Annotated in this window: 50 protein-coding genes (2 of these 50 running past the window's edge); 25 read left to right on the top strand and 25 right to left on the bottom strand. The window is 55.6% G+C overall.

Annotated features, from left to right (window positions below; translation table 11 throughout):
- Together OWK27_RS08855 and OWK27_RS08850 are read right to left on the bottom strand one after the other, a co-directional pair.
- Nucleotides 1-497 carry the 5' portion of an efflux RND transporter permease subunit gene (locus OWK27_RS08855; protein ID WP_267590243.1) on the bottom strand. 2,617 nt of this gene lie to the left of the window's left edge, so the window shows 497 of its 3,114 coding nt (coding positions 1-497); the start codon lies at nt 495-497; its stop codon lies beyond the left edge, outside the window.
- A gap of 11 nt (nt 498-508) precedes the next feature.
- The gene (locus tag OWK27_RS08850) at nt 509-1,645 is read right to left on the bottom strand and encodes an efflux RND transporter periplasmic adaptor subunit (RefSeq protein ID WP_267590242.1); all 1,137 of its coding nucleotides are present in this window, start codon (nt 1,643-1,645) and stop codon (nt 509-511) included.
- A 396-nt stretch (nt 1,646-2,041) separates the two neighbouring features.
- Here OWK27_RS08850 and envR point away from each other — a divergent pair, with 396 nt between their 5' ends.
- Nucleotides 2,042-2,689, top strand: a complete 648-nt coding sequence (gene envR, locus OWK27_RS08845; protein ID WP_267590241.1) for an acrEF/envCD operon transcriptional regulator — start codon at nt 2,042-2,044, stop codon at nt 2,687-2,689.
- Here the strand turns inward: envR and OWK27_RS08840 are convergent.
- The 14 genes from OWK27_RS08840 to OWK27_RS08775 form a co-directional block, all read right to left on the bottom strand.
- Entirely contained in the window at nt 2,684-4,768 is a 2,085-nt protein-coding gene (locus OWK27_RS08840) for a putative bifunctional diguanylate cyclase/phosphodiesterase (RefSeq protein ID WP_267590240.1), read from the bottom strand. The genes envR and OWK27_RS08840 overlap by 6 nt on opposite strands.
- 139 nt (nt 4,769-4,907) lie before the next feature.
- The gene (locus tag OWK27_RS08835) at nt 4,908-5,072 is read right to left on the bottom strand and encodes a DUF2556 family protein (protein WP_176609355.1); all 165 of its coding nucleotides are present in this window, start codon (nt 5,070-5,072) and stop codon (nt 4,908-4,910) included.
- A gap of 177 nt (nt 5,073-5,249) precedes the next feature.
- Nucleotides 5,250-5,546 (bottom strand): DNA-binding transcriptional regulator Fis, encoded by a 297-nt coding sequence (fis, locus tag OWK27_RS08830; RefSeq protein WP_000462905.1) that lies wholly within the window; start codon nt 5,544-5,546, stop codon nt 5,250-5,252.
- 23 nt (nt 5,547-5,569) lie between these two features.
- Entirely contained in the window at nt 5,570-6,535 is a 966-nt protein-coding gene (dusB, locus tag OWK27_RS08825) for a tRNA dihydrouridine synthase DusB (RefSeq protein WP_148422314.1), read from the bottom strand.
- A 329-nt stretch (nt 6,536-6,864) separates the two neighbouring features.
- Nucleotides 6,865-7,605, bottom strand: coding sequence for a carbonic anhydrase (locus OWK27_RS08820; RefSeq protein WP_267590239.1), 741 nt, complete (start codon nt 7,603-7,605; stop codon nt 6,865-6,867).
- A gap of 136 nt (nt 7,606-7,741) precedes the next feature.
- Entirely contained in the window at nt 7,742-8,623 is an 882-nt protein-coding gene (gene prmA, locus OWK27_RS08815) for a 50S ribosomal protein L11 methyltransferase (protein ID WP_148422318.1), read from the bottom strand.
- 11 nt (nt 8,624-8,634) lie between these two features.
- Nucleotides 8,635-10,086, bottom strand: a complete 1,452-nt coding sequence (gene panF, locus OWK27_RS08810) for a sodium/pantothenate symporter (protein ID WP_148422350.1) — start codon at nt 10,084-10,086, stop codon at nt 8,635-8,637.
- Nucleotides 10,076-10,318 (bottom strand): YhdT family protein, encoded by a 243-nt coding sequence (locus tag OWK27_RS08805; protein ID WP_022649569.1) that lies wholly within the window; start codon nt 10,316-10,318, stop codon nt 10,076-10,078. Before OWK27_RS08805 ends, panF begins: the two co-directional genes overlap by 11 nt.
- A 108-nt stretch (nt 10,319-10,426) precedes the next feature.
- Complete coding sequence (accC, locus tag OWK27_RS08800; protein ID WP_003860388.1) at nt 10,427-11,776, bottom strand: acetyl-CoA carboxylase biotin carboxylase subunit; 1,350 nt, start codon at nt 11,774-11,776, stop codon at nt 10,427-10,429.
- A 10-nt stretch (nt 11,777-11,786) separates the two neighbouring features.
- On the bottom strand, nt 11,787-12,248 hold the full coding sequence (gene accB / locus OWK27_RS08795; protein WP_010436174.1) for an acetyl-CoA carboxylase biotin carboxyl carrier protein: 462 nt from the start codon (nt 12,246-12,248) through the stop codon (nt 11,787-11,789).
- A gap of 21 nt (nt 12,249-12,269) precedes the next feature.
- Nucleotides 12,270-12,722: a type II 3-dehydroquinate dehydratase gene (gene aroQ / locus OWK27_RS08790; protein ID WP_267590238.1), complete on the bottom strand. Its 453-nt coding sequence runs from the start codon at nt 12,720-12,722 to the stop codon at nt 12,270-12,272.
- Nucleotides 12,723-12,955: 233 nt separating this feature from the next.
- The gene (gene msrQ, locus OWK27_RS08785) at nt 12,956-13,555 is read right to left on the bottom strand and encodes a protein-methionine-sulfoxide reductase heme-binding subunit MsrQ (RefSeq protein WP_267590237.1); all 600 of its coding nucleotides are present in this window, start codon (nt 13,553-13,555) and stop codon (nt 12,956-12,958) included.
- On the bottom strand, nt 13,556-14,557 hold the full coding sequence (gene msrP, locus OWK27_RS08780; RefSeq protein ID WP_267590236.1) for a protein-methionine-sulfoxide reductase catalytic subunit MsrP: 1,002 nt from the start codon (nt 14,555-14,557) through the stop codon (nt 13,556-13,558).
- Between the two features lie 77 nt (nt 14,558-14,634).
- Nucleotides 14,635-15,609, bottom strand: coding sequence for an MDR family oxidoreductase (locus OWK27_RS08775; protein WP_148422324.1), 975 nt, complete (start codon nt 15,607-15,609; stop codon nt 14,635-14,637).
- A 184-nt stretch (nt 15,610-15,793) separates the two neighbouring features.
- On the opposite strand from OWK27_RS08775, the gene csrD reads away from it, so the two are divergent.
- The 8 genes from csrD to tldD all read left to right on the top strand — a co-directional run bounded on the left by csrD (nt 15,794) and on the right by tldD (nt 28,064).
- Nucleotides 15,794-17,734: an RNase E specificity factor CsrD gene (csrD, locus tag OWK27_RS08770; protein ID WP_267590235.1), complete on the top strand. Its 1,941-nt coding sequence runs from the start codon at nt 15,794-15,796 to the stop codon at nt 17,732-17,734.
- A 282-nt stretch (nt 17,735-18,016) separates the two neighbouring features.
- Nucleotides 18,017-19,060, top strand: coding sequence for a rod shape-determining protein MreB (gene mreB / locus OWK27_RS08765; protein ID WP_000913396.1), 1,044 nt, complete (start codon nt 18,017-18,019; stop codon nt 19,058-19,060).
- Nucleotides 19,061-19,122: 62 nt separating this feature from the next.
- Nucleotides 19,123-20,139, top strand: coding sequence for a rod shape-determining protein MreC (mreC, locus tag OWK27_RS08760; RefSeq protein WP_003860400.1), 1,017 nt, complete (start codon nt 19,123-19,125; stop codon nt 20,137-20,139).
- Nucleotides 20,139-20,627 carry a rod shape-determining protein MreD gene (mreD, locus tag OWK27_RS08755; RefSeq protein ID WP_003860402.1) on the top strand — a complete coding sequence of 163 codons (489 nt, stop codon included), beginning with the start codon at nt 20,139-20,141 and terminating at the stop codon, nt 20,625-20,627. Before mreC ends, mreD begins: the two co-directional genes overlap by 1 nt.
- Before the next feature lie 9 nt (nt 20,628-20,636).
- Nucleotides 20,637-21,230 carry a Maf family protein gene (locus OWK27_RS08750; RefSeq protein WP_148422326.1) on the top strand — a complete coding sequence of 198 codons (594 nt, stop codon included), beginning with the start codon at nt 20,637-20,639 and terminating at the stop codon, nt 21,228-21,230.
- On the top strand, nt 21,220-22,689 hold the full coding sequence (rng, locus tag OWK27_RS08745; RefSeq protein WP_063450998.1) for a ribonuclease G: 1,470 nt from the start codon (nt 21,220-21,222) through the stop codon (nt 22,687-22,689). Before OWK27_RS08750 ends, rng begins: the two co-directional genes overlap by 11 nt.
- 44 nt (nt 22,690-22,733) lie before the next feature.
- Nucleotides 22,734-26,534: an AsmA2 domain-containing protein YhdP gene (gene yhdP, locus OWK27_RS08740; RefSeq protein ID WP_267590234.1), complete on the top strand. Its 3,801-nt coding sequence runs from the start codon at nt 22,734-22,736 to the stop codon at nt 26,532-26,534.
- Nucleotides 26,535-26,618: 84 nt separating this feature from the next.
- Nucleotides 26,619-28,064 carry a metalloprotease TldD gene (tldD, locus tag OWK27_RS08735; RefSeq protein WP_267590233.1) on the top strand — a complete coding sequence of 482 codons (1,446 nt, stop codon included), beginning with the start codon at nt 26,619-26,621 and terminating at the stop codon, nt 28,062-28,064.
- A gap of 111 nt (nt 28,065-28,175) precedes the next feature.
- On the opposite strand, the gene aaeR is transcribed toward tldD, so the two are convergent.
- Nucleotides 28,176-29,102: an HTH-type transcriptional activator AaeR gene (gene aaeR, locus OWK27_RS08730; RefSeq protein ID WP_148422329.1), complete on the bottom strand. Its 927-nt coding sequence runs from the start codon at nt 29,100-29,102 to the stop codon at nt 28,176-28,178.
- Nucleotides 29,103-29,281: 179 nt separating this feature from the next.
- Between aaeR and aaeX the strand changes: the two genes are divergently transcribed.
- The 5 genes from aaeX to OWK27_RS08705 all read left to right on the top strand — a co-directional run bounded on the left by aaeX (nt 29,282) and on the right by OWK27_RS08705 (nt 34,260).
- The gene (gene aaeX / locus OWK27_RS08725) at nt 29,282-29,485 is read left to right on the top strand and encodes a p-hydroxybenzoic acid efflux pump operon protein AaeX (RefSeq protein WP_003860416.1); all 204 of its coding nucleotides are present in this window, start codon (nt 29,282-29,284) and stop codon (nt 29,483-29,485) included.
- A gap of 7 nt (nt 29,486-29,492) precedes the next feature.
- On the top strand, nt 29,493-30,425 hold the full coding sequence (aaeA, locus tag OWK27_RS08720) for a p-hydroxybenzoic acid efflux pump subunit AaeA (protein WP_148422330.1): 933 nt from the start codon (nt 29,493-29,495) through the stop codon (nt 30,423-30,425).
- A gap of 5 nt (nt 30,426-30,430) precedes the next feature.
- The gene (aaeB, locus tag OWK27_RS08715; protein WP_176609364.1) at nt 30,431-32,398 is read left to right on the top strand and encodes a p-hydroxybenzoic acid efflux pump subunit AaeB; all 1,968 of its coding nucleotides are present in this window, start codon (nt 30,431-30,433) and stop codon (nt 32,396-32,398) included.
- An 86-nt stretch (nt 32,399-32,484) separates the two neighbouring features.
- The gene (locus OWK27_RS08710) at nt 32,485-33,939 is read left to right on the top strand and encodes an NAD-dependent succinate-semialdehyde dehydrogenase (RefSeq protein WP_267590232.1); all 1,455 of its coding nucleotides are present in this window, start codon (nt 32,485-32,487) and stop codon (nt 33,937-33,939) included.
- Between the two features lie 45 nt (nt 33,940-33,984).
- On the top strand, nt 33,985-34,260 hold the full coding sequence (locus OWK27_RS08705; RefSeq protein ID WP_176609366.1) for a barstar family protein: 276 nt from the start codon (nt 33,985-33,987) through the stop codon (nt 34,258-34,260).
- A 56-nt stretch (nt 34,261-34,316) separates the two neighbouring features.
- On the opposite strand, the gene yhcN is transcribed toward OWK27_RS08705, so the two are convergent.
- Complete coding sequence (gene yhcN / locus OWK27_RS08700) at nt 34,317-34,580, bottom strand: peroxide/acid stress response protein YhcN (RefSeq protein WP_148422334.1); 264 nt, start codon at nt 34,578-34,580, stop codon at nt 34,317-34,319.
- Between the two features lie 378 nt (nt 34,581-34,958).
- A complete protein-coding gene (gene argR / locus OWK27_RS08695; protein WP_148422335.1) occupies nt 34,959-35,429 on the bottom strand; it encodes a transcriptional regulator ArgR in 471 nt (156 codons plus the stop codon).
- A 398-nt stretch (nt 35,430-35,827) separates the two neighbouring features.
- On the opposite strand from argR, the gene mdh reads away from it, so the two are divergent.
- Entirely contained in the window at nt 35,828-36,766 is a 939-nt protein-coding gene (gene mdh / locus OWK27_RS08690) for a malate dehydrogenase (protein ID WP_023298737.1), read from the top strand.
- 50 nt (nt 36,767-36,816) lie between these two features.
- Here the strand turns inward: mdh and degS are convergent, their stop codons facing one another.
- The 3 genes from degS to zapG all read right to left on the bottom strand — a co-directional run bounded on the left by degS (nt 36,817) and on the right by zapG (nt 39,913).
- Nucleotides 36,817-37,884, bottom strand: a complete 1,068-nt coding sequence (gene degS / locus OWK27_RS08685; RefSeq protein ID WP_148422336.1) for an outer membrane-stress sensor serine endopeptidase DegS — start codon at nt 37,882-37,884, stop codon at nt 36,817-36,819.
- 92 nt (nt 37,885-37,976) lie between these two features.
- On the bottom strand, nt 37,977-39,344 hold the full coding sequence (gene degQ, locus OWK27_RS08680; protein ID WP_148422337.1) for a serine endoprotease DegQ: 1,368 nt from the start codon (nt 39,342-39,344) through the stop codon (nt 37,977-37,979).
- A 170-nt stretch (nt 39,345-39,514) separates the two neighbouring features.
- Nucleotides 39,515-39,913: a Z-ring associated protein ZapG gene (gene zapG / locus OWK27_RS08675; RefSeq protein WP_022649554.1), complete on the bottom strand. Its 399-nt coding sequence runs from the start codon at nt 39,911-39,913 to the stop codon at nt 39,515-39,517.
- Nucleotides 39,914-40,102: 189 nt separating this feature from the next.
- Between zapG and zapE the strand changes: the two genes are divergently transcribed.
- The 9 genes from zapE (at nt 40,103) to OWK27_RS08630 (ending at nt 48,692) form a co-directional block, all read left to right on the top strand.
- A complete protein-coding gene (gene zapE / locus OWK27_RS08670; RefSeq protein ID WP_252004364.1) occupies nt 40,103-41,227 on the top strand; it encodes a cell division protein ZapE in 1,125 nt (374 codons plus the stop codon).
- 289 nt (nt 41,228-41,516) lie between these two features.
- Complete coding sequence (gene rplM / locus OWK27_RS08665; RefSeq protein ID WP_003860434.1) at nt 41,517-41,945, top strand: 50S ribosomal protein L13; 429 nt, start codon at nt 41,517-41,519, stop codon at nt 41,943-41,945.
- A gap of 15 nt (nt 41,946-41,960) precedes the next feature.
- Nucleotides 41,961-42,353, top strand: a complete 393-nt coding sequence (gene rpsI / locus OWK27_RS08660) for a 30S ribosomal protein S9 (protein WP_003860436.1) — start codon at nt 41,961-41,963, stop codon at nt 42,351-42,353.
- Nucleotides 42,354-42,660: 307 nt separating this feature from the next.
- The gene (gene sspA, locus OWK27_RS08655; protein ID WP_014071978.1) at nt 42,661-43,299 is read left to right on the top strand and encodes a stringent starvation protein SspA; all 639 of its coding nucleotides are present in this window, start codon (nt 42,661-42,663) and stop codon (nt 43,297-43,299) included.
- A gap of 5 nt (nt 43,300-43,304) precedes the next feature.
- Nucleotides 43,305-43,802, top strand: a complete 498-nt coding sequence (gene sspB, locus OWK27_RS08650) for a ClpXP protease specificity-enhancing factor (RefSeq protein WP_252004084.1) — start codon at nt 43,305-43,307, stop codon at nt 43,800-43,802.
- Nucleotides 43,803-44,224: 422 nt separating this feature from the next.
- Entirely contained in the window at nt 44,225-44,896 is a 672-nt protein-coding gene (locus OWK27_RS08645) for a DUF1120 domain-containing protein (RefSeq protein WP_252004085.1), read from the top strand.
- Nucleotides 44,897-45,006: 110 nt separating this feature from the next.
- Nucleotides 45,007-45,711 carry a fimbria/pilus chaperone family protein gene (locus OWK27_RS08640; RefSeq protein ID WP_176609370.1) on the top strand — a complete coding sequence of 235 codons (705 nt, stop codon included), beginning with the start codon at nt 45,007-45,009 and terminating at the stop codon, nt 45,709-45,711.
- Nucleotides 45,712-45,717: 6 nt separating this feature from the next.
- Nucleotides 45,718-48,144 (top strand): fimbrial biogenesis outer membrane usher protein, encoded by a 2,427-nt coding sequence (locus OWK27_RS08635; protein WP_252004086.1) that lies wholly within the window; start codon nt 45,718-45,720, stop codon nt 48,142-48,144.
- Nucleotides 48,141-48,692 (top strand): hypothetical protein, encoded by a 552-nt coding sequence (locus tag OWK27_RS08630; RefSeq protein ID WP_267590231.1) that lies wholly within the window; start codon nt 48,141-48,143, stop codon nt 48,690-48,692. Before OWK27_RS08635 ends, OWK27_RS08630 begins: the two co-directional genes overlap by 4 nt.
- 37 nt (nt 48,693-48,729) lie before the next feature.
- Here OWK27_RS08630 and gltD read toward each other — a convergent pair whose 3' ends face one another.
- Both gltD and gltB read right to left on the bottom strand, forming a co-directional pair.
- Nucleotides 48,730-50,148, bottom strand: a complete 1,419-nt coding sequence (gltD, locus tag OWK27_RS08625; RefSeq protein WP_176609372.1) for a glutamate synthase subunit GltD — start codon at nt 50,146-50,148, stop codon at nt 48,730-48,732.
- A 9-nt stretch (nt 50,149-50,157) separates the two neighbouring features.
- Nucleotides 50,158-54,618, bottom strand: coding sequence for a glutamate synthase large subunit (gene gltB, locus OWK27_RS08620; RefSeq protein WP_148422346.1), 4,461 nt, complete (start codon nt 54,616-54,618; stop codon nt 50,158-50,160).
- Nucleotides 54,619-55,305: 687 nt separating this feature from the next.
- On the opposite strand from gltB, the gene OWK27_RS08615 reads away from it, so the two are divergent.
- Nucleotides 55,306-56,247, top strand: a complete 942-nt coding sequence (locus OWK27_RS08615; RefSeq protein WP_267590249.1) for a TIGR01212 family radical SAM protein — start codon at nt 55,306-55,308, stop codon at nt 56,245-56,247.
- Here the strand turns inward: OWK27_RS08615 and OWK27_RS08610 are convergent.
- Nucleotides 56,227-57,671: the 3' portion of a helicase HerA-like C-terminal domain-containing protein gene (locus OWK27_RS08610; RefSeq protein WP_267590230.1), read on the bottom strand. It continues 58 nt past the right edge of the window; 1,445 of the gene's 1,503 nt are visible here — the last part of the coding sequence; its start codon lies beyond the right edge, outside the window — the gene reads right to left on this strand; the stop codon is at nt 56,227-56,229. The two genes, OWK27_RS08615 and OWK27_RS08610, sit on opposite strands and share 21 nt — an antisense overlap.

The raw sequence follows: 57,671 nt of genomic DNA, 5'->3' as shown, positions 1-57,671 counted from the left end.
ATCGCATCTTTTACGTTAGAGGCAACATAGTCGGAGATATCGTCCTGAGTGAGGCTTTTATTATCCGAAACGAAACCAGCCACCAGCAGGAAGCTGCTGCTGGATTTTTCCACGCCGATCCCCTGTTGCTGCACTTCTTGCGGCAGAAGCGGCATGGCGAGCTGAAGCTTGTTCTGAACCTGCACCTGCGCAATATCAGGATCCGTACCCGATTCGAATGTCAGAGTAATGGTGACGTTACCGGCAGAGTCGCTGGTAGATGACATGTACATCAGATTATCGATGCCGTTCATGTTCTGTTCGATAACCTGCGTCACGGTGTCCTGAACCGTCTGGGCATCAGCGCCAGGATAGGTGGCCGTCACGGCAACTGCCGGGGGGGCAATAGTGGGATATTGCGCGACAGGCAGCTGTAAGATGGCCAGCCCGCCCGCAATCATCAGAATGATGGCGAGTACCCAGGCGAAAACAGGCCGTTGAATAAAGAAAGTAGCCATGTCGTTATCCCTTAACTGGCCGGTGTGGCGGCGGTATCAGGAATAGCCACAACGGTGACGCCCGGGCGAACTTTTTGCAGGCCGCTGGTAATGACGCGGTCGCCGTTTTTCAGCCCCTCCGTCACCAGCCAGCGATCGCCAATGGCCTGCGGTGCAACAATAGTGCGAGACTCCACCTGGTTTTTATCGTTTACCACAAGGACGGTTGCATCCCCGCGCGGTGTACGGGTTACGCCCTGCTGCGGAACAAGAATGGCGTTCGGCTGCGTACCTTCATCAATGCGCGCACGGACAAACATACCCGGTAATACCATATGCTGCGGGTTCGGGAAGATGGCGCGAAGGGTAATGGAGCCGGTGCTTTCATCTACCGTGACATCAGAGAACTGTAGCGTTCCTTTCAGGGGATAAGGCTGGCCGTTTTCCATCAGCAACTCGACGCTGCTGGCGTCCCCCTTTTGCAGGTTTGTCTGCTTCAGACGCATAAAATCGCTGCTGGATTGCGTCACATCGACATAAATGGGATCGAGCTGCTGAACCGTTGCCAGCGCCGTTGACTGGCCGTTAGTGACCAGCGCCCCTTCGGTGACGCTGGATTTGCCAATACGTCCGCTGATTGGCGAGGAGACTTTCGTATAGGCAAGGTTGATCCGCGCGCTTTCAACGCCAGCCTTTGCGGCAACGACGCTCGCATCCGCCTGCCGGGCGGTTGCTACCGCCCGATCGTATTCCTGCTTGCTCACGTACTGCGTACCGACCAGCGGGACGTAGCGTTTCACCGTCAGATGGGCAATGTTTGCCGCCGCCTGCGCTTTTACCAGCTCACCTTTTGCGCTGTCATAGGCTGCCTGATAGGTAGCAGGATCGATTTGATAAAGGGATTCACCCGCTTTGACATCGCTGCCTTCGGTAAAATTACGGTGCAGAATGATACCACTAACCTGAGGACGAACCTCCGCAACGCGAAACGCGTCCGTTCTGCCCGGCAATTCCGTGGTTACCGCCAGTGGCGCGCTTTTAACAATATGAACACTGACCTGAGGAGCCTGGCGATGCTGCTGTGGATTTTCTTGTCCATCGCACCCGGCGAGCAGCGCGGCGCAGACAATTAAACCGGATAAGGGTAAGCGGCTGAAATAATTCGTCATTACTGTTCCTTAAACCACCCTTAAGCCGATACTGGCCGTGAATCGGTAAAAGGGCGTGAGGCAAAAAATAAAATGTAGTGGCGTATAATAATGAGGGTAATTAATGTTTTTTAATTTATACGTGCTGAGAAAGGCATCGAAAAGTACACGCGGCATCTGTTTGCGTGTATTCAACGCTATATTTCTGGCAGGATAGCCAACAAAAATATTTTTGCTGGCTACATTTATATGCCTTGTGAATTTAATGCGTTCAATTCATTTGCCAGAATTATAAATTAAAGAGACTGACCTTTTTTGTGCAAACTCGATACGGACGATGGTGAATACTTTAACTTATACGGTCCATTTATTTTGGTTTGATGATGTATTAACCGCATGAGTAATGAGTAGCAGAGTATGGCGCGTAAAAAGAAAGAAGAGGCTCAAAAGACCCGTCAACAGCTGATTGAAGCCGCTATCGGGCTGTTTGCGGCTCGCGGCGTGGCTAACACCACGCTGACGGACATTGCCGATGCTGCGCGCCTGACTCGTGGGGCGGTTTACTGGCATTTTTCCAGTAAATCAGAAATATTTAACGCAATCTGGGAGCAACAGTTACCGCTGCGCGAGGTTATTCGCGACAGGCTGTTACTGTCGGAAGGGGACGATCCGCTGTTAAAACTGCGTGAACAGTTCATCGTTACGCTACAATATATTGCGCGGGAGCCTCGACAGTGCGCTCTTTTACAAATCCTGTATCATAAGTGTGAATTTCATGGCGATATGATTTCAGAATATGAAATACGCAGGCGCATTGGGATAAACGACGATTTTCTTCGTACGAGACTGGAGCAATGCATTGCGGGGAACGCGATCTCCTCAGAGATAAATATCGATCTCACGCTGATTGTTTTTCACGGCTTTTTTACCGGGATAATCAAAAACTGGTTAATGAACAGCAACAGTTTTAACCTGTACAAACAGGCGCCGGCGCTGGTGGATCATATTCTGGCGACGCTGCATATTACGCGGGTGCCGCCAATGCGTTACGATACAGCCTCATGACGACATCCGAGGTGGCGACATGTCGCCGTGCCGGCACTGTTCCTCAATGGCTTGCGCGGTAATCGGTTTACCCAGCAGATAACCCTGAAGCGTATTACACCCCAGCTGTGTCAGAAATTGCTGCTGCGCCTCGGTTTCAACCCCTTCCGCCACAACCTTCAGGTTAAGCGTTTTTGCCAGAGCGACAATCGCCGAGACAATCGTCGCATCTTCACTCTCTCCACTTAACTCTTTGACGAAAGCGCGGTCGATTTTCAGCTCACAGGCGGGGAGACGCTTCAGATAGAGAAGGCTTGAGTAGCCCGTTCCAAAATCATCTATCGACGCTTTGACGCCGGCATCCGTCAGCGCCGTCAGGAGGCGAACGCTTTCGTCCGGATTGCTCATCGCGGTGGTCTCGGTCACTTCCAGAATGAGCATGTCGGGCGGAACCTTATGGCGCGCCAGACAGTCGAGGACCGTTTTCACCAGCGACGGCTGTTCGAACTGCAGCGTTGAAAGATTCACCGCCATTGACCAGTCCGTATGACCCTGAAGATGCCATTCACGCAGCTGGCGGCAGGCCTCGTCGATAACCCAGTTACCCATCGGAATAATCAGCCCGGTTTTTTCCGCCAGCGGCAGAAACAGGTCGGGAGACAGTAAGCCCTGTTTTGGGTGCTGCCAGCGTAACAAGGCTTCAAATCCGAGAACCGGCCCGGCAGGAGCGTGGAATTTTGGCTGATAGAGCAGACGCAGCTCGTTACGGGCAATGGCCTGCCACAGGTCATTCATCAGCTGAAGATGCGTCTGCGCCAGCGTATTCATCGACGGCTGGAAAAAGTGATAGCCGTTGCGGCCCATATGCTTCGTGTGATACATCGCAGCATCGGCGTTAAACATCAGTTCACGATCGGTTTTGCCATCGTGCGGATAAAGCGCGATGCCAATGCTCAGCGTGACCATCAGTTCGTAAGGATCGAGATGGAACGGGCTGTCAATGACGCGCACCAGCGAATTGGCCAGCGAGGCCGCATCGTCTGGGCTGCTGGTTTCGGCCAGCAGAACGAATTCATCCCCGCCAATACGCGCCAGCGTGTACTGACCCTTTAGCTGCAACAGCAGACGCTGCGTCACCGCGACCAGAAGCTTGTCGCCGACGTCATGACCGTAGGCATCGTTAACGGTTTTAAAGCCGTCGAGATCCATAAACATCAGCGCGAAATGGTTTCCCTCGCGATCGGCCTTGCTGATGGCCTGATCGAGCCGATCCTCCAGCAGGACTCGATTGGGCAAGCGCGTCAGCGTGTCATGTAACGCCAGCTGCGCGAGTTCACGGTTAGCTTCTGCCAGTGAAGAGGCCAGCAGCGAAGTACGAGCCTGAAGGCGGGCATCGAACATCGACACCAGTAAAGTGATCCCCAGGATCGCGAGCGCGACCACGCTCACCAGTACCGCCAGCCAGCTGCCGTTAATGCCGTGATGGTGAACCACCGTTGACATCGGAAATTGTGCGGCCTTCATGCCGGCATAATGCATGCCGGCGATGGCGATCCCCATGGCGATTGCCGCCCCCAGCCGCATCAATGCCATTCGCGCGGCTTCATGCCGTAAACGGAACGTCAGCCACAGAGCGGCCAGTGACGCCGCCAGGGCAATAACCACGGATATGGCTACCCATGTTTTATTCCAGATAATATCTGGCGTAACGTTCAGTGCCGCCATGCCGGTGTAGTGCATAGCGACAATACCCGTTCCCATCACGGCTGCGCCGGGAAGCAGCCGGCGTAAACGCAGCTGCTCGCAGCTGACGAGCCACAGGGCGAACATTGACGAGCAGATGGCGATAACCATTGAGAACACGGTCAGGGCGATGCTGTAGCTCATGCTCATGGACAGGTCCATCGCCAGCATGCCGATGAAGTGCATTGCCCACACGCCAATACCCATCGAAACACCGCCACCCGCCAGCCAGACGCGTGCAGCCATTCCCCGGCTTCCGGCGACGCGCGCCGCCATATTCAGGGCGGTATAGGCAGCAAGTATGGCGACCACAAAGGAGATGGCTACAAGAATTTGGTTGTATTGGCTAACCAGCATGGTCTGTTCACTCGCTGAGGGACGTTAAGCATGAGCGGTCGGAAAGGGCACAGACATTATCATCGTCAGGAAATGACGAAAAGTGATTTAAACCCCTGTTTTTATTGGGTGTAAACAGATTTCTAACCCGGTAGAGAAATTATTCCAGCTCTGAGCAGTTCACCAGTTTGAGCGGATTCACGGAGTTCATATTGCGACATTTATCGGTTTCAGTGCTCATCAGCTCAATCCACTGCATGAGCAGCGCATCGAAAATGAAAACAGAGACAGCAAAAACGACCAGCCACCAGTATTTACGAATCATGCGTCATTCCGGGAAAAGAGAGCTTTCAGGTGGTGGAAATATACACGAAAAGCGGGCGTTGAAAAGTGGGGAAAGAGAAGGTTTACAAAGCGTTGACGCTTACGGATCCGGGCGATAAAAAAGGCGCTTCCCCATGCCGAGTAGCGCCTTTTTAAACAAGCATTTAGCTAATCGAAATTAGTTCATGCCGTATTTTTTCAGTTTCTTACGCAGGGTACCACGGTTGATGCCCATCATCAGGGCAGCGCGGGTTTGATTACCACGGGTGTATTGCATCACCATGTCCAACAGTGGCTGTTCAACTTCAGCCAGTACCAGCTCATACAGGTCATTAACATCCTGACCGTTCAGTTGAGCAAAATAGTTCTTCAGTGCCTGTTTAACCGAGTCACGCAGGGGCTTTTGAGTTACCTGATCCTGAGAGTTAACGGTAGAAACGGTCAGTACGTCAGAATTTACGCGTTGTTCGAACATAGTTCTGTCAGCTCTTTATTTCATTACGCAAGATTTTCGAAGTATGCCTCCAACGCCTCCAGCTGTTCGCTGGCATCCTCAATGGCGTTGAATGTGCGCCGAAACTGGTCATCTGGAGCGTGCTCCTGGAGATACCAGGATACGTGTTTACGCGCAATTCGGTACCCTTTTGCCTGACCGTAGTGGTCGTGCAGTTCCCGAACATGCGAACAAAGCAAGCGCTTTACCTCTGCCAGAGGCAGCGGGGCAAGCAGCTCCCCAGTGTCCAGATAATGCTGGATTTCCCGAAAGATCCAGGGTCTTCCCTGAGCGGCACGTCCTATCATCAGAGCATCAGCTCCCGTATAGTCGAGCACAGCTCTGGCTTTAAGCGGGTCAGTAATGTCGCCATTCGCGATAATCGGAATGGAAACTTTCTGCTTAACTGCCCGAATGCTGTCGTATTCAGCTTCTCCATTGAACAAACAGGCGCGAGTGCGTCCATGAATGGTCAGGGCCTGAATGCCACAGTCTTCGGCCAGTTGGGCAATCTCTACACAGTTACGGTGTTCCGGCGACCAACCCGTGCGAATCTTCAACGTAACAGGAACGTCCACTGCGCTGACAACCGCCGTCAGGATTGACTTCACCTGATCGGGGTATTGCAGAAGGGCTGAACCTGCAAGCTTGCGATTCACCTTTTTGGCCGGGCAACCCATATTGATATCAATAATCTGGGCGCCACTTTCCACGTTAATACGCGCGGCATCTGCCATCTCTTCAGGCACGCTTCCGGCAATTTGCACGGTGCGGATACCTGGCTCATCAACGTGCACCATCCGAAGGCGGGACTTATCGCTTTCCCAAACCTGCGGGTTAGACGACATCATCTCGGAAACGGTCAGACCTGCTCCCATCTCGTAACACAGCGTCCTGAACGGCCGGTCGGTAATACCTGCCATTGGGGCTGCAATCAGGCGATTTCTGAGCTGGTGGTGTCCGATGCGCATGAGTTAAGAAATGACCATACTGTGACTGCAAGGCGGCGTATATTACGCATTTTTTGCACGAGATGAAAGGCCAAACTTTGAACAATCCTCTGTTGTAGATCAAGGAATCGCCAGTCAAACTTTTCGGATAGGATTATTCGCTATTTAAATCATTGTGTTATGAATAAATGAACATTTTATAGGCGCTTACAATTTCCCGTAACTTCTCATCATTTCTGAATAAATGAACCTCTTGTCCGGGATAATCTGCTGCTATATGCAGCAGATTATGGTGCTTCTTTGCGATCTACGTCGCATTTCAGCACAGGATATCAGGGCGACAAATCGACCTATTCAACAACCACCCGGCCATGAAGCGGCTGCACCGGTCGGCTGTTTTCATGATGCAGGGTATGGGTGAATTTTTGCAGCTGTTCGGCTGAAACGGTCAGCGGGTGCTTGAGCACCAGCCACGTAACCCCTTCTGAGCAGGGCGGCGTGGTCAGAGAGCCGCTGAAGCGCCAGTAGGTTTTATCCGCAGGGAGTAATTTATTCATATCAAGGTGTGGCTTAATCGTGACGTTCTGGTCAACCTGTCCAGGCATCACGCCCCAGAGCTTATCCAGCTCGGGATTTGCGGCACCCCGATCGAACATAACGGCAACGACCGCCAGTTCGCCGTTGGCATTTTCGTGCACCAGATGCATTTCCATTGCGTATTTTTTTCCGTGCACCGTGTTTTCGGATGGCGCGTGGAAATGAAACTGCTGTAACGTCCAGGTCTGCTTATCAAGCGTGATGCTATCCCGCGTGTCCGCCTTTTCACTTGCCTGGATAGTATGGCCGTTGTTCGTCAGGGTGATTGGGCCGTCGATGTAGCGCGTTTCCAGCGGAGCAATGTGGCCTTTTGTGGTGGTATCGATGTTTATGGGCGACTGGTACATTCCGCTTTTACACGTTCTGTACGCCTCGTCCAGCTCGCCCCAGTGCTCCGGTGCGGCTTCCCCCTGATAGCTCCAGTGTGATGCGTAAGCCGAAGCCGGGATCATGCTCAGCGCCAGCAGCGCTGCCTTGCCTGCAATGTGTTTCATCGTATTCTTCCTGTGAATTTTATTATTCAAACCGATGGATTCCGCCATGATTTGTAGGGGTATTTTATCGGGGAAGAGACGAGGGCGGGAGAAAAATCGTAGGGGAAAGGCGTGGTCAGAGGACCACGCCAGACGCTTATTTTTTACGACCGGTAATGCGGCACCACTCTTCTTTCTCGACCACCGGGTCGAGGGTAAAGCGATCCGCGTAGGCTTCGCAGACGCTTTCTGCCTGGCTGGCAAGGATACCGGAAAGCCCCAGCAGGCCGCCCTCAACCGGCAGTACGCTGATTAACGGCGCCAGCTCGCGTAGCGGGCCAGCCAGGATATTGGCGACCACCACATCGGCTTTCATGGCCTCTGGCTGCGCGTCGGGCAGGTACAGCTCAAGGCGATCGGAAACGCCGTTACGCTCGGCGTTATCGCGGCTGGCCTGAATGGCCTGCGGATCGATGTCGATCCCGATGGCTTTTGCGGCTCCCAGCTTCAGCGCCGCGATAGCGAGGATCCCGGATCCGCAACCGAAGTCGATCACGGTTTTGCCTTCCAGATCCAGACCATCCAGCCATTGCAGGCACAGGGACGTGGTCGGGTGAGTACCGGTTCCGAACGCCAGACCCGGATCCAGCATCACGTTGACTGCGTTTTCATCGGGAACGTCGCGCCAGCTTGGGCAGATCCACAGGCGCTTGCCAAACTGCATCGGATGGAAGTTATCCATCCACTCGCGCTCCCAGTCTTTGTCTTCGAGCTGTTCGATTTTATGCGCGAAGCCTGCGCCCAGCAGCGGATGGTTTTCCAGTATTGCCACCACCTCTTTCATGTCGGTTTCTGCATCAAACAGGCCGATAACGTCGGTATCGCCCCACAGGCGTGTTTCGCCCGGCAGCGGCTCAAAGACCGGCGTGTCATGCGTGTCCTGGAAGGTGATAGAGACCGAACCGGCCTCCATCAGCGCATCACTCAGTTCTTCGGCGTTGGCGCCGGTTGTGTTCAGTTTTAATTGGATCCACGGCATGGCAAAACTCTTTATTTATCAGTAGAAATCAGGACAGTTTGCGGAAGCGGGCGACCGAAACGGTTTCCCACCACAAACGCCAGTAAACTTAACAGTAACGAAGGCACAATGGGATGGAAGCCCAGGTACTGCACGTTAAGCGTGGCGAGAACGGCATACAGAACGCCCCCGACGATCATGCCGCTCAACGCGCCCGCGGCATTCGCTCGCTCCCAGTACAGGCCCAGCACCAGCGGCCACAGGAATACGGCTTCCAGCCCGCCAAAGGCGAGCAGGTTCAGCCAGATGATCATCTCCGGTGGACGCCACGCGGCGAGCAGCAGCAGCGCCCCGAGCGCCAGCGTAATGACGGCCGACATCCGCTTCAGACGTCGCTCATTCTCGACCTGCTCAGGGCGCAGGTTAAGATAGAGATCTTTAATGATCGTAGCGGAACTTTGCAGCAGCTGAGCGTTGATTGTCGACATAATAGCGGCCATCGGCGCGGCCAGGAAAATCCCGGCGGCAAACGGCGGAAGCACTTTCACCATCAGCGTCGGAATGACCAGATCCGGTACGGTAAGGTCAGGGATCACCGCTCGCCCCAGCGCGCCCGCCAGGTGCATGCCAAACATCAGGATCGCCACCACAATCGTTCCGATAATAATCCCCCGGTGCACGGCTTTGCTGTCTTTATAAGAGATGCAGCGCACGGCGGTGTGCGGCAGGCCAATAACCCCAAAGCACACCAGCACCCAGAACGAGGTCATAAAGGTTGGGGAGAGGATATCATCCGCCCCCTGCGGCGAGATCAGTTTCGGGTCGATCGCTTCCAGGGTTTCAACCGCATGGCTCAGGCCACCTGCGGCATGAACGATGCCCACCAGCAGAACGATGGTGCCAATGAGCATGACCATTCCCTGCATGGTGTCGTTCAGCACGCTGGCGCGGAACCCGCCAAACGCGGTATACAGCGCGATGCTGACGCCGAAGATAATCAGACCCGTCTCGTAGGGGATCCCGGCCGCCGTCTCCAGCAGACGCGCGCCGCCGATAAACTGCACCGTCATTGCCCCAATAAAAGCCACCAGCAGGCTCAGGCTTGCCAGCCATACCAGCAAGCGGCTCTGATAGCGGGCAAACAGCATATCGTTCAGCGTCACGGCATTGTAGCGGCGCGCCAGAATGGCAAACTTTTTACCCAGTATGCCAAGAGAGAGCCAGATGGCGGGAAGCTGGATCATTGCCAGCAGTACCCAGCCCAGACCGTACTTATAGGCGGCTCCGGGGCCACCGATAAACGAGCTGGCGCTGATGTAGGTGGCGGTCAGCGTCATGGCCAGCACCACGCCACCCATCGAGCGGCTGCCGAGAAAATACTCGTTCAGGAAGGTGCCGGTCGAGCGTTTACGCATCGCATAAACCGACAGGCCAAACACCAGGAACAGGTAAGCGATAAGGGGCAGAATGACTTCAAGCTGCATCATCGTCCTCCAGTGAAATATCGCGATAGATGAATTTCACCATCGCCCAGCACAGCACGATAAACACCAGCGGCAGCAGCAGGCAGGCCATTTCGAACCAGTGCGGGAGGCCGGTAATGCCGATAGCGGAATCAGGTAAGTAAGCAGTTACTAACCATGCAGCAAGATAGAGAAGGGTCAGCCACAGCGCCCAGCGCGCTTCTTTATGGGCCTGAACAAAACGTTTGTCCATTTTTTGTCCCTTGTGGATGAAGAAAGCGGGGATTGTACATGATGGGGCCTGGCGATCCCCAGAAATAAAAAAGGCCGGATTATCCGGCCTTTTAGCAACACAGGTCTCTTACTTCTCGTTCAGACCCAGTTTTTTCTCCAGGTAGTGGATGTTAGTCCCACCATTCTGGAAGTGCTCGTCGCTCATAATGCGCATCTGAAGATCGACGTTGGTTTTAATACCGTCGATGATCAGCTCCTGCAGGGCGTTTTTCATGCGGGCAATTGCCACGTCACGGTTTTCGCCGTAGCAGATAAGCTTACCGATCATTGAGTCATAGTACGGCGGTACGGTGTAACCGGCGTAGATATGGGACTCCCAGCGCACGCCAAAGCCACCCGGCGCGTGGAAACGCGTGATTTTACCCGGGCTTGGCAGGAAGGTATTCGGATCTTCGGCGTTGATACGGCATTCAACCGCATGGCCTTTCACCACAACTTCTTCCTGTTTGATGGACAGAGGCTGGCCGGCTGCGATACGCAGCTGTTCTTTGATCAGGTCAACGCCGGTGATCATTTCGGTAACCGGGTGTTCAACCTGAATACGGGTGTTCATCTCAATGAAGTAGAACTCACCGTTTTCGAACAGGAACTCAAAGGTACCCGCCCCGCGATAGCCGATATCAACACACGCTTTGGCGCAACGCTCGCCGATGTAGCGACGCAGTTCCGGGGTAATGCCCGGCGCTGGCGCTTCTTCGACGACTTTCTGGTGACGGCGCTGCATGGAGCAGTCACGTTCTGCCAGATAGATCGCGTTACCCTGACCGTCAGCCAGCACCTGAATTTCGATGTGGCGTGGGTTTTCCAGGTATTTTTCCATGTACACCATGTCATTGCTGAAAGCCGCTTTCGCTTCCGCTTTGGTCATGGAGATGGACTGCGCCAGTTCAGCATCGCTGCGCACTACGCGCATACCGCGACCGCCGCCGCCGCCGGACGCTTTGATGATCACCGGATAGCCAATGCGTTTAGCATGGGCACGGTTAGCATCCATATCGTCGGTCAGAGGGCCGTCAGAACCTGGTACGGTTGGAACACCGGCTTTTTTCATTGCGGTGATTGCAGACACTTTGTCACCCATCAGGCGAATAGTGTCGGCTTTCGGGCCGATGAAGATAAAGCCAGAACGTTCAACCTGCTCGGCAAAGTTGGCGTTCTCTGAGAGGAAACCATAACCCGGGTGAATCGCGACCGCGCCAGTAATTTCGGCGGCGCTGATGATCGCCGGGATGTTCAGATAGCTTTTTACGGACGGAGCCGGGCCAATACAGACCGTCTCATCCGCCAGCAATACGTGTTTTAAATCGCGATCCGCGCTTGAGTGCACGGCCACGGTCTTGATGCCCAGTTCTTTACAGGCACGAAGAATACGCAGTGCAATCTCGCCACGGTTGGCGATAACAATTTTATCCAGCATGTTCGCCTCGTTACTCGATGACGACCAGCGGCTCGTCAAATTCTACCGGCTGACCACTTTCGACCAGGATCGCTTTCACAGTACCTGATTTGTCTGCTTCGATCTGGTTCATCATTTTCATGGCTTCAACGATGCACAGGGTATCGCCTACGTTGACTTTCTGACCCACTTCGATGAACGCTTTCGCGTCCGGGCTCGGGGTGCGGTAGAAAGTACCAACCATTGGGGAACGTACGATGTGACCACTGATTTCTGCTGCAGCCGCAGGTGCCGCTTCTGCTGCTGGTGCGACGGCTGCGGAGAGCGCAGGCTGTTGCACTGGCGCAGCATAGGCTTGCTGCATTACCGGGAAGCTAGCGGCTGGGGCTGCACGACTGATGCGTACAGACTCTTCGCCTTCAGAAATTTCCAGTTCGGAGATGCCTGATTCTTCAACCAGCTCGATCAGTTTTTTAATCTTACGAATATCCATGAGTGGGTTCCGTACTCTTGTTTAGTGTGATTGTGACAAGCGTTTTACCGCTGTCTGTAAAGCGTATGAATAGCCGTCTGCACCCAGCCCACAGATAACGCCAGCGGCGATATCCGACAGGTAAGAATGGTGGCGGAACGGCTCTCGGGCGTGCACGTTACTCAGGTGGATCTCGATAAACGGGATACTCACCGCGAGCAGTGCGTCGCGAATAGCTACACTGGTGTGCGTAAACGCGGCCGGATTGATCAGGATATAGTCCACAGAGTCTTTAGCCTGATGAATACGGTCGATGATTGCGTACTCCGCATTTGACTGAAAATGGTCCAAATCCACATTCAGCGATCCTGCTTCCGTATCCAGACGGTTAACAATTTCGCCTAATGTTAGCGTGCCATACTTCTCTGGCTCACGGGTGCCGAGCATGTTCAGGTTCGGTCCGTTTAAAACTAAGATTCGGAATTTCTCCGCCATTGTGTCGCTATCTCCTGCGATTCTCGGGTAAAAACCAAAATATACCTTCGAAACGCGAAAGTCACCTGATGACTTTCCTAAAATTCATTCAGGAAAACCAAAGTCGCACATTATAACGATTTCGTAGCATTTGGCAGCTAAATACTGGTCTTATCAGGGAAGATTATCAACCGCTATCCGAAAAAGATTTGCGGTTGATAAATAATCTGCGGGAAAACGCACAGTTTCGCGAACTATCGCAGCCACTGGCGGAACTTCTTGTAACGCCACGCTAAAAGGGCCAGGGACAGCAGGGCGTAGATGATCGGTTGAGGTGATAAAATCTTCACCGACCACAGGTAATGAATGGGGGCGAGGATCGCGACAAGATAGACGAAATTATGCAAAAGCTGCCAGCGCCTGCCCAGCTTTCGCTGCGCATATTGCGTTGAGGTCAGCGCCAGCGCCAGTAAAACCAGCCAGCTGACAACGCCCAGCGTCAGATACGGACGCGTAATCAGCTCGCTGCCTAACAGTGCCAGATTATTAATGCCCAGTTCCAGCAGCGCATAGCTGGTAAGGTGCAGCGTCGCCCAGGCAAAACACCATAGCCCCAGTAACCGGCGAGTGCGTATCAATAATGGCTGTTTAGCGTAACGCGCCAGCGGCGAGACGAGCAAGGATGCCAGTAAAAATTTCAGAGCCATCCGACCCGTAAAATGCTGGATATCTTTTGCCGGATCGGCACTGAACTGCCCCTGACTGGCTGCCCAAAAGAGCCAGAGAAAGGGCAGCAACCCCGCCAGGTGCAGGAGCACTTTCAGCCAGGTTATCTGTTTTGCAGTCAAACGCACCTAGAAGTTCTCCCGTAAATTCAGCCCACGGTAAAGCGACGCGACGTCATCCGCATAGCCGTTAAACAGCAGGGTTGGCTGGCGCTTAACGTCCAGCGCGCCGCCGGAACCGATAAAACGCTCCGTCGCCTGCGACCAGCGCGGGTGGTCAACGTGCGGGTTAACGTTGGCAAAAAAACCGTACTCGTTGGGCGCCGCCAGGTTCCACGTGGTTGGCGGGCGTTCGCGGGTGAGCTTGATGCTGACGATCGACTTAATGCCTTTGAAACCGTATTTCCACGGTACGGTTAAGCGAATGGGGGCCCCGTTTTGCGGGGGCAGGGCTTTACCGTAAACCCCTACGGTTAACAGCGTTAGCGGATGCATGGCTTCGTCGAGACGTAACCCTTCCACATAGGGATACTCCAGCCCGCCGCCGATAAACCGATCTTTCTGGCCCGGCATCTCGTCCGGGGCGTAGCGCGTCTGGAAGGAGACATATTTCGCATTGCTGGTGGGCTCAACCAGCGCCAGCAGTTTATGCAAAGGGAAGCCGACCCAGGGCACCACCATTGACCAGGCCTCCACGCAGCGCATACGGTAAATACGTTCCTCAAGGGGAAAGCGGGTGGTGAGGTCGTGATGATCGAGGGTCATCGGCTTTGCCACCTCGCCGTCAATTTTGAGGGTCCACGGATCGGTTTTCATGCTGCCCGCGTTGGCGGCCGGATCGGCCTTATCGAGGCCAAATTCATAAAAGTTGTTATAGCCGGTGACCTTATCTTCCGGCGTCAGCGTCAGCTTATTTTGCCACCGGGCGGGTTTGGTGAAGTCGAGCGGTGCGCCGGAGGGCGCTTTCGGACGATCGTTGCCCTTAAACCATTCGAGCAGGTCGGCGTGGGCCGCAGGCGTAAGCGTCAGGGCGGTAGCGCTGATGCCAAGCATTTTCAGGATCTGGCGGCGCTGTAGCATAAAGACAGATTCAGACGTTACGTCGGCTTCCGTCAGTTTTCGGGTTTTCATGGCATCCTCCGTCAGGCTTTTTTCTAAGCATGACGGAGGAGGCGGTTTAGCGCGAATATGTCACGAAAATTTGAAGATTAGGCAATTTTGACCAGCGCGCGGCCGTGGAACTGGTTGTCCATGATTTTATTCGCGAACTCCGGCGCCTGGCTCAGGGTAATCTCGGTGGCGCTCCGATCGTAGAACGAGGCCGGCAGATCCTGCGCCAGGCGCTCCCAGGCTTCCGCACGCCGCTCGGCTGGGGTCATAACCGAATCGACGCCCTGAAGACGCACGTTACGCAGGATAAATGGCATTACCGTTGTCGGCAGAGCAAAGCCGCCCGCCAGCCCACAGGCTGCCACGCAGCCGCCATAGTTCATCTGTGCCAGCACCTTCGCCAGGACTTTGTCACCGACGGTATCAACCGCTCCCGCCCAAACCTGCTTTTCCAGCGGGCGCGTTTCGGCAAACTCGTCGCGGCCGAGGATGCGGCTTGCGCCCAGCTGGCGCAGATAGTCGTGGGTGCTTTCGCGGCCAGAGACGGCGGCGACCTGATATCCCAGCTTGTGAAGAAGCGTGACGGCCGTGCTGCCCACGCCGCCGCTGGCGCCGGTCACAACAATTTCGCCGGATTCAGGGCGGATCCCCGCCTCTTCCAGCGCCATCACGCAGAGCATGGCGGTAAAGCCAGCCGTGCCGACGATCATCGCTTTGCGGCCATCCATACCTTTCGGCATGGGTACCAGCCAGTCGCCCTTCACGCGAGCCCGTGCCGCCAGCCCGCCCCAGTGGTTCTCGCCCACGCCCCAGCCGGTGAGCAGTACCTCCTGCCCGGCATGAAAACGCGGATCTTCACTCGCGTGCACGCGGCCCGCAAAATCGATGCCCGGCACCATCGGGAAATTTCGGATGATTTTACCTTTTCCCGTGATGGCCAGCGCGTCCTTATAGTTCAGGCTGGACCAGTCGATATCAACGGTCACGTCGCCTTCCGGCAGGCGGCTCTCCTCGATAGCTTGTACCGAGGCAACGGTTTTGCCGTCCTGCTGTTCTAAGATCAAAGCCTGCATAGGGGGTCCTCACCAGGTTTAGTAATGGGAAAATATGTTCCGAAGACTATACTCGCTCAATGAAACTCAGTGCCGATTTAACGCAATAAATTGCCAGATACCTCAGGTTTGGTAGTATGCCGCATTTGAAATGCAAGTTAGCGCTCACTTGCTACCCCTTTCAACCCACGGAGTAATCTCAAGGATGCGATTAACGACGAAGTTCTCAGCTTTTATCACCTTGCTGACGGGGCTGACCATATTTGTCACGCTAATTGGCTGCTCTCTGAGTTTTTATAACGCCATTCAGGACAAGCTGGTAAACCGGGTTGAATCGGTGGCATCGGTTATTGATACCCGCCTCATTACGACGTCCTTCCCGGCGCTTTCGCGCGAGCTGGATGAGTTAATGGTGCCGGTAGATATCGTCAAAATCGACATTAAGCAGGGGAAGCAGACCGTATTTAGCCATACCCGGCAGGGCAGCTATCGGCCTGCCGGCACGGTAGATCAGTATCGGGACATAACGGTGCACTCCCTTAAGCATCCTGGAATGTCGATTCGTATGACCTATCAGGATCCGATGAGCAACTATCTGCGCTCTCTCATGACCACCGCACCGCTAACCATCGCCGTTGCCTTTATCGTACTGCTGATTTTCCTCGCCGTTCGCTGGCAGCGTCGCCAGCTTTCCGGTCAGGAACTGCTGGAGACACGCTCCGTACGGATACTCAATGGTGAACGCGGTCCGCAGGTGCGGGGGTCGGTATATGAATGGCCGTCACGTACCAGCAGCGCGCTGGACGTGCTGCTCTCAGAAATCCAGTTTGCCAGCGATCAGCGTAGCCGTATGGACACGCTGATCCGCTCCTACGCCGCGCAGGATAACAAAACGGGCCTCAACAACCGTCTCTTCTTTGATAATCAGCTGGCTACGCTTCTTGATGACCCTGAAAAGGTGGGCACGCACGGCGTGGTGATGATGATTCGCCTGCCCGATTTCGACCTCCTGCGCGATACGTGGGGTCAGCGCGTGGCGGAGGAGAATCTCTTCACGCTGATTAACCTGCTGTCGACCTTTATCATGCGCTACCCCGGGGCGTTACTGGCACGCTATCACCGCAGCGACTTCGCCGTCTTACTGCCTCACCGCACGTTAAAAGAGTCTGAAAGTATCGCCAGCCAGCTTCTGAAGGCCGTCGATGCGCTGCCGCAGAGCAAAATGCTCGACCGAGACGACATGGTGCATATGGGCATCTGCGCATGGCGCGGCGGCCAGTCGACGGAACAGGTCATGGAACATGCGGAAGCGGCCACGCGTAACGCCGTATTGCAGGGGGCGAACGGCTGGGCGGTCTATGACGATACGCTGCCGGAAAAAGGGCGCGGTAACGTGCGCTGGCGAACGCTGATCGAGCAAATGCTGAGCCGCGGTGGACCGCGCATTTACCAGAAACCGGCGGTCATGAGAAATGGTCACGTTCATCACCGCGAGCTGATGTGCCGTATTTTTGATGGAGCGGAGGAGGTTATTTCCGCTGAGTATCTGCCGATGGTGCTGCAATTTGGCTTATCTGAAGAGTACGACCGTCAGCAAATCTCCCGCCTCATCCCGTTTTTATCGTACTGGCCTGAGGAAAATCTGGCTTTACAGGTGACCGTCGAGTCGCTGATTCGCCCGCGCTTCCAGCGCTGGCTGCGCGATACGTTAATGCAGTGCGAAAAATCGCAGCGTAAACGCATTATTTTTGAACTTGCAGAGGCAGATGTTGGTCAACACATCAGCCGGTTGCGCCCGGTGGTGCGATTAATCAATGCGCTGGGGGCTCGCGTGGCGGTCACGCAGGCGGGTCTGACGCTGGTGAGCACCAGCTGGATCAAGGAGCTGGATGTTGAATTATTGAAGCTGCATCCTGGTCTGGTCAGAACGATTGAAAAACGCACGGAAAACCAGCTGCTGGTACAGAGCCTGGTGGAAGCGTGCAAAGGAACGCAAACGCAGGTATTTGCCACAGGCGTACGTTCACGCAGTGAATGGCAGATGTTGAAAGAGCGCGGCGTGGCGGGCGGTCAGGGGGATTTTTTTGCCGCCTCTCAGCCGCTTGACACCAACGTGAAAAAATATTTGCAAAGATACTCTGTTTGACCTGCCGTTTACTTTGTTTTCACGTAGAATATCGCGCCTGTAGCTTTGAGTACGACGAGCATAAAAGCCAGTGAACGACCTTTAGTGGGTTACAAGTGAAAGTGAGGGACGCTGCTGTTTACTCAGCCCTGAGGGATTCAGGGGATGAATTTGTAACAAAGGAAACGTGCTGCACTAATTTTCACCGTAGCAGACGATTTTTGCGCCTTGTCGCTGCTGCGTGTGGTTGGTAAAGTAAGCGGATTTTGTTTTCCGCCCCAGCTTTCAGGATTATCCCTTAGTATGTTGAAAAAATTTCGTGGCATGTTTTCCAATGACCTGTCCATTGACCTGGGTACCGCGAATACCCTTATTTATGTTAAAGGACAAGGCATCGTATTGAATGAGCCTTCCGTTGTGGCCATTCGTCAGGATCGTGCCGGCTCGCCAAAAAGCGTGGCCGCAGTCGGTCATGATGCGAAGCAGATGCTGGGCCGTACTCCAGGCAACATCGCCGCGATCCGCCCAATGAAAGACGGTGTTATTGCTGACTTCTTCGTGACTGAAAAAATGCTTCAGCACTTCATCAAGCAGGTTCACAGCAATAGCTTCATGCGCCCAAGCCCGCGAGTGCTGGTGTGTGTGCCCGTTGGCGCAACGCAGGTAGAACGCCGCGCAATCCGTGAATCCGCGCAGGGCGCTGGTGCACGTGAAGTGTTCCTGATTGAAGAACCGATGGCGGCGGCAATTGGCGCGGGTCTGCCGGTTTCTGAAGCAACCGGTTCTATGGTGGTGGATATCGGTGGCGGTACCACTGAAGTGGCCGTTATCTCCCTGAACGGCGTGGTGTACTCCTCTTCCGTGCGTATCGGCGGTGACCGTTTCGACGAAGCCATCATCAATTACGTTCGCCGTAACTACGGCTCTCTGATCGGTGAAGCAACCGCAGAGCGTATCAAGCATGAAATCGGTTCTGCTTACCCGGGTGACGAAGTGCGCGAGATCGAAGTTCGCGGCCGTAACCTGGCAGAAGGCGTTCCACGCGGCTTTACCCTGAATTCCAACGAAATCCTGGAAGCGCTGCAGGAGCCGCTGACCGGCATCGTGAGTGCGGTGATGGTTGCGCTGGAACAGTGCCCGCCAGAACTGGCCTCCGATATCTCCGAGCGCGGTATGGTTCTGACCGGTGGTGGTGCGCTGCTGCGTAACCTCGACCGCCTGTTAATGGAAGAGACAGGTATTCCTGTCGTAGTTGCAGAAGATCCACTGACTTGCGTCGCCCGTGGTGGTGGCAAGGCGCTGGAAATGATCGACATGCACGGCGGCGACTTGTTTAGCGAAGAGTAGTCGGGTGTGAGAGGGTAGCAATTTGCTACCCTTTCTCTCTGACGCGAGAATACGCATAGCCTATGAAGCCAATTTTTAGCCGTGGCCCGTCGCTACAGTTTCGCCTGATCCTGGCGGTTCTGGTGGCGCTCGGGGTCATTATTGCCGATAGCCGCCTCGGTACGTTCAGCCAGATCCGAACGTACATGGATACCGCCGTCAGTCCTTTCTACTTTATATCAAATGGTCCCCGTGAACTGCTCGACTCCGTGTCGCAAACGCTCTCATCGCGTGACCAGCTCGAACTCGAAAACCGTGCGTTACGCCAGGAACTGCTGCTGAAAAACAGCGAACTGCTGATGCTGGGGCAATATAAGCAGGAAAACGCGCGTCTGCGTGAACTGCTTGGCTCGCCGCTGCGCCAGGATGAACAGAAAATGGTCACCCAGGTGATCTCCACCGTTAACGATCCGTACAGCGATCAGGTGGTGATTGATAAAGGCAGCGTGAACGGCGTATACGAAGGTCAGCCCGTTATCAGCGATAAAGGCGTTGTGGGCCAGGTCGTGGCGGTTGCCAAACTGACCAGCCGCGTGCTGCTGATTTGTGATGCCACCCATGCGCTGCCGATTCAGGTGCTGCGTAACGACATCCGCGTGATTGCCGCCGGTAACGGCTGTACGGACGATCTGCAGCTGGAACATCTGCCCGCCAACACGGACATCCGCGTGGGCGACGTGCTGGTGACATCCGGGCTGGGCGGCCGTTTCCCTGAAGGCTACCCGGTTGCGGTTGTCTCTTCCGTGAAGCTCGACACTCAGCGTGCATACACCGTTATTCAGGCGCGTCCAACGGCCGGACTGCAGCGTCTGCGCTACCTGCTGCTGCTGTGGGGTGCCGATCGAAATGGCGCTAACCCGATGACGCCAGAAGACGTGCATCGCGTGGCGAACGAGCGCCTGATGCAGATGATGCCGCAGGTGCTGCCTGCGCCTGACGCGATGGGGCCGCCTGCGCCCGTACCGGCTCCGGCGACAGGCTTAACGCAGCCGCTGCCGGATGCGCCGCCACCGCCGCAAGTCTCGGGTGGAGGGCAGTAGTGGCAAGTTATCGTAGCCAGGGGCGCTGGGTAATCTGGCTCTCATTTCTCGTTGCACTGCTGCTGCAAATCATGCCCTGGCCGGACGACATCCTCGTTTTCCGGCCAAACTGGGTATTGCTCATTTTGCTCTACTGGATCCTTGCCCTGCCGCATCGCGTAAATGTCGGCACAGGTTTTGTGATGGGTGCCATACTGGATCTGATCAGCGGCTCTACGCTTGGCGTGCGGGCCTTATCCATGAGCATTATCGCGTATCTTGTTGCACTCAAATTCCAGCTCTTTCGTAACCTTGCGCTCTGGCAACAGGCGCTGGTGGTGATGTTGTTGTCGCTCGCTGCGGATATCGTTGTTTTCTGGGCAGAGTTTTTAGTGATCAACGTCTCTTTCCGACCGGAAGTGTTCTGGAGTAGTGTAGTAAACGGTGTGCTCTGGCCGTGGCTGTTCCTGCTGATGCGTAAAATCCGCCAGCAGTTTGCCGTGCAATAAAAGGTTTCTATGACGTCTCTGTATCTTGCCTCCGGTTCTCCGCGTCGCCAGGAACTGCTCGCGCAGTTGGGCGTGTCCTTCGAACGCATCGTTACCGGTATTGAAGAAAAACGCGCTGAGGGCGAAAGCGCTCAGCAGTACGTTTCCCGTCTGGCGCGCGAGAAAGCGCAGGCGGGCGTTGCCTGTGTGCCGCGTGACCTGCCGGTGCTGGGTGCAGACACCATCGTTATTCTTAATGGTGAAGTGCTTGAGAAACCCCGCGACGCCGCCCACGCGGCGCGGATGCTGCGCAAAATGTCCGGACAAACGCATCAGGTGATGACGGCGGTGGCGCTGGCGGATAGCCAGCACGTGCTGGATTGCCTGGTGGTTACGGAAGTGACGTTCAGAGTCCTCACCGACGAGGAGATCGCCGGCTATATCGCCAGCGGTGAACCTATGGATAAAGCAGGTGCATACGGTATTCAAGGGTTGGGTGGCTGTTTTGTCAGGAAGATAAATGGCAGCTATCACGCCGTAGTCGGCTTACCGCTGGTGGAAACGTATGAGTTGCTGAGCAATTTTAACTCACTGCGTGAGGGAAGGGATAATTATGACGGCTGAATTGTTGGTAAACGTAACGCCATCGGAAACCCGTGTGGCCTACATTGATGGTGGCATTCTTCAGGAAATCCATATTGAGCGTGAAGCGCGGCGCGGAATCGTAGGCAATATCTACAAAGGTCGTGTCAGTCGTGTACTACCGGGTATGCAGGCGGCTTTTGTAGATATTGGGCTCGATAAGGCGGCGTTTTTACATGCCTCCGATATCATGCCGCATACCGAATGCGTGGCAGGCGAAGAGCAAAAGCAGTTTGCCGTGCGCGACATCTCTGAGCTGGTGCGTCAGGGCCAGGATCTGATGGTGCAGGTAGTGAAAGATCCGCTAGGCACCAAAGGCGCGCGTCTGACCACCGACATCACCCTGCCTTCACGCTACCTGGTGTTTATGCCGGGCGCGTCGCACGTTGGCGTCTCCCAGCGTATCGAAAGCGAAAGCGAGCGCGAGCGCCTGAAAAAGGTGGTTAGCGCCTACTGCGACGAGCAGGGCGGCTTTATTATCCGTACCGCGGCCGAAGGGATCAGCGAGGACGATCTGGCCTCTGACGCGGCCTACCTGAAGCGCGTCTGGACCAAGGTGATGGAGCGTAAAAAACGCAACCAGACCCGCTATCGGCTTTACGGTGAGCTGGCGCTCGCCCAGCGCGTATTGCGTGACTTTGCCGACGCCCAGCTTGACCGCATCCGCGTGGACTCCCGCCTGACGTACGAAGCCTTGCTGGAGTTCACCGCCGAATACATCCCGGAAATGCCGGGCCTGCTGGAGCATTACACGGGCCGCCAGCCGATATTCGACCTGTATGATGTTGAAAACGAAATTCAGCGCGCGCTGGAGCGTAAGGTTGAGCTGAAATCGGGCGGTTACCTGATCATCGACCAGACCGAAGCGATGACCACCGTTGATATCAACACCGGCGCGTTTGTCGGCCATCGCAACCTTGATGACACCATCTTCAACACCAACATCGAAGCGACGCAGGCCATTGCGCGCCAGCTTCGCCTGCGCAATCTGGGCGGCATTATCATCATCGACTTTATCGATATGAATAATGAAGATCACCGCCGTCGCGTGCTGCACTCGCTGGAGCAGGCGCTGAGTAAAGATCGCGTGAAAACCAGCATCAACGGCTTCTCGCAGCTGGGTCTGGTGGAAATGACCCGGAAACGGACCCGCGAAAGCGTGGAACATGTGCTCTGCAATGAGTGTCCAACCTGCCATGGACGCGGAACGGTAAAGACGGTGGAGACGGTCTGCTACGAAATCATGCGTGAGATTGTGCGGGTTCATCACGCCTACGACTCGGACCGTTTTCTGGTCTATGCTTCCCCTGCTGTGGCGGAGGCCCTGAAAGGGGAAGAGTCGCACGCGCTGGCGGAAGTGGAAATCTTTGTCGGCAAACAGGTAAAAGTGCAAATTGAGCCGCTCTATAACCAGGAGCAGTTTGACGTCGTAATGATGTAAGCGCAGTTTTCGCTGCGAGAATAAAGGCTGACAAGGAGAGACGCGTGAGGCGATTGCCGGGGATTTTACTGCTTACAGGGGCAACGCTGGTCGTGATTGTCGCGTTGCTCGTGAGCGGGCTGCGTCTCGCCTTACCGCACCTGGACAGCTGGCGTCCGCAGATCCTGGCCAAAATCGAATCCGCCACCGGGATGCCGGTGGACGTCAGCCACATCGAAGCAAGCTGGCAGAACTTCGGCCCGACGCTCGATGCGCGGGATATCAGTGCCGGCCTGAAAGATGGCGGCCATCTTAAAATCAAACGCGTCACCCTGGCGCTGGACGTCTGGCAAAGCCTGCTGCATATGCGCTGGCAGTTTCGCGATCTCACCTTCTGGCAGCTACAGCTAATAACCAACACGCCGCTGCGAAGCGGTGACGGCAATCAGGGGCTGGAAGCTAACCGTATCAGCGATCTCTTCCTGCGTCAGTTCGATCACTTCGATCTACGCGACAGCGAAGTGAGCTTTATTACCCTTTCCGGGCAGCGCGCTGAGCTGGCTATCCCGCAGCTGACATGGCTTAACGGGAAAGATCGCCACCGCGCCGAGGGACAGGTGAATCTCTCCAGCCTGAACGGGCAGCACGGCGTTATGCAGGTGCGGATGGATCTGCGCGACGACAATGGCCTGCTGAACAACGGCAGGGTATGGCTACAGGCGGACGACGTGGATGTGAAGCCGTGGCTGGGGGAATGGCTGCAGCAAAACATGCAGCTCGAAACCGCGCGCTTCAGCCTCGAAGGCTGGATGACGCTGACAAACGGCGCGTTCGCCAGCGGAGATATCTGGCTCAAGCAGGGGGGCGCGAGCTGGAAAGGGGAACGCCGTCAGCATCAGCTTTCCGTCGATAACCTCACCGCGCACGTTACCCAGGAAAAAGGCGGCTGGCAGTTCGCTATTCCCGACACGCGCATATCCATGGATAACAAACCCTGGCCGCGCGGCGCGCTGACGCTGGCGTGGATGCCGGAGCAGGACGTGGGCGGGATAAGCAGTAAACGCAGCGACGAGCTGCGTATCCGCGCCAGTAACCTGGATCTGACGGCGATCGAAGGGCTGCGTTCAATGGCGGCAAAACTCTCTCCGGAGCTGGGCGAAATCTGGCTGGCGACGCAGCCGAGCGGGCAGATAAACCGGCTGGCGCTGGATATTCCGCTACAGGCTACGGAAAAGACACGCTTCCAGGCGTCATGGAAAAACCTCGCGTGGAACCAGTGGAAACTGCTGCCGGGTGCCGAACACTTTAGCGGCAAGCTGGAGGGTAGCGTGGAGAACGGCAGGCTGACGGCAGAAATGCATGACGCCAACATGCCGTACGAAACGGTCTTTCGTGCACCGCTGGAAATCGAAAAAGGCAACGCTACGCTCAACTGGCTGAAGAATGGCAACGGTTTTCAGCTGGATGGCCGCGACATCGATGTAAAAGCCAAAGCGGTACATGCGCGCGGAAACTTCCGTTATCTGCAGCCTGAAGGCGATGAGCCGTGGCTGGGTATTCTGGCGGGCATCAGCACCGATGATGGTTCGCAGGCGTGGCGCTACTTCCCGGAAAACCTGATGGGCAAGGCGCTGGTGGACTACCTCAGCGGCGCCATTCAGGGCGGTCAGGCTGATAACGCCACGCTGGTCTACGGCGGTAATCCGCACCTGTTCCCGTATAAACATAACGAAGGCCAGTTCCAGGTGCTGGTGCCGCTGCGCAACGCCACCTATGCCTTCCAGCCGGGCTGGCCCGCGCTGAAAAATCTGGATATTGAACTTAACTTCCTGAATGACGGCCTGTGGATGAAGACCGACAGCGTTGCGCTGGGCGGCGTGACCGCCAGCAACCTGACGGCGAACATCCCGGATTACTCCAAAGAGAAATTGCTGATTGATGCGGATATTCAGGGGCCGGGTAAAGCGGTTGGTCCGTACTTTGAGGAAACGCCGCTGAATGACTCCCTGGCAGCTACCCTTCAGCAGCTACAGTTAGATGGCGATGTGAATGCTCGCTTACATCTGGATATTCCCCTCGACGGCGAGATGACTACCGCCAAAGGCGACGTGCGCCTTAACAACAACAGCCTCTATATCAAGCCGCTGGACAGCACCCTGAAGAACCTCAGCGGACAGTTCAGCTTTGTTAACGGCAATCTGAAAAGCGAGCCGCTGAAAGCGACCTGGTTTAATCAACCCGTCAATATCGATTTCTCCACTACCGAGGGCGATAAAGCCTATCAGGTGGCGGTAAATATGGACGCGAACTGGCAGCCGTCACGCATGAATGTTCTGCCGAAGCCGATTGAGAACGCGGTGGACGGTGCGGTGTCATGGAATGGCAAGGTCGCCATCGACCTGCCTTATCACGCCGGGGCGCGCTACAGCGTCGATATCACTGGCGACCTGAAAAATCTCAGCAGCCAGCTTCCCGCGCCGCTGAATAAGAAAAGCGGTGAACCACTGCCTGTTAACGTTAACGTTGCGGGTAACCTCAACAGCTTTGATTTAACCGGTAACGCTGGCGGAACGAACCACTTTAACAGCCGCTGGCTGCTCAGCCGCAAGCTGACGCTGGACAGGGCGATCTGGACGACGGACAGCCGAACCCTGCCGCCGCTGCCGGAGCAGGCGGGGGTTGAACTGAACCTCCCGCCGCTGGACGGCGCGCAGTGGCTGGCGCTGTTCCAGAAAGGGGTAGGACAAAACGTCGATCAAACGGCGCAGTTCCCGCAGGCCATCACCTTGCGCACGCCGGCTTTGACGCTGGGGGGGCAGCAGTGGAATAACCTGAGCATTGTTTCCCGGCCTGTGGCTAACGGCTCGCGCGTGGAGGCGAAGGGGCGGGAAATTAACGGCACGTTGACGATGCGCGATAACGCCCCGTGGCAGGCGGCAATTCGCTATCTCTATTACAACCCGACCTTTGCGGCAGCTAACGCCCAGCCGACGACTGCCTCGCCGCTGAGTGGCTCCACGCGCGTGGATTTCAGCGGCTGGCCCGATCTCCAGCTTCGCTGCGCGGAGTGCTGGCTGTGGGGGCAAAAATATGGCCGTATCGACGGTGATTTTGCTATTAAGGGCCATACGCTGAGCCTCTCCGGTGGGCTGGTGGATACTGGCTTTGGACGCCTTACTGCCGCAGGCGAATGGGTAAATAAACCGGGTGAACAGCGCACCTCGCTGAAAGGGGATATTAAAGGGAACAAGCTCGATGCCGCGGCTAACTTCTTCGGTATCAGCACGCCGCTTCGCGGATCGTCCTTCGATGTGAATTACGATCTGCACTGGCGCGCCGCGCCGTGGACGCCGGACGAGGCCTCGCTCAACGGTATTCTCAGAACCCGCTTTGGTAAGGGTGAAATCGCCGATGTCAGCACCGGTCATGCGGGGCAGATATTGCGCCTGCTGAGCTTTGACGCGCTGCTTCGCAAGCTGCGCTTCGATTTTAGCGACACCTTTAACGAGGGTTTCTATTATGACTCCATTCGCTCAACGGCCTGGATCAAGGATGGCGTTATGCATACCGACGATACGCTGGTGGACGGCCTGGAAGCGGATATCGCCATGAAAGGGTCGGTGAACCTCGTGCGTCGTGAGCTGGATATGGAAGCGGTCGTCGCCCCGGAAATTTCAGCCACCGTGGGCGTGGCGACGGCTTTCGTGGTCAACCCGATTATCGGTGCAGCGGTATTTGCCGCCAGCAAAGTGCTGGGGCCGCTGTGGAGCAAAGTCTCGATTCTGCGCTACCGCATTACGGGCCCAATCGATAAACCGCAGATTAATGAAGTGCTGCGCCAGCCGCGCAAAGAAGCACAGCAATGATTTGACGTGGGCAGGTAATTGCCTCACTCTCAATAAATACGATCTTTATACCGCCACGGGCGGCAACGAACGAGTAGCAATACGATGAGTCTGAACCTGGTAAGTGAACATTTGCTCGCAGCGAACGGCCTGAGCCATCAGGACCTGTTCTCCATTCTTGGTCAACTGACCGAACGCCGTCTCGACTACGGCGATCTCTATTTCCAGTCGAGCTATCACGAATCCTGGGTTTTAGAAGACAGCATCATTAAAGATGGCTCTTACAACATCGACCAGGGCGTCGGCGTACGCGCCGTCAGCGGCGAGAAAACCGGTTTTGCCTATGCCGACCAGATTAGCCTGGCCGCACTTGAGCAGAGCGCGCAGGCCGCGCGAACCATTGTGCGCGATACCGGCGACGGTCGCGTAAAAACCCTGGGTGAAGTACAGCATTCTGCGCTCTATACCAGCATCGATCCGCTGCAAAGCATGAGCCGCGAAGAGAAGCTGGACATCCTGCGCCGCGTGGACAAAGTGGCCCGTGCAGCGGATAAACGGGTGCAGGAAGTGTCTGCCAGCCTGAGCGGTGTCTATGAGCTGATTCTGGTGGCGGCGACAGACGGTACGCTGGCCGCCGACGTGCGTCCGCTGGTCCGTCTCTCCATCAGCGTTCAGGTAGAAGACGACGGCAAGCGCGAGCGCGGCTCAAGCGGTGGCGGCGGACGTTTCGGCTATGACTGGTTCCTGGGCGATGTTGACGGCGAAGCGCGCGCGGATGCGTGGGCAAAAGAGGCCGTGCGCATGGCGCTGGTTAACATGTCTGCCGTGGCAGCCCCCGCCGGTACGCTACCGGTGGTGCTGGGCGCCGGCTGGCCGGGCGTGCTGCTGCACGAAGCGGTTGGGCACGGTCTGGAAGGCGATTTCAACCGTCGCGGTACGTCTGTATTCAGCGGCCAGATGGGGCAGCTTGTCTCCTCCGAGCTGTGTACCGTGGTGGATGATGGCACCATGCTCGACCGTCGCGGCTCGATTTCTATCGACGACGAAGGTACGCCGGGCCAGTACAACGTGCTGATCGAGAACGGCGTGCTGAAGGGTTACATGCAGGACAAGCTCAACGCGCGCCTGATGGGCGTTGCGCCAACGGGCAACGGTCGTCGTGAATCTTACGCGCACCTGCCGATGCCGCGCATGACCAATACCTACATGCTGCCGGGCAAATCCACGCCGCAGGAGATTATCGAATCCGTTGATTACGGCATCTTCGCGCCAAACTTTGGCGGCGGCCAGGTGGATATCACCTCCGGCAAGTTTGTCTTCTCGACTTCAGAAGCGTATCTGATTGAGAAAGGCAAAGTGACCAAAGCGGTAAAAGGGGCGACGCTGATCGGATCCGGGATTGAAGCAATGCAGCAGATCTCCATGGTCGGTAACGATCTGAAGCTGGATAACGGCGTGGGCGTCTGCGGCAAAGAAGGTCAGAGCCTGCCGGTAGGCGTGGGCCAGCCAACCCTGAAGGTCGATAACCTGACGGTGGGCGGCACGGCGTAATTTTTCATTTTCCCCTCACCCTGACCCTCTGCCCAACGGGGAGAGGGGACTGCTCCGTGCGGTCTTTTCGCCCTCGCCCCTTTGGGAGAGGGCCGGGATGAGGGGGAAGGCCTACTCTTTCCTTCTTCCCCGCATGCCCTGAAACAGCTCCGCCACTTCCACAAAATAGTCCGTCAGATAGTTAATACAGACCTGCACCTTCAGCGGCAGCTTGTCCTTTTCGGTATAGAGCGCATAAACCGGACGCGGATCGGACTGGTACCGGGGGAACAGGATCTCCAGCTCGCCGGAGTTGATCTCGTTGATCACCCACATCAGCGGCACGTAGGCGATCCCGGCGCCGGCAACCAGCCAGCGCGAGATGGTCATCGGATCGTTAGTGACGAACCGGCCTTCCGGCAGCAGTTTGGTGGAAAGCCCTTCCGGTGCGATCAGTTCAAACTCATTGTCCGGGCGCACGCTGTATTCCAGCCATGAATGGTTGCCGAGATCGGCGGGTTTTTCCGGCACGCCATACTGCGCCAGATAGCTTTTCGAGGCGCAGACCACCATCGGCATGCTGCCCAGGCGACGCGAGAACAGGCTTGAGTCCTGCAGGGCGCCAACGCGGATCACCACGTCTAATCCATCGGCAATCAGGTCCGGTGCCGGAATGCCCGTCACCAGATTGACGCTTAAGCCGGGATACTCTTTCAGCATTTCCGCCGTCATGGCAGCGAGAACATTTTGTGCCATAGTTGAAGAACACCCAATGCGCAGCGTGCCGATCGGCGTGTTGTTAAAAGCATAGAGCTGTTCGTGTACATCCTGCACTTCATGCAGCATCCGGCGGCAGCCCTGGTAGTAAATCTTACCGGCCTCCGTCAGCCCGATGCTGCGGGTGCTGCGGTTAAGCAGCTTTACCTGGAGTTCATCTTCCAGTTTTGACACCGTCTGGCTAATGGATGAGACGCTCATTTGTAGCTGACGAGCTGCGGCGGTAAAAGAGCCTTGTTCAACCACTTTGGCAAACACCGACATGCGTTTTAGACGTTCCATTATTCACTCTGTCTTAAAAGTGATTTAGATCACATATGATAGATAACAGCATAACAGTTACGTTAATATACTATTAATTACATAACGGCTGCGCCACTTTCGCCCGGCATTTCCTGCTCTCCTGCGGCGGCGCGTGCTTAACAATCCAGTAGCCTGCACTCTCTCTAATCAAGGTCAACATGAGTCTGTTTCCCGTTATCGTGGTGTTCGGTTTGTCGTTCCCACCGATATTTTTCGAGCTTCTTTTATCACTGGCGATCTTCTGGCTGGTGCGCAAGGTGCTGGTCCCTACCGGGATTTATGATTTCGTCTGGCACCCTGCATTGTTTAATACCGCGCTGTATTGCTGCCTGTTCTACTTAATATCGCGCATGTTTGTCTGAGGTTGATGTGAAAACGCTAACAAGAAAAATCTCCCGCACCGCCATCACTATGGCGCTGGTCATCCTGGCGTTCATCGCTATTTTTCGCGCCTGGGTCTATTACACCGAGTCACCGTGGACGCGCGATGCGCGTTTTAGCGCCGAAGTGGTCGCCATCGCGCCAGACGTCGCCGGGCTTATTACGGCCGTCAACGTCCACGATAACCAGCTGGTAAAAAAAGATCAGGTGCTGTTCACCATCGACCAGCCGCGCTATCAAAAAGCCCTCGAAGAAGCTGAAGCGGATGTGGCGTATTACAACGCGCTGGCCTCTGAAAAACGCCGTGAAGCAGGGCGCCGTAACAGGCTGGGCATCCAGGCCATGTCCCGAGAAGAGATTGACCAGTCCAACAACGTTCTGCAAACCGTGCTGCACCAGCTGGCAAAAGCCCAGGCGACGCGCGATCTGGCGAAGCTCGATCTGGAGCGTACCGTTATCCGCGCCCCGTCCGATGGCTGGGTGACCAACCTTAACGTCTATGCGGGCGAGTTTATCACGCGCGGCTCAACCGCCGTGGCGCTGGTGAAACAGAACTCCTTCTACGTTCTTGCCTATATGGAAGAGACCAAGCTGGAAGGCGTACGTCCGGGCTATCGCGCCGAAATCACGCCGCTCGGCAGCAACCGGGTTCTGAAAGGGACCGTGGACAGCATTGCAGCGGGGGTAACTAACGCCAGCAGCTCCAATGATGCGAAAGGGATGGCGACCGTAGACTCCAACCTTGAGTGGGTGCGCCTGGCGCAGCGCGTGCCGGTACGCATTCGTCTGGATGAGCAGCAGAGTAACCTCTGGCCCGCAGGCACCACCGCGACGGTGGTGATCACCGGTGAAAAAGACCGTGATGCCAGCCAGGATTCGCTCTTCCGTCAAATCGCCCATCGCCTGCGCGAGTTTGGTTAATCGGTATGGGCATTTTCTCCATCGCCAGCCAGCACATCCGCTTCGCCGTGAAGCTGGCATGCGCCATTGTGCTGGCGCTGTTCGTTGGCTTCCACTTCCAGCTTGAAACGCCGCGCTGGGCCGTTCTGACCGCCGCGATTGTCGCCGCCGGTCCCGCCTTTGCTGCCGGCGGTGAACCCTACTCCGGGGCAATCCGCTATCGCGGGATGCTGCGCATTATCGGGACCTTTATCGGCTGTATCGCCGCGCTGACCATTATCATTCTGATGATCCGCACCCCGCTGCTGATGCTGATCGTGTGCTGTATCTGGGCCGGTTTCTGTACCTGGGTCTCTTCTCTGGTGAAGGTTGAGAACTCCTACGCCTGGGGTCTGGCCGGGTATACCGCGCTGATTATCATCATCACTATTCAGACCGAACCGCTGCTCGCCCCGCAGTTCGCCGTAGAACGTTGCAGCGAAATTGTCATCGGCATCGTCTGCGCGATAGTCGCGGATCTGCTTTTCTCTCCGCGATCCATCAAGCAGGAAGTCGATCGGGAGCTGGATGCGCTCATCGTTGCCCAGTACCAGCTCATGCAGCTGTGCATTAAGCATGGCGACAGCGAAGAGGTCGACAAAGCCTGGAGCGGCCTGGTGCGCCGTACGCAGGCGCTGGAGGGGATGCGCAGTAATCTCAATATGGAGTCTTCCCGCTGGGATCGGGCAAACCGTCGCCTGAAAGCGATCAATACCGTGTCGTTAACGCTGATCACCCAGGCGTGCGAAACCTACCTGATTCAGAACACTCGTCCTGAAGCGGTAACGGATACCTTCCGCGAGCTGTTTGACGAGCCGGTAGAGACGGTGCAGGACGTGCACCGACAGCTTAAGCGCATGCGTCGGGTTATCGCCTGGACAGGGGAGCGCGATACCCCGGTGACCATTTATACCTGGGTCGGCGCGGCGACGCGCTATCTGCTTCTGAAGCGCGGCGTGACGGGCAACACCAAAATCAGTGCGGCGGAAGAAGAAGTGTTACAGGGCGAAGTGGTGATTAAACCAGAATCCGCCGAGCGCCATCATGCGATGGTCAACTTCTGGCGTACCACCCTGGCCTGCATACTCGGCACGTTGTTCTGGCTGTGGACCGGCTGGACGTCCGGCAGCGGCGCGATGGTGATGATTGCCGTCGTTACCGCCCTGGCGATGCGTCTGCCCAATCCGCGCATGGTCGCCATCGATTTTCTGTACGGCACCATTGCTGCGTTACCCATTGGCGCGCTCTACTTCCTGGTGATTATCCCCTCGACGCAGCAAAGCATGCTTTTACTCTGTATCAGCCTGGCGGTAATGGCGTTCTTTATTGGCATAGAGGTTCAGAAGCGCCGCCTGGGATCGCTGGGGGCGCTGGCGAGCACCATTAACATCATCGTGCTGGATAACCCGATGACCTTCCATTTCAGCCAGTTCCTGGACAGCGCATTGGGCCAGCTGGTGGGCTGTTTCCTGGCGATGATGGTGATCCTGCTGGTGCGGGATAACTCCCGGGCGCGGACAGGGCGCGTGCTGCTGAATCAGTTCGTGTCGGCGGCCGTCTCTTCCCTGACCACCAATACCGCACGGCGCAAGGAGAACCACCTGCCGGCGCTCTATCAGCAGCTTTTCCTGCTGCTGAACAAATTCCCGGGCGATATCGCGAGGTTCCGCCTGGCGTTGACCATGATTATTGCGCACCAGCGTCTGCGAAACGCGCCGGTGCCGATCAACGATGATTTATCGGCCTTCCACCGCCAGCTTCGGCGCACGGCGGACCACGTGATTTCTGCATCCAGCGATGACAAGCGTCGCCGCTACTTTAGGCAGCTGCTGGAGGAGCTGGACGTTTACCAGGAGAAGCTGCGGATCTGGGAAGCCCCGCCGCAGGTCACCGAGCCGGTAGAGCGTCTGGTGTTTATGCTCCACCGCTACCAGAATGCGCTGACGGACAGCTGATGAAGAGAAAACCGACGCCAAAAGCGTCGGTTTTTTTGTGGCTATACTTATTCCTGCAGGTTCAAACATTCAGGAAGGGAGGACACATGACAACCCAGGCTCTTCAGGACAGTATTCTTTTTCAGAACGGGTATCTGGTTAACGGTATCTGGAAAACCCTCGACACCACGTTTGACGTGCTGAACCCCGCCACGGGCGAGACAATCGCCAGGGTGGCGAAAGCGGGTAAAGCCGAAACCGAAGAGGCCATTGCGGCCGCGACCAAAGCCTTTCCCGCATGGCGCGCAAAAACGGCAAAAGAGCGCTCTGCGATCCTCTACCGCTGGTATGAACTGATTATTGAGAACAAAAGCTGGCTCGGACGGCTGATGACCACCGAGCAGGGTAAGCCGCTGAAAGAGGCTGAGGGCGAAGTAGAATATGCCGCCAGCTTCATTCAGTGGTTTGCCGAGCAGGCCAAGCGCGCCAACGGTGAAATCATCCCTCCGGTTAAGCCCGGCTCCCGTATTCTGGCAACCCGTGAACCCGTCGGCGTGGTTGCAGCCATCACGCCATGGAATTTCCCGATGGCCATGCTCACCCGCAAGCTCGGCCCGGCGCTGGCGGCAGGGTGTACCGGCGTCATTAAGCCAGCAAACAACACGCCGCTGAGCGCCTTTGCGCTGCTGACGCTGGCGAAGCAGGCCGGCGTGCCGGATGGTGTGCTCAACGCGGTCGCGGGAAGTACCTCAGAAATCAGCGACGCCATTATGGCCAGCCGCGACGTGCGCAAAATCTCCTTCACCGGCTCAACCTCCGTCGGGAAAACGCTGGTACGCAACGCCGCGGAAACGATGAAAAAAGTGTCGATGGAGCTGGGCGGCAACGCGCCCTACATCGTTTTCGAGGATGCGGATATTGATGCCGCCGTTAAAGGCGCGATTGCCAATAAGTTCCGTAACGCCGGGCAGGTCTGCGTCAGCGTAAACCGCTTCTATATTCAGGAAACGGTCTACGACAGGTTTGTGAATCAGCTTGCCGACGCGGTGAAGGCGCTGAAGGTCGGTAACGGCCTGGAGGAGGGAGTCGTTGTCGGCCCGCTGATTGAACCTTCGGCTGTCGATAAGGTACGTGAGCACGTCGAGGATGCGGTAGCGAAGGGCGCCACCGTGCTGGCTGGCGGTAAGCCGCACGAGCTTGGCGGTAACTTCTGGATGCCAACCGTGCTCGGCGACTGTCATGAAGGGATGAAGCTGGCAGAAGAGGAGACCTTTGGTCCCGTAGCCGCCTGCTTCCGCTTCACCTCGGAAGATGAGGTAGTCATGCGCGCCAACAATACGCCATACGGGCTGGCGGCCTACTTCTATACCCAGAATCTGTCGCGCGTGTTCCGCGTGTCGCAGGCGATTGAGAGCGGCATGATCGGCATTAACGAATGCGCGGTATCGACCGAGCTGGGACCGTTTGGGGGAGTAAAAGAGTCCGGGCTGGGCCGTGAGGGTTCCGTGCTGGGGCTGGAGGAGTTTCTCGAAGTTAAAACCCTGCATATCGGGGGATTATAATAGACAGGGCGGCATCTGCCGCCCGCCTGTACCGGGTGGCTGGCAATGAAAATTTATACCTTTGATTTTGATGAAATCGACAGTCAGGAAGACTTCTATCGCGAGTTTATTCGGGCGTTCGACCTGGAGCGGGACAGCGTGAGCAATCTGGATATGCTGTGGGATTTGGTTACCGGCGATCGGCTGCCGCTACCGCTGGAAATCGAGTTCACCCATCTGCCTGAAAAACAGCGCAGACGCTTCGGTGCCTTGATTTTGTTATTTGATGAAGCGGAAGAGGAGCTGGAAGGGCAGCTACGCTTCAATGTGCGTCACCCATAAAAAAGCCCCTGACCGGGAGGCCAGGGGCAAGTCGTATGATGAGATACGACGAGGGTTTACTTGTACAGTTCTGCGGTAGCGTGCCAGTGGTCGCCGCTGCGCGCTTCGATGATGCGATAGGCTGACGCACCCTGTTCTTCCGCTTTTTTGTTCAGCATTTCGTGCATGTCCATCGGAGAAGTACCGATGGCACCGACAGAAACCGTCCCGATAGCCTGACGGGATTGTGCCTGCTCGGCGTTAATAGTGTCGGCTGCGAAGGCACCGAATGACAGGACAGAGAGTACGCTCAGGGCTGCAACAGTGGTTTTGATTTTCATGATTATTTACCTCGTCAATTATTTTACTGGGGTCTTTGTTCTGTGACCCTCATCACAAAATCAAGTATACACTAATCACCCAAAAAATTAATACCAGACTAATGATTGCGCTTGTTATTACGCGTTAAAAAAGTTGGTTTTAATAACCGTATTGCATAAAAAAGGGGGCTATCGCGCCACAAAAGCTGCGTTTTGTATTGAAAATCAACAGGATATGAGAATTTGATTTTTTGTGCGATTTCGCGGCAGATTATTCACTGGATGAATGTTAACGGGCGGTAAAAAGCACTAAATGCAAAAGTAACAGGCAGAGGAAAGCAGGGTGAAACGAGGCAGCGGCAGCATTATCCCCGCAGCCGAATGCTGCGGGGCAGGCAATTACAGTTCCTGTTCGAACAGAACCAGAATAGCTTCGTAGAGGTCTTTAACAGAGAAACCGTTAGCTGGTGTGGTAAAGATGGTGTCGTCACCGGCGATGGTGCCGAGGATCCCCTCAGCTTTACCCAGCGAGTCCAGCAGGCGGGCAATCAGCTGTGCGGCACCGGGGCTGGTATGGATCACCACGACGGCATCGTTATAGTCGATATCGAGAACCAGGTTCTTCAGCGGGCTGGAGGTAGTCGGCACGCCAAGTTCAGCAGGCAGGCAATAGACCATTTCCATTTTAGCGTTACGCGTACGCACCGCACCGAACTTGGTTAACATGCGGGAGACTTTCGACTGGTTGATGTTGTCGAAGCCTTGTTCCTGCAACGCCTGAACAATTTCTCCCTGAGAACTGAATTTCTCTTCTTTAAGTAGCGCTTTAAACGCCCTTACTAATTCTTCTTGCTTAGACGAGCTTCGCATAAGTCACCCGGAATATGACGGTAGAAACAACATTATTATGCATGTGGATGAATTTTTATGCAAACAATCTGCCAGCGGGTAGGCTGAAATAATGTTATGAAAGGGAGTGATTTTATCAGATTTCGTTATCGGAAAACATGCCTGGGTCACGCCGTGCAAATAAGCTTAAAAGTAAATTAAATGTTATCAAAATGATGTTGTTTTGGTGGTGTGGCAGGGTGTATTGTAACCCCCTCTTAATTCGTTGCTGCCCGCAGCCCGATAGTATTCAGGTGAAGGCGAAAGACGCGCGACCTCAAATTCTTTAGCTACGAAAATTGTAATTAATGACTTGCTGAATTATGGTCGCCGCAACGGAGTTACAGATACTTAAAGTTAACCATAATAAGGAGTTTAGGATGAAAGTTGCAGTCCTCGGCGCTGCTGGTGGTATCGGCCAGGCGCTTGCCCTACTACTGAAAACCCAACTGCCTTCAGGCTCAGAACTCTCCCTGTACGATATTGCTCCGGTAACCCCAGGCGTGGCGGTTGACCTGAGCCACATCCCGACAGCTGTGAAAATCAAAGGCTTCTCCGGTGAAGATGCGCGTCCTGCGCTGCAGGGTGCCGACGTCGTGCTGATCTCCGCTGGCGTTGCGCGTAAACCGGGTATGGATCGTTCAGACCTGTTCAACGTCAACGCGGGCATCGTGAAAAACCTGGTTCAGCAGATCGCTGAAACCTGCCCGAAAGCGTGCATTGGTATCATCACCAACCCGGTGAACACCACCGTTGCCATCGCTGCGGAAGTGCTGAAGAAAGCGGGTGTTTACGATAAGAACAAACTGTTCGGCGTGACTACGCTGGATATCATCCGTTCCAACACCTTCGTGGCTGAGCTGAAAGGCAAGCAGCCAACGGAAGTGGAAGTGCCGGTTATCGGCGGACACTCTGGTGTGACTATCCTGCCTCTGCTGTCGCAGATCCCGGGCGTGAGCTTCACCGAGCAGGAAGTGGCCGATCTGACCAAACGTATTCAGAACGCGGGCACCGAAGTGGTGGAAGCGAAGGCGGGTGGCGGTTCTGCAACCCTGTCTATGGGCCAGGCGGCGGCGCGTTTCGGCCTGTCTCTGGTTCGCGCGCTGCAGGGCGAGAAAAACGTGGTTGAATGCGCTTACGTAGAAGGCGACGGCGAGCACGCGCGCTTCTTCTCTCAGCCGCTGCTGCTGGGTAAAAACGGCGTTGAAGAGCGTAAGTCTATCGGCACGCTGAGCGCGTTTGAGCAAAACGCGATGGAAGGCATGCTTGATACGCTGAAAAAAGATATCACCCTGGGCGAAGAATTCGTTAACAAGTGATCTTGTCCCGGTAAAAAAACGGAGCGCTATGCTCCGTTTTTTTATGCACGTCAGTTAGTGGCCGGGTATTCCTGAATGGTGACCTGAATCGTGAGCTTCTTGTCATTACGCATAACTTCGACGGGGATGATAGAGCCCGGTCGAATTTCAGCCACCTGGTCCATCGTTTCAAGCGCAGAGACCGCTGGCGTACCGTTGACGGAAAGGATGACGTCGTTAACCTGAATGCCCGCATTGGCCGCCGGGCCGCCAGGCGCGACTTCGTTAACCACAATCCCCTGGATCTGATCGATACCACCGCCCTGCGTATGCAGCGGCGCGATTTCACGCCCGCCGATACCAATGTAGCCACGGATCACGCGGCCATCGCGGATCAGCTTGTCCATAATTTTGGTCGCCAGCTGGAACGGAATGGCAAAGCCAATCCCTTCCGGTGTTTCACCATCGTTGCTCTTGTCGAAGGAAAGGGTGTTAATGCCCATCAGTTCGCCCAGCGAGTTCACCAGCGCGCCGCCGGAGTTACCGTGGTTGATTGAGGCATCGGTTTGCAGGAAGTTCTGTCGCCCTGACGGGTTCAGGCCGATTCGGCCGGTTGCGCTGATAATCCCTTGAGTGATGGTCTGGCCCAGGTTATACGGGTTACCAATTGCCAGCACCACGTCACCAATGTGCGGGGTTCGTTTGCGATTGATCGGGATAGTGGGCAGACCGCCCGTAGCGTTGATTTTCAGCACCGCCAGATCGGTCAGGCTGTCCGACCCCACCAGCAGGGCTTCAAACACGCGACCGTCCTGCAGGGCGACAATGATCTGGTCGGCATCGTTGATCACGTGCTTGTTGGTAATGATGTAACCCCGGTCATCCATGATCACCCCGGACCCGAGCGTGCGAATTTCCAGCTGGTTATGAGCGGAACTGTTAAGCCCGCGGTTATAGACGTTAACCACGGCGGGGGCGGCACGGCGTACCGCCTGATTGTAGGTTGCAGGCGTTTCATCCGCGCTGTCGAACTGGGGAGCCGACAGTTTGTTGAACTGGCGTAAAGACGGCATAGCCACTAACAGCAGACCGGCAACGATCAGACCAATGACAATTGAACGAAAGAGCTTTAAAAGCATGATGCGTGTGTCGTTAATAAAGGAACGGTTTGCAGCATAACATGAGTTATCCGGACATCACACGCGGCGGCGATGCCCGGAGTCGCAAATGGTTAACGCAGTAAAATGTAGAGGGTGTCGTTGCCGCGGATAATTTGCAGGGCAATGACCGCCGGCTTACTCTCCAGCACTTTGCGCATTTCGGCGATGGACTGCACGCGGGTGCGGTTCACGCCAACGATCACGTCGTCCTGGTGTAACCCCGCCTGCGCGGCCGGGCTACTCTTTTCAACGGCCGTGACGGAAATGCCTTTTGTCCCGTTCTTAAGCTGGCCGTCGCTCAGCGTTGCGCCCTGTAGCGCCGGGGAGATCTGTTCCGCGCTGGCGGAAGAGGAGGTGCTCTTATCCAGCGTCACTTCCACGGTCAGCGGTTTGCCCTCGCGGATCAGGCCCAGCTTCACCTTAGCGCCAGGCTCCGTGGTGGCAATACGCGATCGCAGCTCCGCGAAGCTGCTCAGCGGCTTATCGTTCAGGCTGACAATGACGTCTCCGGACTTCACGCCCGCTTTCGCCGAACCGGAATTTGGCAGTACTTCGCTGACAAACGCCCCGCGCTGGACGTTAATGTTAAAGGCTTTGGCGATATCTGCGCTCATCTCCATGCCTTTGATGCCCAGCAGTCCGCGCTTAACCTCGCCGAACTGAATCAGCTGTTGAGATAGCGTTTTGGCCATGTTGCTCGGGATGGCAAATCCAATCCCGACGCTGCCGCCGCCAGGGGCAAGGATGGCGGTATTAATGCCGATCAGCTCGCCGTTCAGGTTAAGCAGCGCGCCGCCGGAGTTGCCCCGGTTGATGGAGGCATCGGTCTGGATAAAGTTTTCCAGCCCTTCCAGATTCAGGCCGCTGCGCCCCAGCGCGGAGACAATCCCGGAGGTGGCGGTCTGGCCCAGGCCGAACGGGTTGCCGACCGCGACGGCAAAATCACCAACGCGCAGCTTATCGGAATCGGCGATAGCGATTTGGGTCAGGTTGCTGGGCTTTTGCACCTGCAACAGGGCGATATCGCTCTGATCGTCGCCGCCGATCAGTTTTGCGTCGAACTCCCGGCCGTCATTCAGCTGGACGCTGATTTTGTCGGCCTGGCTGATCACATGATTATTGGTGAGGATATAGCCCTTGGCCGCGTCGATAATCACCCCTGAACCCAGGCCTTCAAACGGCGTTGCCTGCTGATCGGGCGCGTCATCGCCAAAGTATTTCTTTAGCTCCTCGGGGATGCGCTGGCTTTGGCGTGCCGTCCCTTCCACCTGAACGCTGACCACCGCAGGCAGAACTTTTTCAAGCATTGGCGCGAGGCTTGGAATAGCGTTTTGTCCCGGCACCTGCGAAGGCAGTGCCGCACCGGCAGGGAAGGACGCCGAGAGAGATAACCCGACACTTAACGCTAAGGCGCTCAACAGCTGGTTTTTTTTCTTCATCGATGCTGACTCTCGTATCCTGGAATGAAAAAGAACGGCCCCAAAAACATCTTGATGTTATTGAATTTTCAACCGCTGAACAATGAGGTGTTTGACTAAATAATAGCTGGGGACGGGAAGAAAGGACGGGCGCATAAGGTGCGCCCGTTAAATTTATTCAGCTTGTGCGATTAATCGCGTTTTACGCCACCGCGCAGCAGGCCGGACGCGCCGTCAGAATAGTCGCGTGGCATCTGCACCGGTGCCTGATCGTTACCGGCTTCTGAATCCGCCAGGCGATTGCGGAAGGGGTTGCTTTCCGCGGTCATTTCCGGCAGCAGGCTGCTGGAGCTTTTTGCCATGTGCTGGTAGAGCTGGCGATAATCTGTCGCCATGTTGTCCAGCAGCTCGGCGCTACGGGCAAAGTGGCTGACCAGCTCTTCGCGGTATTCTTCCAGTTCGGCTTTGTTCTTTTCCAGTTCGTATTGCAGTGACTGCTGCTGACGCAATTTGCGGTTACCGAAACGCATGGCCACGGCACCGATAATGATGCCGACGACTAAACCGATTAGCGCATATTCCCAGGTCATGAACTTCTCCCGTTGTCTTGTTGTTCCGTAGGGTGTTGGCTCGGCTCCTGCCTGTGCCTGATTATGCCACTATAACCGCTATTTCCGCAGAAGTGGAATCCTGACGTATCATCGCGTAGTGTAGAACGGCCTTTTTTTCATCAGCCACGACTGCTGATGAGGTTTAACTAAAGGAATAACAATAACATGATGCAAAACCTGTCCCCGTCATCGCGTTACCAACTGGCCCTGAGTGAGGGCACGCATCAGCCGGATGATGTCCAGCGTGAGGCGGTTAACCGCCTGGACACTATTTACCATGAGCTTCAGGCTAAACCCGCCGATGCGGTGCAGAGCAGCGGGCTGAAGGCGGTATTCGGCCGTTTGCTGGGCAAAAAAGAGCCTCAGGTAAACGCACCGGTTCGCGGCTTATATATGTGGGGCGGCGTAGGGCGCGGTAAAACCTGGCTGATGGATATGTTCTACCAGAGCCTGCCCGGCACGCGTAAGCAGCGTCTGCACTTTCACCGTTTTATGCTGCGGGTCCATGAGGAGCTGACGGCGCTGCAGGGCGAAACCGATCCGCTGGAAATCGTAGCGGACCGCTTCAAGGCTGAAACGGACGTGCTCTGCTTTGACGAGTTTTTTGTTTCCGATATTACGGATGCCATGTTGCTGGGGGGACTCATGAAAGCGCTGTTTGCGCGCGGGATCACCCTGGTGGCGACCTCCAATATCCCGCCGGATGAACTGTACCGCAACGGCCTCCAGCGGGCGCGTTTTCTCCCCGCCATTGATGCCATCAAGCAGCACTGCGACATTATGAATGTCGATGCCGGTGTCGATTATCGTCTGCGCACGCTGACGCAGGCGCACCTGTGGCTTTCGCCGTTGAACGACGACACGACCCGGGAGATGGAGAAACTGTGGCTGGCGCTGGCGGGCGAAAAGCGGGATAACGCGCCGGAGCTGGAAATTAACCATCGTCCGTTGCCGACGCTGGGCGTCGAGAACCAGACGCTGGCCGTCTCTTTTGCCACGCTGTGCGTGGATGCACGCAGCCAGCATGACTACATCGCGCTTTCGCGCCTGTTCCATACCGTCATGCTGCTGGATGTGCCGGTGATGACGCCGCTGATGGAGAGCGAAGCGCGCCGCTTCATCGCGCTGGTGGATGAATTTTACGAACGCCACGTCAAGCTGGTGGTCAGCGCCGAGGCGCCTTTATATGCGATCTACCGGGGCGAGCGCCTGAAGTTTGAGTTCCAGCGCTGCCTGTCGCGTTTGCAGGAGATGCAAAGCGAGGAATACCTGAAGCTTGAACATATGCCGTAAAAGCCCCCCTTTCCCGGTGGGAGAGGGGCTGGGGGTGAGGGCACCAGACCGCACAAACTTGCCCCCCGAAAAACCCATTCCAAATCACATTTAAGGGTCGATCTTTGACCTCAACTTCTCTATAATCTTGCGACCCCACGTTACGAGAAGGTTTTTTTCCCGAAACTTTCTATGTGTCGGCATGTGCTATTCGAAGGGGTAGGTTTGCCGGACTTTGTCGTGTGAACCTCAACTGACTAAACGTTTGGGTGTTCACCAACGTGTAACTTATTATTTGGGTAAGCTTTTAATGAAAACTTTTACAGCTAAACCAGAAACCGTACAGCGCGACTGGTATGTTGTTGACGCGACCGGTAAAACTCTGGGCCGTCTGGCTACTGAACTGGCTCGTCGCCTGCGCGGTAAGCATAAAGCGGAATACACTCCGCACGTTGATACCGGTGATTACATCATCGTTCTGAACGCTGACAAAGTTGCTGTTACCGGCAACAAGCGTACTGACAAAATGTACTACCACCACACCGGCCACATCGGTGGTATCAAAGAAGCGACCTTTGAAGAGATGATTGCTCGCCGTCCTGAGCGTGTGATTGAAATCGCGGTTAAAGGCATGCTGCCAAAAGGCCCGCTGGGTCGTGCTATGTTCCGTAAACTGAAAGTTTACGCAGGCAACGAGCACAACCACGCGGCACAGCAACCGCAAGTTCTTGACATCTAATCGGGATTATAGGCAATGGCTGAAAATCAATACTACGGCACTGGTCGCCGCAAAAGTTCCGCAGCTCGCGTTTTCATTAAACCGGGCAGTGGTAAAATCGTAATTAACCAGCGTTCTCTGGAACAGTACTTCGGTCGCGAAACTGCCCGCATGGTAGTTCGCCAGCCGCTGGAACTGGTTGATATGGTAGAAAAACTGGATCTGTACATCACCGTTAAAGGTGGTGGTATCTCCGGTCAGGCAGGTGCGATCCGTCACGGTATCACCCGCGCTCTGATGGAGTACGACGAATCCCTGCGTTCTGAACTGCGTAAAGCTGGCTTCGTTACTCGTGACGCTCGTCAGGTTGAACGTAAGAAAGTGGGTCTGCGTAAAGCACGTCGTCGTCCACAGTTCTCCAAACGTTAATCCCTTCTGCTCACGCAGAACGATTGGCGAAAAACCCGCTTCGGCGGGTTTTTTTATGGATAATGCTCAGGTTATCCACAGTAACATTTCATATATCTTCTCTTTTTCCACATTTCGGGCATCCCCTCACCACAAAGCCATCAAAATCTGGTAAACTATCATCCAATTTTCTGCCCAAATATCGGTGAATACTCGATTTTTGTTCGATTCTTGAACAATGTGTCTTCTCTGGGATGGGCGATACTTCATCTGGCTGGCCCCGTTGGGCTGGTAGCAGTAAAAATTCTGAATATACCTGGAGGTTTTCATGGCTGTCGCTGCCAACAAACGTTCGGTAATGACGCTGTTTTCTGGTCCTACTGACATTTATAGCCATCAGGTTCGTATCGTGCTGGCCGAGAAGGGTGTCAGTTTTGAGATCGAGCATGTGGAAAAGGATAACCCGCCTCAGGATCTGATCGATCTCAACCCGAGCCAAAGCGTACCGACGCTGGTGGATCGCGAGCTGACCCTGTGGGAATCCCGTATCATTATGGAATACCTGGATGAGCGTTTCCCGCATCCGCCGCTGATGCCTGTTTATCCTGTTGCGCGTGGTGAAAGCCGCCTGTACATGCAGCGTATCGAGAAAGACTGGTACACGCTGATGAACGTTATCGTTAACGGTTCCTCTTCAGAAGCGGATGCTGCACGTAAACAGCTGCGTGAAGAGCTGCTGGCGATTGCGCCGGTATTTGGTCAAAAACCGTTCTTCCTGAGCGATGAGTTCAGCCTGGTAGACTGCTACCTGGCACCGTTGCTGTGGCGTCTGCCAACCCTGGGCGTTGAGTTCAGCGGCCCTGGCGCGAAAGAGCTGAAAGGCTACATGACTCGCGTATTTGAACGCGACTCTTTCCTGGCATCCTTAACTGAACCGGAACGTGAAATGCGTCTCGGCCGAGGCTAATGACTGTGGAAATGTCACAACTTTCACCACGCCGTCCGTATCTGCTGCGCGCCTTCTATGAATGGCTGCTGGATAACCAGCTCACGCCGCACCTGGTTGTGGATGTGACGTTGCCGGGCGTGCTGGTTCCAATGGAATACGCACGCGACGGACAGATTGTACTGAATATTGCGCCACGCGCCGTCGGTAACCTCGAGCTGGCAAACGACGAAGTGCGCTTTAACGCGCGTTTCGGCGGCGTGCCGCGTCAGGTTTCCGTACCGCTGGCCGCGGTACTGGCTATCTACGCCCGTGAAAACGGTGCAGGCACCATGTTTGAGCCGGAAGCGGCGTACGATGAAGACGTTGCCAGCCTGAACGATGACGATGCAGCCGAGCCGCGCGAAAGCGACACGGTGATGTCCGTTATTGACGGGGACAAACCCGATACGCAGGATGATAACGATCCGGATGACGATCCGCCGCCACGCGGGGGGCGTCCTGCTCTCAGAGTGGTAAAATAACGACTCATCCCTTATAAAATCCAGCCCTCGTCAGTCGGCTGGATTTTTTTATGGATAAAGACAGTTCGTTACCCGTTGGGAGAATATTTTTATCATGTATAGGTTTGTTGAAAATTAAGACAATGCAATGCATTATTCCATATAAGAGAGGTGATGGAATAAAGATGTAATCTTTATAATCTCGCTTAATCAATAAATACTATGAATAAAAATAGGCTATAAAGAGCTTGAGTGTGCTTTTTTATATATCCTACCTATTGTTTGAGTAAATCTAAAAAGAATAATTAATAAACCTAAATTGCATGTATTTAAGATTTCTATATTATCGCGGCATGCTTTCTGCATAGGGGATGATAACGACAGGCAGGGATGGTTTACGTCGATATTGTATTGGCTATATCTCATAAGTTAAGGATTAACTCATGAAAAAGATTCTATTGGCAGCAACATTCTTCCTTTGCGTAAATTCGACGTTTGCCTCTGAAACCGCGATACTGAAAATCAAAGGTACGCTGACGAGCTCGGCCTGTACCCCCGAATTTAGCAATGGCGGTGTGGTGGACTACGGCAACATCCGCTTAGGTGAATTGTCATCTACAACCGTTAACCAGCTTGGCCAAAGGAATATCGATCTTACTATTACCTGCACGGCAGCAACAAAAGTTGCCTGGAATATGATAGACGATCGAGCCGATTCTAACGCGGGTTTAACCGTGTCTGCCGGGACATACACGGGAGGCGCGCAGAGTGCAACTAACCAGACATACGGTGTCGGAAAAGCGGGCACGGTAAACATTGGCTCTTATGCCATGTTCATGAAGGTGAACAGCATTACTGCAGACGGCAAATCGGTGGATCCCATATATCAGCAGAATGGTTCATCAACCTGGGCTAAAAGTACTGACGGCTCCAGCCAGGGCGAAAATAATCGCAATATTACCGTCGCATTATCAGGAACTGTTGACCCGCTCGCTTTTCAGACAGCAACATTTCCGCTGGTAACGTCTCTGGCTATTCAAAATACCGCAACGCTTGCCATTACCGATGATACCCGACTGGATGGCCAGCTAACGATTAGCCTTAAATATCTCTAATCCTTTCGAATTTAAAGTGAGTTAAATTTAATGCAGAGGGAAAGCTTTTTCTCTCATAAAGAAGCGCCATAAACACGGAGTGTTAAGTAGTGCTTTCAAGGAATATACCTATGACATGCTCTAAAAATGTTTTATTTAAAACGCTCGCCGTAGCCGCCTTATTCACTGCACAGTTTGCTGCACACGCCGCAGGCATGGTTCCAGAAACCAGTCTGCTGGTTATTGATGAAGCGACCCACAGCGGCACCATCAACGTTAAAAATACCGACAGCCATCCTTCGCTGCTGTACACCGACGTGGTGGATCTGCCAGATGACAAGGGCCTCAAACTCGTCACCACTCAGCCCGTGGTGCGACTCGAGCCCGGTCAGACTCAGCAATTGCGCTTCATCCTGCAAACCAGCAAACCGCTAGACGTTGAGCACTACAAGCGTGTGACCTTTGAAGGTATCCCGCCGAAGAGCGATGACAACAAAGTGAAAATTGGCATCAATATTCGTCAGGACCTTCCCGTGCTGATTCGCCCGGCGAAGCTGGCAGTGGTGACCGATGCCTGGAAGTTCCTCGACTGGACCGCCTCCGGTACCTCCGTCACGGTAAAAAACCCGAGTAAGTATGTTGTACGCCTGGCCCAGAACGTGGTGCTGCAACCATCGGGTATCAGCGGCGTGCTGGCTAAAACCTACATTTTACCTGGCGAAACCATGACGGTTTCGATGGGTAAATCCGTTAGCGGCAATAACAAAGTGAAATTTTTCCCTGCCAGCCGCTATGGCGTTGAAGTCCCCAGTTTTATTGCGGATCTGAATAAATAAAGGATTATGGCAGTGCGTAAAAAAAGCCAACTTGCACTTTTTGTGCGCGCTGTGATTTATAGCGCACTACCTCTGATGCTTCTTGATGCCCCCTCCCTCCACGCGAGGGAGGTAACGTTTGATACCGATATCCTCAAATCCCGTGGGCTGGGTACCGATCTGAACCGCTACTTTGCTGAAGCCCCACGCTTTTTACCGGGGACGCACTCCGTTTCGGTCAAAGTGAACGGCAACAATCGCGGAACGGCAGCCGTACGCTTCAGTGAAGACGGTACGATGTGCGTTGATAACGACTTCCTGGAATTCGCTGGCCTCATGCCGGTTTCCATAAAGGCAAACGAAACCTGCCACGATCTTCGCAGCGATTATGCTCAGGCGGTGATTAACCCTTTGCCAAACCAGGAGACGGTCGAGCTTTATCTGCCACCGGAAGCGCTTAACAGCCTGAGCGCTGATGTGAAAAACTTCCAGCATGGCGGCACGGCAGGCATGCTTAACTACTCGTTATTCAGCACCAAAAGCGACTACAGCGGCAGCGATAGCAGCAGTAACCGTTACTCACAGGCAAGCCTGGAGGCGGGATTCAACGCGATGGACTGGTCTCTGCGCAGCCGCTATATCCTGACGGACGATGACGGCAACCGAAACGCAGAGAGTATTTACACATACGCCGAACATGTATTTGTTCCCCAGCGCCTGACCATGCAGGTGGGGGAAGTTAACGCCATGTCCGATGTGCTAAGCGGCATTCCCATCACGGGTGTGCAGTTAATGCCGACCAGCGGTTTACAGAAAGACAGTACCGGGGTGAGCGTATCCGGTATTGCCCGTACCTCCCAGGCGCGCGTTGAGGTTCGCCAGAATGGGCGACTTATCTTTAACACCCTGGTGCCAGCGGGACCGTTTACCCTTGATGATGTGCCCATGGTGCGCAATAACGTCGATCTGGACGTCACCGTTGTCGAGTCTGACGGTTCGAGCAACCACTACATTGTTCCCGCCGCATCCGTAAAAGCGCGAAACCTGTCAAGACCAAACGGGCTCACCGTTTCGGCAGGCCAGGTACGCGGCATTGACAGCGACTACAGCGATCCGCTGGTGTTCAACGTATCCGATGGCTGGCGAATTTTCCCATGGATGAACCTCCTTGCCTCCGGCGTGGTGGCGGAGGATTACCAGGCGGCAGGGGCGCGCACGGAGTTTATGGTCACCGATGGCTGGAACGTCTCCACCAGCATGGCCGCCAGCAAGGCGCACTTTGGCGACAGCGATAACGGTATCAAAAACGAATTACAGAGCGATTACTCGCTGACCGAGAACGTCGGCCTGTCTGCCAGCGTGGCGCACTACAGCGGTGATTACCGCGAACTGGCGGATGCGATGGACGATGATTACGAGGGCTACGACAACAGTTATTCGGGCAACGTGCGTTGGTCTACTCAGCTTGCCGGGGCTTTTAGTGCTGGTCTGAGCTACAACCAGGCGGCAGGAGAGGGCGAGGATTCTCGTTATTTACTGCTTACATGGGGGAAAACCTTCAAATACGCTTCGATCAACGTGAACTGGCAAAGCGCAGTGGGCAGCACCGATGATGACCAGGACGACGATCTGCTCTACATCAACCTCAGCATTCCGTTAGGCGGTTCGCAGAGCCTGAGCTCCTACATGCGCAAGCAGGGCGACAGCACCAGCTACGGCCTGGCAAACAGCGGCTCGCTGGGTAGTGATACCAACTACTATATTTCTGCCGATCGTGACCAGGAAACAAAGGAAAACAGTTTTAACGGTAACATCAATACCAACCTGCATTACACCCAGCTGAGTGTAGGTGGGGGAACCAGCGGTGATAACCAGCGTAACTACAGTGCCACCCTGTCCGGCGGCATTGCGATGCATAAAGACGGCGTCACCTTCTCGCCGTATTCCATCAAGGATACCTTCGCGATTGCCAGACTGAGCGAGCCGAAAGCGGGTGTGGAAATTACCACGCCGCAGGGTACCGTCTGGACCGACCGCTGGGGCCAGGCTGTTATTCCTGGTTTGACGGAGTGGCGTAACTCGCGCATCGAAGTGGACGCGAACAAGTTACCGCAAAGCATGACCCTGGCAAACGGTACCAAATATATTGCTGCTGCACATGGTTCGGTAAGCGAAGTGAGCTTTAAGGTACTGAATAGCCGCCGCGTGATGTTACGCATCAAACAGGCGGACGGTAAGCCGCTGACGAAGGGGCTGTCCGTAGTGGATGACAAAGATAACTACATAGTGACGGTCGTTGATGACGGGCATGTCTTCCTGAACGATGCCGACCGGGTCGCTGCACTGTATGCCATTAATGATGACAACCAACGTCTGTGCAGGCTTGAGTTCGCACTTCCTGAAAAGCATGACGAAGACGCGTTTTATGAGGAAGTGAACGGAGTATGTCGATGAACCTTCAACGTCTGGCTGCGCTATTGCTGCTTGCTTTACCAGGGCTTTCTTATGCTGAAGAGTGCCAGTTAACGCTCTCTCAGCAGATTGTGGATTACCATCAGATGCGGCGTGACAACATCATTTCCAGTCAGCAAAGCTGGAACAAAATGCCGGATAAAGACATTAACGTCAGCGTCTATTGCCCGGAAAAGCAGCAGATGGCAACCCTTATACAAGGCGCTTCCGGCCAGAAAGGGCGTTTCCAGTTTGGTCAGAACGGCGGTGTGGCGATTAAAGTCAGCAACCTGACGCTTGATGGTAAAAGCTACAGCGTAGGGAAAACAACGGATCAGGTGAACTTTACGCCGGATAATGATAGTGGATCATCACTGTTTATCCGCAATAACGAGGCCGTCGTGGCGGTTGAAAACGGTCAGGTTCCCGTTGGTCAGCAAATGAATTTTACCGTAACCATTTTCCCGGTGCTGAATGACAGCGCTTTTAGCCATATTGCGGATCAAACCGCGCTCGAGACTGACCTGGCGTGGCAGCTTCTTAAGAAATAATCCAAAAAAAAGCCCGGCTTATCACCGGGCTTTTTTATTACACTTCCAGGTAGTTCAGTATACCGTCAGCCGCTTTACGACCTTCGGCAATCGCCGTTACCACAAGGTCAGACCCGCGAACGATATCACCACCGGCGAAGATTTTTGGATTGCTGGTCTGGAACGCATTGTCGCTGCCTTCTGGCGCAATAATGCGGCCCTGTGAATCCAGCTCAACGCTGTGCTTCGCCAGCCACTCCATGCTGTGAGGACGGAAACCGAACGCCATTACCACGGCATCGGCCGGGATCACATGTTCGGAGCCTGCGACGATCTCCGCGCGACGACGGCCTTTTGCATCCGGCGCGCCCATCTCGGTACGCGCCATCTTCACGCCGCTTACTTTGCCGTTAGCATTCACTTCAATACCAAGAGGCTGGATGTTGAACTGGAACTCGACGCCCTCTTCACGCGCGTTCTTCACTTCGCGTTTAGAGCCCGGCATATTCTCTTCGTCACGACGATAGGCGCAGATCACGTGTGCCGCATTCTGACGAATGGAGGTACGCACGCAGTCCATTGCGGTATCACCGCCGCCCAGCACCACCACGCGTTTGCCTTCCATGCTGACGAACGGCTCGTCGGCAGTTTCGCCGTAGCCCATGATTTGCTTAGTGTTGGCGATAAGGAACGGCAGGGCATCATACACGCCTGGTGCCTCTTCGTTTTCCAGACCGCCGCGCATCGACTGATAGGTGCCCACGCCGAGGAACACGGCGTCGTAATCCTTCAGCAGATCGTCGAGCTGCACGTCGCGGCCCACTTCCACGTTCAGCTTGAACTCGATGCCCATGCCGGTAAAGATTTCACGGCGGCGGGTCATCACCTCTTTCTCCAGCTTGAAGGCCGGGATACCGAAGGTCAGCAGACCGCCGATCTCCGGATGACGGTCAAAGACCACCGCCTTCACGCCGTTACGGGTCAGGACGTCCGCGCAGGCCAGGCCAGCAGGGCCTGCACCGATAATCGCCACGCGCTTGTCGGTTTGACGCACGCCGGTCATATCCGGGCGCCAGCCCATCTCAAACGCTTTATCGTTGATATAGCGCTCAATATTACCGATGGTCACCGCGCCAAACTCGTCGTTCAGCGTACAGGATCCTTCACACAGACGGTCCTGCGGACACACGCGGCCGCACACTTCCGGCAGGGTGTTAGTCTGGTGAGAGAGCTCGGCGGCTTCGAAAATACGTCCTTCGTTAGCCAGCTTCAGCCAGTTCGGGATGTAGTTATGTACCGGACATTTCCATTCACAGTAAGGGTTACCGCAGGACAGGCAGCGGTCTGCCTGCGCTTTGGCCTGGCCTTCTGAAAACGGCTCGTAGATTTCTACAAATTCAATTTTACGGATCTTCAGCGGTTTCTTTGGCGGATCAACACGCTGCAGGTCGATAAACTGGTATACGTTCTGGCTCATCTGAATTCCTTACTGCGCCTGCACGCGCAGCTCTGCTGCGCTACGACTACGGTGACCCAACAGGGCTTTAACATCGCTGGACTTCGGCTTAACCAGCGCGAATTTCGCAGAGAACGCCGGCCAGTTAGCCAGGATCTCTTCGCCGCGCGAAGAACCGGTATGCTGCACGTGTTCGGTAATTAAGCCGCGCAGGTGTTCTTCATGGATTGCCAGCGTATCAACGTCCAGCACTTCCACCAGTTCCGGGTTCACGCGTTTGCGGAACTCACCGTCTTCATCCAGGACGTATGCAAAACCGCCCGTCATGCCAGCGCCGAAGTTCACGCCGGTTTTACCCAGGACGCACACAATCCCGCCCGTCATGTATTCACAGCCGTTATCGCCAATGCCTTCCACCACGGTGATAGCACCGGAGTTACGCACCGCAAAACGTTCGCCCGCGCGGCCCGCGGCAAACAGGCGACCGCCGGTTGCGCCATACAGACAGGTGTTACCGATGATGCTTGCCTCATGACTGCGGAATGCCGAACCGACCGGAGGACGCACCGCCAGCAGACCGCCCGCCATGCCTTTACCGACGTAGTCGTTGGCATCGCCGGTAAGGATAAGCTCAACGCCGCCGGCGTTCCACACGCCGAAGCTCTGACCCGCCGTACCGCTGAAGTGCGCGGTGATCGGATCTGCTGCCAGCCCCTGATCGCCGTGCGTTTGCGCGATGTAGCCGGAGAGCGATGCGCCCACGGAGCGGTCGGTATTGCGGATATCAAACCAGAACGTTTTGCTCTGCTTCTCATCAACATACGGCTTCGCCTGCTGCAGCAGCTGCGCGTTCAGCACGCCGTTGTCGAACGGCGGGTTTTTCTCGGTGCAGTAGACCGCTTTGCCTGGGTGCGGCTGCGCGGTTTCCAGCAGCTTGCTCAGCTCAAGCTTCTGCTGCTTCGCCGTGAAGCCTTCCAGCTCTTTCAGCAGGTCGGTACGGCCAATCAGATCCACCAGACGCTTCACGCCCAGCTGCGCCATCAGCTCGCGGGTTTCACGGGCGATGAAGTCAAAGTAGTTGGTCACCTTGAACGGCAGGCCGTGATAGTGGTTTTTACGCAGCTTCTCGTCCTGGGTTGCAACACCGGTTGCGCAGTTGTTCAGGTGGCAAATACGCAGGTATTTACAGCCGAGCGCGACCATCGGGCCGGTACCGAAGCCGAAGCTTTCCGCGCCCAGAATCGCTGCCTTGATGATGTCGAGGCCGGTTTTCAGGCCGCCGTCCACCTGCAGACGGATCTTGTGACGCAGGCCGTTAGCGACCAGCGCCTGCTGGGTTTCCACCAGACCAAGCTCCCACGGGCAACCCGCGTATTTCACGGAGGAGAGCGGGCTTGCGCCGGTACCACCGTCGTAGCCAGCAATGGTGATCAGATCCGCATAGGCTTTTGCTACGCCGGTCGCAATGGTGCCTACGCCCGGCTCGGAAACCAGCTTCACGGAGATCATCGCTTTCGGGTTGACCTGCTTCAGGTCGAAAATCAGCTGCGCCAGATCCTCGATAGAGTAAATATCGTGGTGCGGCGGCGGGGAGATCAGCGTCACGCCCGGTACCGAGTAGCGCAGTTTGGCGATGTACGGGGTGACTTTATCACCCGGCAGCTGGCCGCCTTCGCCCGGTTTAGCACCCTGAGCGACTTTAATCTGAATGACGTCGGCGTTAACCAGGTACGCAGGCGTTACGCCAAAGCGACCGGATGCCACCTGCTTGATACGCGACACTTTGTTGGTGCCGTAACGCGCCGGATCTTCACCACCTTCGCCGGAGTTCGAGTTGCCGCCGATGCTGTTCATGGCTTCCGCCAGCGCTTCGTGGGCTTCCGGGCTTAGGGCGCCGATTGACATCGCAGCGGTATCGAAGCGTTTAAACAGCTCAGAGGCAGGCTCAACGTCGTCGATGCTGACAGCCTCGTCACCCGGGTTCAGGGCAATGAGATCGCGCAGCGTCGCCGCCGGACGGTTGTTCACCAGCTCTGCGTACTGCTGATAATCGCTGTATTCGCCGCTCTGCACCGCCTGCTGCAGCGTGCGCACCACGTCCGGGTTGTAGGCGTGATACTCGCCGCCGTGAACGTATTTCAGCAGACCGCCCTGATCCAGCGGCTTACGTGCCAGCCAGGCGCGTTTAGACAGGTTCACCAGATCCTGCTGGAAGTCAGCAAAACCGGCGCCGCCGATACGGCTGATCACGCCCTGGAAGCAGAGGTTGGCCACATCGTCATGCAGACCCACCGCTTCAAACAGCTTCGAGCAGCGGTAGGAGGCAATGGTCGAGATGCCCATTTTGGACATGATCTTGTACAGGCCTTTGTTGATGCCGTTACGGTAGTTCAGCATCACCGCGCGGTAGTCTTTATCGATGGCGCGGGTATCCACCAGGCGGGCCAGCGTTTCGTAGGCCAGGTACGGGTAGATCGCCGTGGCGCCAAAGCCTAACAGCACGGCAAAGTGGTGCGGATCTCGGGCGCTCGCGGTTTCCACGATAATGTTGGCGTCGCAGCGCAGGCTCTTATCCACCAGACGCGTCTGGATAGCGCCTACCGCCATTGGCGCAGGCACCGGCAGACGATTTTTTGCGATATTGCGATCGGACAGCACCAGCAGAACGGTACCGTTACGTACCATCTGTTCGGCTTTGTCGCACAGCGCGTTTACCGTCTCTTCGAGGCTGGTTTCGGTCACGTCGAACGTAATGTCGAGCGTGTCGGCACGGTAGTGCTCCTCGGTCATGGTGGTGAGCTGTTTGAAGTCAGAGTAGAGCAGGATCGGCGACTTAAAGGTCAGACGGTGCGCCTGGCCTTCGGCTTCGCAGAAGACGTTCATTTCGCGGCCGATGCTGGTGGCCAGCGACATGACGTGGGCTTCACGCAGCGGATCGATCGGCGGGTTGGTTACCTGCGCAAACTGCTGGCGGAAGTAGTCGTAAATAATACGCGGCTGGCTTGAAAGCACGGCAAACGGGGTATCGTCACCCATGGAGCCGACCGCTTCCTGGCCGTTTTCACCCAGAACGCGGATAACCGAGTCCAGCTCTTCCGCGCTGTAGTTGAACTGCTTCTGGAAGCTCGCAAGCGTATCGTCGTCCATTTCACGGCTGCCCACCTCTTCGTCCGGCAGATCTTCAAACGGCACCAGGCGACGCACGTTCTTCGCCATCCACTCTTTGTATGGATGACGGCTTTTCAGATCGTTATCGGTTTCCGCAGAGTGCAGAATACGGCCGCCGCGGGTATCGATAACCATCAGCTCGCCCGGACCGACGCGGCCTTTCTCAACCACTTCGTCAGGCTGATAATCCCAGATCCCCACTTCAGAGGCGCAGGTAATGAGCTTATCTTTGGTGATCACGTAGCGCGCCGGACGCAGGCCGTTACGGTCCAGGTTACAGGCAGCGAAGCGACCGTCGGACATGACGATGCCCGCCGGACCGTCCCACGGCTCCATGTGCATGGAGTTAAAGTCGAAGAACGCGCGCAGCTCCGGATCCATGTCCGGGTTATTCTGCCAGGCCGGTGGCACCAGCAGACGCATCGCGCGCACGATGTCCATCCCGCCTGCCAGCAGCAGCTCCAGCATGTTATCCATGGAGCTGGAGTCAGAGCCGGTTTCGTTCACGAACGGCGCGGCATCGTGCAGATCCGGGATCAGCGGGGTCTGGAACTTATAGGTACGGGCACGGGCCCACTGGCGGTTACCGGTGATGGTGTTGATTTCGCCGTTGTGCGCCAGATAGCGGAACGGCTGAGCCAGCGGCCAGCGAGGTACGGTGTTGGTGGAGAAGCGCTGGTGGAACAGGCAAATGGCCGATTCCAGACGCAGGTCCGCCAGGTCCAGGTAGAAGCGCGGCAGATCGGCCGGCATACACAGACCTTTATAGATGTTCACCAGGTTCGAGAGGCTACAGACGTAGAACTCTTTATCGTCCTGAAGACGTTTTTCAATGCGGCGGCGTGCGATGAACAGACGGCGTTCCATATCACGCGGACGCCAGCCCGCAGGCGCGTTAACAAAAATCTGTTCAATACGAGGCAGCGAGGAGAGGGCGATTTCACCGAGTACCCCTTCGTTAGTTGGCACATCGCGCCAGCCGACAATGGACAGGGTTTCACGCTGAAGTTCTTCTTCGACGATGCGGCGTGAGGCGGCCGCTTTTTCAGGATCCTGATTCAGGAACAGCATGCCGACAGCGTAGTTTTTGGCTAAACGCCAGCCGCGCTCTTCCGCCACGATGCGGAAGAAACGATCGGGTTTTTGCAGCAGCAGGCCGCAACCGTCGCCGGTTTTACCATCGGCAAGGATGGCGCCACGGTGCTGCATACGGGCCAGTGCGTGAATAGCGGTACGCACCACCTTGTGGCTAGGTTCGCCTTCTATGTGGGCGATCAGGCCGAAACCACAGTTATCCTTCTCAAGGGATTTATCGTACAACATATCAGTGAACCTCCCCAGGCTCGTCGGGCTTCCCACTGAACGTAACCGTGGCGCACAGGCACAGAAAGAGCGTGGCGACGGGGCTGGCGTTTCATACGCGGACCTCGCATTCGCCCTCTTTTTCATCCTTTCGCGCAGGTAAACAAGTTTGAGGACTTGCTTCAGAGGGAATCTCAATTACTGCATAAATATGATGAGCAGGCCGCTCATCCAGAAAGCTTCCAGCGGATTTCCAACTTATCGGGAATTGGTACACAGGTCAAATGGCAATCTTATTTATACAAAAATGTGCTAAAGAGTATTTATTCTATTGATTTAAAAAGATATTTAGCTATTTTTACAAGCGCTGAAAGCGTTGGGAAGTGCCTGAAGAGTGTGATCTGACTCACTGTATGAAAGCGGTATTATCGATGCAGCGTGCTGAAATGCTGATTTATAGCAGAATAATACGCTGGTGATCTGTTCGGACCCGCATAAAATCACTGTTTTTCAGTATTGGCGCTATAAATGAAAAAAACAATCAGAACATAAGGAAAAGTAATTACGCGCTGGGTGAATTAAATCTCGGTTATCTTGATTATTTATTCATATAGATAAAGGCCGTCCAGGGCGATTGATCCAGGTCATCGCCGACGGAGGCTAAAAATGGCAGGCTTGTCCCCTTTCTTCGGGACGGTCTATCAGATTATGCAGTTACAGAAATTAGTCAATATGTTTGGTGGGGATCTTTTGCAGCGCTATGGGCAAAAGGTTCATAAGCTGACGCTGCACGGCGGCTTTAGCTGTCCGAACCGCGATGGCACCATCGGACGTGGCGGCTGTACGTTCTGCAACGTGGCCTCGTTTGCGGACGAGGCCCAGCAGCATAAATCCATCGCGGAGCAGCTCGCGCATCAGGCCAGCCTTGTAAACCGAGCAAAGCGGTATCTGGCCTATTTCCAGGCCTATACCAGCACATGGGCGGAAGTGCAGGTGCTGCGTTCGATGTATCAGCAGGCGGTTGCTCAGGCGAACATTGTCGGGCTGTGCGTCGGTACGCGCCCGGACTGCGTGCCCGACGCGGTGCTGGATTTACTCAGCGAGTATAAAGAGCAGGGCTACGAGATTTGGCTGGAGCTGGGCCTGCAGAGCGCGCACGACAAAACCCTGCACCGTATTAATCGCGGCCATGATTTTGCCTGCTACCAGCGCACCACGCGCCTTGCCCGCGCGCGTGGGCTAAAAGTCTGCTCGCATCTGATAGTCGGCTTGCCCGGCGAAGGGCAGCAGCACGGCCTTGAGACGCTGGAAAAAGTCGTTGAGACAGGCGTGGACGGTATCAAGCTGCATCCGCTGCATATCGTGAAGGGCAGCACAATGGCGAAAGCGTGGGAAGCGGGGCGCTTAAGCGGCATTGAGCTCGACGACTATACCGCGACGGCGGGGGAGATGATTCGCCACACGCCGCCGGAGATTGTTTACCACCGACTCTCAGCCAGCGCGCGCCGCCCAACGCTGCTGGCACCGCTCTGGTGCGAGAACCGCTGGACGGGAATGGTAGAGATCGACCGCTATCTGCATGAGCACGGCGTGCAGGGGTCGGCGCTGGGAAGGCCGTGGGTACACCGTCTACCGTCGACGGCCGCCTAACAGGCTTCCCAGCATGCCGCGCACAATCTGATTCGTGACCTGCCGCGCTGCGCTCTTCGCCATGGTTTGCACCACGCCATCGCGCTTGCCGCCGCGCGGTCCGGTGGTGCCAAACAGAATGTCTTTTAGCCCGCCGAGAATGCCGTCATCCACGGCGACAGACTGCCCTTTGGCCGCGGGCGCATCCTGGGCATCTGTGGTTGCCTGCACCCCTTTTTGCAGCATCTCAAACGCGGATTCGCGATCCACCTCGTCTTCATACTTTCCGTAAACGGGGGAGTGGTTAATCAGGCCGTTGCGTTCGTCATCAGTGACCGGGCCCATGCGTGAACAGGGTGCTATCACCATCGTACGTTCCACAACGGTTGGGCTGCCCTTCGCGTCCAGGAAGGAAACCAACGCTTCACCGGTGCCCAGCGCCTGAATCTCGGCTTCGGTATCAAACGCCGGATTGGCGCGCATGGTTTGCGCGGCGGCTTTGACGGCTTTCTGATCTTTGGGAGTATAGGCGCGCAGGGCGTGCTGCACCCGGTTACCCAGCTGTCCCAGCACGTTGTCAGGAATATCGGACGGGTTTTGCGACACAAACCAGACACCGACGCCTTTGGAACGGATCAGGCGAATAACCTGCTCAATTTTGTCCAGCAACACCTGTGGCGCATCGTTGAACAGCAGGTGCGCTTCGTCAAAGAAGAACACCAGTTTTGGCTTCTCAAGATCGCCTGCCTCAGGCAGTTGCTCATAGAGCTCGGAGAGCATCCACAGCAGGCTGGCAGCGTAAAGCTTCGGCATCTGGTAGAGCTTCTCTGCGCTCAGGATATTGATGATGCCTTTGCCGCTGCTGTCGGTGCGCATCCAGTCTTTGATGTCCAGCATGGGCTCGCCGAAGAAGTGCTCGGCACCCTGCTGCTCCAGCGTCAGTAACCCACGCTGAATGGCGCCGACTGAGGCGCTGCTGATATTGCCGTACTGGTTCTGGAACGATTTAGCGTTATCGCCGATATACTGGGTAATGGCCCGCAGGTCTTTGAAATCGAGCAGCAGCAGACCCTGGTCATCGGCAATGCGGAAGATAATATTCAGCACGCCGGACTGCACGTCGTTGAGATTCAGGAGGCGGGCCAGCAGCAGCGGACCGAGATCGGAGACGGTGGCGCGCACCGGGTGACCTTTTTCACCAAAGATATCCCATAACACTACCGGATTGCCGTGCGGCGTCCAGTCCGTGATGCCGATGTTTTTCAGGCGTTCGAGCAGTTTTTCCGACGCCGTACCCGCCTGAGCCACCCCGGTTAAATCGCCCTTCACGTCAGCCATAAAGACCGGCACGCCAGTCTCCGACAATGACTCCGCCAGCTTTTGCAGGGTGACGGTTTTACCCGTCCCGGTTGCGCCTGTGATCAGGCCGTGACGGTTTGCCATTG

Source organism: Enterobacter cloacae complex sp. 2022EL-00788, assembly GCF_026627565.1.
Classification (GTDB): domain Bacteria; phylum Pseudomonadota; class Gammaproteobacteria; order Enterobacterales; family Enterobacteriaceae; genus Enterobacter; species Enterobacter pasteurii.
Note: the sequence above shows the minus strand (reverse complement) of the source record. Positions and strands in the feature narration are given on the sequence as shown.

Excerpts from the sequence above, each read along its gene's own strand:
- yhcN (WP_148422334.1), bottom strand. The coding sequence starts at position 34,580 with ATGAAAATCAAAACCACTGTTGCAGCCCTGAGCGTACTCTCTGTCCTG.
- OWK27_RS08710 (WP_267590232.1), top strand. The coding sequence starts at position 32,485 with ATGACAACCCAGGCTCTTCAGGACAGTATTCTTTTTCAGAACGGGTAT.
- aaeB (WP_176609364.1), top strand. The coding sequence starts at position 30,431 with ATGGGCATTTTCTCCATCGCCAGCCAGCACATCCGCTTCGCCGTGAAG.
- dusB (WP_148422314.1), bottom strand. The coding sequence starts at position 6,535 with ATGCGCATCGGACACCACCAGCTCAGAAATCGCCTGATTGCAGCCCCA.
- OWK27_RS08705 (WP_176609366.1), top strand. The coding sequence starts at position 33,985 with ATGAAAATTTATACCTTTGATTTTGATGAAATCGACAGTCAGGAAGAC.
- mreC (WP_003860400.1), top strand. The coding sequence starts at position 19,123 with ATGAAGCCAATTTTTAGCCGTGGCCCGTCGCTACAGTTTCGCCTGATC.
- OWK27_RS08850 (WP_267590242.1), bottom strand. The coding sequence starts at position 1,645 with ATGACGAATTATTTCAGCCGCTTACCCTTATCCGGTTTAATTGTCTGC.
- csrD (WP_267590235.1), top strand. The coding sequence starts at position 15,794 with ATGCGATTAACGACGAAGTTCTCAGCTTTTATCACCTTGCTGACGGGG.
- OWK27_RS08750 (WP_148422326.1), top strand. The coding sequence starts at position 20,637 with ATGACGTCTCTGTATCTTGCCTCCGGTTCTCCGCGTCGCCAGGAACTG.
- OWK27_RS08630 (WP_267590231.1), top strand. The coding sequence starts at position 48,141 with ATGAACCTTCAACGTCTGGCTGCGCTATTGCTGCTTGCTTTACCAGGG.
- OWK27_RS08640 (WP_176609370.1), top strand. The coding sequence starts at position 45,007 with ATGACATGCTCTAAAAATGTTTTATTTAAAACGCTCGCCGTAGCCGCC.
- mreB (WP_000913396.1), top strand. The coding sequence starts at position 18,017 with ATGTTGAAAAAATTTCGTGGCATGTTTTCCAATGACCTGTCCATTGAC.
- OWK27_RS08835 (WP_176609355.1), bottom strand. The coding sequence starts at position 5,072 with ATGATTCGTAAATACTGGTGGCTGGTCGTTTTTGCTGTCTCTGTTTTC.
- accC (WP_003860388.1), bottom strand. The coding sequence starts at position 11,776 with ATGCTGGATAAAATTGTTATCGCCAACCGTGGCGAGATTGCACTGCGT.
- OWK27_RS08805 (WP_022649569.1), bottom strand. The coding sequence starts at position 10,318 with ATGGACAAACGTTTTGTTCAGGCCCATAAAGAAGCGCGCTGGGCGCTG.
- prmA (WP_148422318.1), bottom strand. The coding sequence starts at position 8,623 with ATGCCGTGGATCCAATTAAAACTGAACACAACCGGCGCCAACGCCGAA.
- mdh (WP_023298737.1), top strand. The coding sequence starts at position 35,828 with ATGAAAGTTGCAGTCCTCGGCGCTGCTGGTGGTATCGGCCAGGCGCTT.
- argR (WP_148422335.1), bottom strand. The coding sequence starts at position 35,429 with ATGCGAAGCTCGTCTAAGCAAGAAGAATTAGTAAGGGCGTTTAAAGCG.
- fis (WP_000462905.1), bottom strand. The coding sequence starts at position 5,546 with ATGTTCGAACAACGCGTAAATTCTGACGTACTGACCGTTTCTACCGTT.
- envR (WP_267590241.1), top strand. The coding sequence starts at position 2,042 with ATGGCGCGTAAAAAGAAAGAAGAGGCTCAAAAGACCCGTCAACAGCTG.
- rng (WP_063450998.1), top strand. The coding sequence starts at position 21,220 with ATGACGGCTGAATTGTTGGTAAACGTAACGCCATCGGAAACCCGTGTG.
- degQ (WP_148422337.1), bottom strand. The coding sequence starts at position 39,344 with ATGAAGAAAAAAAACCAGCTGTTGAGCGCCTTAGCGTTAAGTGTCGGG.
- aroQ (WP_267590238.1), bottom strand. The coding sequence starts at position 12,722 with ATGGCGGAGAAATTCCGAATCTTAGTTTTAAACGGACCGAACCTGAAC.
- aaeX (WP_003860416.1), top strand. The coding sequence starts at position 29,282 with ATGAGTCTGTTTCCCGTTATCGTGGTGTTCGGTTTGTCGTTCCCACCG.
- zapE (WP_252004364.1), top strand. The coding sequence starts at position 40,103 with ATGCAAAACCTGTCCCCGTCATCGCGTTACCAACTGGCCCTGAGTGAG.
- OWK27_RS08840 (WP_267590240.1), bottom strand. The coding sequence starts at position 4,768 with ATGCTGGTTAGCCAATACAACCAAATTCTTGTAGCCATCTCCTTTGTG.
- aaeR (WP_148422329.1), bottom strand. The coding sequence starts at position 29,102 with ATGGAACGTCTAAAACGCATGTCGGTGTTTGCCAAAGTGGTTGAACAA.
- gltD (WP_176609372.1), bottom strand. The coding sequence starts at position 50,148 with ATGAGCCAGAACGTATACCAGTTTATCGACCTGCAGCGTGTTGATCCG.
- rpsI (WP_003860436.1), top strand. The coding sequence starts at position 41,961 with ATGGCTGAAAATCAATACTACGGCACTGGTCGCCGCAAAAGTTCCGCA.
- OWK27_RS08775 (WP_148422324.1), bottom strand. The coding sequence starts at position 15,609 with ATGCAGGCTTTGATCTTAGAACAGCAGGACGGCAAAACCGTTGCCTCG.
- degS (WP_148422336.1), bottom strand. The coding sequence starts at position 37,884 with ATGCTTTTAAAGCTCTTTCGTTCAATTGTCATTGGTCTGATCGTTGCC.
- sspA (WP_014071978.1), top strand. The coding sequence starts at position 42,661 with ATGGCTGTCGCTGCCAACAAACGTTCGGTAATGACGCTGTTTTCTGGT.
- rplM (WP_003860434.1), top strand. The coding sequence starts at position 41,517 with ATGAAAACTTTTACAGCTAAACCAGAAACCGTACAGCGCGACTGGTAT.
- OWK27_RS08635 (WP_252004086.1), top strand. The coding sequence starts at position 45,718 with ATGGCAGTGCGTAAAAAAAGCCAACTTGCACTTTTTGTGCGCGCTGTG.
- OWK27_RS08820 (WP_267590239.1), bottom strand. The coding sequence starts at position 7,605 with ATGAAACACATTGCAGGCAAGGCAGCGCTGCTGGCGCTGAGCATGATC.
- OWK27_RS08645 (WP_252004085.1), top strand. The coding sequence starts at position 44,225 with ATGAAAAAGATTCTATTGGCAGCAACATTCTTCCTTTGCGTAAATTCG.
- zapG (WP_022649554.1), bottom strand. The coding sequence starts at position 39,913 with ATGACCTGGGAATATGCGCTAATCGGTTTAGTCGTCGGCATCATTATC.
- tldD (WP_267590233.1), top strand. The coding sequence starts at position 26,619 with ATGAGTCTGAACCTGGTAAGTGAACATTTGCTCGCAGCGAACGGCCTG.
- msrP (WP_267590236.1), bottom strand. The coding sequence starts at position 14,557 with ATGAAAACCCGAAAACTGACGGAAGCCGACGTAACGTCTGAATCTGTC.
- OWK27_RS08615 (WP_267590249.1), top strand. The coding sequence starts at position 55,306 with ATGCAGTTACAGAAATTAGTCAATATGTTTGGTGGGGATCTTTTGCAG.
- panF (WP_148422350.1), bottom strand. The coding sequence starts at position 10,086 with ATGCAGCTTGAAGTCATTCTGCCCCTTATCGCTTACCTGTTCCTGGTG.
- gltB (WP_148422346.1), bottom strand. The coding sequence starts at position 54,618 with ATGTTGTACGATAAATCCCTTGAGAAGGATAACTGTGGTTTCGGCCTG.
- accB (WP_010436174.1), bottom strand. The coding sequence starts at position 12,248 with ATGGATATTCGTAAGATTAAAAAACTGATCGAGCTGGTTGAAGAATCA.